At 62.2% G+C, this 57001-nt stretch carries 55 protein-coding genes (2 of these 55 only partly in view); 17 read left to right on the top strand and 38 right to left on the bottom strand.

The window, feature by feature from the left end:
* From CXQ93_RS08785 to CXQ93_RS08700, 16 genes are all read right to left on the bottom strand, one after another.
* Nucleotides 1-773, bottom strand: the 5' portion of a protein-coding gene (locus CXQ93_RS08785) for an ABC transporter substrate-binding protein (protein ID WP_104110060.1). It extends 889 nt beyond the left edge of the window; 773 of the gene's 1662 nt are visible here — the first part of the coding sequence; the start codon lies at nt 771-773; its stop codon lies off the left edge, out of view.
* A gap of 149 nt (nt 774-922) precedes the next feature.
* Nucleotides 923-2023, bottom strand: a complete 1101-nt coding sequence (locus CXQ93_RS08780) for a LacI family DNA-binding transcriptional regulator (protein WP_218711319.1) — start codon at nt 2021-2023, stop codon at nt 923-925.
* Nucleotides 2024-2189: 166 nt separating this feature from the next.
* Complete coding sequence (locus CXQ93_RS08775) at nt 2190-2855, bottom strand: NUDIX hydrolase (protein WP_258068775.1); 666 nt, start codon at nt 2853-2855, stop codon at nt 2190-2192.
* Nucleotides 2856-3052: 197 nt separating this feature from the next.
* Nucleotides 3053-4156: an AAA family ATPase gene (locus CXQ93_RS08770; protein WP_104110057.1), complete on the bottom strand. Its 1104-nt coding sequence runs from the start codon at nt 4154-4156 to the stop codon at nt 3053-3055.
* Nucleotides 4157-4158: 2 nt separating this feature from the next.
* Nucleotides 4159-4815, bottom strand: a complete 657-nt coding sequence (gene pnuC / locus CXQ93_RS08765; RefSeq protein WP_104110056.1) for a nicotinamide riboside transporter PnuC — start codon at nt 4813-4815, stop codon at nt 4159-4161.
* Between the two features lie 324 nt (nt 4816-5139).
* Nucleotides 5140-5580, bottom strand: a complete 441-nt coding sequence (locus tag CXQ93_RS08755; RefSeq protein ID WP_104110054.1) for a VOC family protein — start codon at nt 5578-5580, stop codon at nt 5140-5142.
* Between the two features lie 185 nt (nt 5581-5765).
* Nucleotides 5766-7037 carry a hypothetical protein gene (locus CXQ93_RS20855; RefSeq protein WP_219817338.1) on the bottom strand — a complete coding sequence of 424 codons (1272 nt, stop codon included), beginning with the start codon at nt 7035-7037 and terminating at the stop codon, nt 5766-5768.
* Nucleotides 7038-7137: 100 nt separating this feature from the next.
* Nucleotides 7138-8391 carry a hypothetical protein gene (locus tag CXQ93_RS08740; protein ID WP_146073196.1) on the bottom strand — a complete coding sequence of 418 codons (1254 nt, stop codon included), beginning with the start codon at nt 8389-8391 and terminating at the stop codon, nt 7138-7140.
* Nucleotides 8392-8667: 276 nt separating this feature from the next.
* Nucleotides 8668-10035, bottom strand: a complete 1368-nt coding sequence (locus tag CXQ93_RS08735; RefSeq protein WP_104110050.1) for a sulfate adenylyltransferase subunit 1 — start codon at nt 10033-10035, stop codon at nt 8668-8670.
* Nucleotides 10035-10991: a sulfate adenylyltransferase subunit CysD gene (gene cysD, locus CXQ93_RS08730; RefSeq protein ID WP_104110049.1), complete on the bottom strand. Its 957-nt coding sequence runs from the start codon at nt 10989-10991 to the stop codon at nt 10035-10037. The genes CXQ93_RS08735 and cysD overlap by 1 nt, the downstream gene beginning before the upstream one ends.
* A complete protein-coding gene (locus tag CXQ93_RS08725; RefSeq protein WP_104110048.1) occupies nt 10988-11701 on the bottom strand; it encodes a phosphoadenylyl-sulfate reductase in 714 nt (237 codons plus the stop codon). Before CXQ93_RS08725 ends, cysD begins: the two co-directional genes overlap by 4 nt.
* The gene (locus CXQ93_RS08720) at nt 11698-13467 is read right to left on the bottom strand and encodes a nitrite/sulfite reductase (protein ID WP_104110047.1); all 1770 of its coding nucleotides are present in this window, start codon (nt 13465-13467) and stop codon (nt 11698-11700) included. Before CXQ93_RS08720 ends, CXQ93_RS08725 begins: the two co-directional genes overlap by 4 nt.
* 241 nt (nt 13468-13708) lie before the next feature.
* The gene (locus CXQ93_RS08715) at nt 13709-14401 is read right to left on the bottom strand and encodes a sirohydrochlorin chelatase (RefSeq protein ID WP_258068774.1); all 693 of its coding nucleotides are present in this window, start codon (nt 14399-14401) and stop codon (nt 13709-13711) included.
* A gap of 153 nt (nt 14402-14554) precedes the next feature.
* Nucleotides 14555-16078 carry an MFS transporter gene (locus CXQ93_RS08710; RefSeq protein WP_374953395.1) on the bottom strand — a complete coding sequence of 508 codons (1524 nt, stop codon included), beginning with the start codon at nt 16076-16078 and terminating at the stop codon, nt 14555-14557.
* Nucleotides 16075-17295, bottom strand: a complete 1221-nt coding sequence (locus tag CXQ93_RS08705) for an ABC transporter permease (RefSeq protein ID WP_104110306.1) — start codon at nt 17293-17295, stop codon at nt 16075-16077. The genes CXQ93_RS08710 and CXQ93_RS08705 overlap by 4 nt, the downstream gene beginning before the upstream one ends.
* Complete coding sequence (locus tag CXQ93_RS08700) at nt 17282-18325, bottom strand: ABC transporter ATP-binding protein (protein WP_104110305.1); 1044 nt, start codon at nt 18323-18325, stop codon at nt 17282-17284. Before CXQ93_RS08700 ends, CXQ93_RS08705 begins: the two co-directional genes overlap by 14 nt.
* Before the next feature lie 131 nt (nt 18326-18456).
* Here CXQ93_RS08700 and CXQ93_RS08695 point away from each other — a divergent pair, with 131 nt between their 5' ends.
* The 4 genes from CXQ93_RS08695 (at nt 18457) to CXQ93_RS08680 (ending at nt 21601) form a co-directional block, all read left to right on the top strand.
* The gene (locus CXQ93_RS08695) at nt 18457-19110 is read left to right on the top strand and encodes a trimeric intracellular cation channel family protein (RefSeq protein WP_104110045.1); all 654 of its coding nucleotides are present in this window, start codon (nt 18457-18459) and stop codon (nt 19108-19110) included.
* 48 nt (nt 19111-19158) lie between these two features.
* Nucleotides 19159-19578 (top strand): hypothetical protein, encoded by a 420-nt coding sequence (locus CXQ93_RS08690; RefSeq protein ID WP_062286505.1) that lies wholly within the window; start codon nt 19159-19161, stop codon nt 19576-19578.
* 63 nt (nt 19579-19641) lie between these two features.
* Nucleotides 19642-20241, top strand: a complete 600-nt coding sequence (locus CXQ93_RS08685) for a hypothetical protein (RefSeq protein WP_104110044.1) — start codon at nt 19642-19644, stop codon at nt 20239-20241.
* Nucleotides 20242-20929: 688 nt separating this feature from the next.
* On the top strand, nt 20930-21601 hold the full coding sequence (locus CXQ93_RS08680; RefSeq protein ID WP_258068773.1) for an endonuclease domain-containing protein: 672 nt from the start codon (nt 20930-20932) through the stop codon (nt 21599-21601).
* A gap of 243 nt (nt 21602-21844) precedes the next feature.
* Here CXQ93_RS08680 and CXQ93_RS08675 read toward each other — a convergent pair whose 3' ends face one another.
* The 3 genes from CXQ93_RS08675 to CXQ93_RS08665 form a co-directional block, all read right to left on the bottom strand.
* Nucleotides 21845-22948: a polyprenyl synthetase family protein gene (locus CXQ93_RS08675; RefSeq protein WP_104110043.1), complete on the bottom strand. Its 1104-nt coding sequence runs from the start codon at nt 22946-22948 to the stop codon at nt 21845-21847.
* Nucleotides 22945-24267, bottom strand: a complete 1323-nt coding sequence (locus CXQ93_RS08670; RefSeq protein WP_104110042.1) for a geranylgeranyl reductase family protein — start codon at nt 24265-24267, stop codon at nt 22945-22947. Before CXQ93_RS08670 ends, CXQ93_RS08675 begins: the two co-directional genes overlap by 4 nt.
* Before the next feature lie 79 nt (nt 24268-24346).
* On the bottom strand, nt 24347-25072 hold the full coding sequence (locus CXQ93_RS08665; RefSeq protein WP_104110041.1) for a demethylmenaquinone methyltransferase: 726 nt from the start codon (nt 25070-25072) through the stop codon (nt 24347-24349).
* A gap of 279 nt (nt 25073-25351) precedes the next feature.
* On the opposite strand from CXQ93_RS08665, the gene CXQ93_RS08660 reads away from it, so the two are divergent.
* From CXQ93_RS08660 to CXQ93_RS08645, 4 genes are all read left to right on the top strand, one after another.
* Nucleotides 25352-26548, top strand: coding sequence for an isochorismate synthase MenF (locus CXQ93_RS08660; RefSeq protein ID WP_258068793.1), 1197 nt, complete (start codon nt 25352-25354; stop codon nt 26546-26548).
* A gap of 167 nt (nt 26549-26715) precedes the next feature.
* Complete coding sequence (locus CXQ93_RS08655) at nt 26716-27651, top strand: ABC transporter substrate-binding protein (protein ID WP_104110039.1); 936 nt, start codon at nt 26716-26718, stop codon at nt 27649-27651.
* Nucleotides 27652-27703: 52 nt separating this feature from the next.
* Entirely contained in the window at nt 27704-28612 is a 909-nt protein-coding gene (locus CXQ93_RS08650) for an amino acid ABC transporter permease (RefSeq protein ID WP_258068772.1), read from the top strand.
* Nucleotides 28605-29417: an amino acid ABC transporter ATP-binding protein gene (locus tag CXQ93_RS08645; protein ID WP_306299971.1), complete on the top strand. Its 813-nt coding sequence runs from the start codon at nt 28605-28607 to the stop codon at nt 29415-29417. Before CXQ93_RS08650 ends, CXQ93_RS08645 begins: the two co-directional genes overlap by 8 nt.
* A gap of 339 nt (nt 29418-29756) precedes the next feature.
* Here CXQ93_RS08645 and CXQ93_RS08640 read toward each other — a convergent pair whose 3' ends face one another.
* From CXQ93_RS08640 to CXQ93_RS08630, 3 genes are all read right to left on the bottom strand, one after another.
* The gene (locus CXQ93_RS08640; protein WP_104110038.1) at nt 29757-30665 is read right to left on the bottom strand and encodes an intradiol ring-cleavage dioxygenase; all 909 of its coding nucleotides are present in this window, start codon (nt 30663-30665) and stop codon (nt 29757-29759) included.
* Between the two features lie 73 nt (nt 30666-30738).
* Nucleotides 30739-32619 (bottom strand): 2-succinyl-5-enolpyruvyl-6-hydroxy-3-cyclohexene-1-carboxylic-acid synthase, encoded by a 1881-nt coding sequence (gene menD, locus CXQ93_RS08635; protein WP_104110037.1) that lies wholly within the window; start codon nt 32617-32619, stop codon nt 30739-30741.
* A gap of 79 nt (nt 32620-32698) precedes the next feature.
* Nucleotides 32699-33175, bottom strand: coding sequence for an Lrp/AsnC family transcriptional regulator (locus tag CXQ93_RS08630; protein WP_062286497.1), 477 nt, complete (start codon nt 33173-33175; stop codon nt 32699-32701).
* A gap of 136 nt (nt 33176-33311) precedes the next feature.
* Between CXQ93_RS08630 and ald the strand changes: the two genes are divergently transcribed.
* Nucleotides 33312-34445 carry an alanine dehydrogenase gene (ald, locus tag CXQ93_RS08625; RefSeq protein WP_104110036.1) on the top strand — a complete coding sequence of 378 codons (1134 nt, stop codon included), beginning with the start codon at nt 33312-33314 and terminating at the stop codon, nt 34443-34445.
* Here ald and CXQ93_RS08620 read toward each other — a convergent pair.
* A complete protein-coding gene (locus tag CXQ93_RS08620; RefSeq protein WP_104110035.1) occupies nt 34419-35393 on the bottom strand; it encodes an o-succinylbenzoate synthase in 975 nt (324 codons plus the stop codon). The genes ald and CXQ93_RS08620 overlap by 27 nt on opposite strands.
* Nucleotides 35394-35452: 59 nt before the next feature.
* Here CXQ93_RS08620 and CXQ93_RS08615 point away from each other — a divergent pair, with 59 nt between their 5' ends.
* Complete coding sequence (locus tag CXQ93_RS08615; protein ID WP_104110034.1) at nt 35453-36358, top strand: phosphatase PAP2 family protein; 906 nt, start codon at nt 35453-35455, stop codon at nt 36356-36358.
* A gap of 24 nt (nt 36359-36382) precedes the next feature.
* On the opposite strand, the gene CXQ93_RS08610 is transcribed toward CXQ93_RS08615, so the two are convergent.
* The 5 genes from CXQ93_RS08610 to CXQ93_RS08590 all read right to left on the bottom strand — a co-directional run bounded on the left by CXQ93_RS08610 (nt 36383) and on the right by CXQ93_RS08590 (nt 42054).
* On the bottom strand, nt 36383-37579 hold the full coding sequence (locus CXQ93_RS08610; RefSeq protein ID WP_104110033.1) for an MFS transporter: 1197 nt from the start codon (nt 37577-37579) through the stop codon (nt 36383-36385).
* Nucleotides 37580-37682: 103 nt separating this feature from the next.
* Nucleotides 37683-38414, bottom strand: coding sequence for an MBL fold metallo-hydrolase (locus CXQ93_RS08605; RefSeq protein WP_104110032.1), 732 nt, complete (start codon nt 38412-38414; stop codon nt 37683-37685).
* An 81-nt stretch (nt 38415-38495) separates the two neighbouring features.
* Nucleotides 38496-39794, bottom strand: a complete 1299-nt coding sequence (locus CXQ93_RS08600; RefSeq protein WP_258068771.1) for a dihydrolipoamide acetyltransferase family protein — start codon at nt 39792-39794, stop codon at nt 38496-38498.
* Nucleotides 39791-40861 (bottom strand): alpha-ketoacid dehydrogenase subunit beta, encoded by a 1071-nt coding sequence (locus CXQ93_RS08595; protein WP_104110030.1) that lies wholly within the window; start codon nt 40859-40861, stop codon nt 39791-39793. Before CXQ93_RS08595 ends, CXQ93_RS08600 begins: the two co-directional genes overlap by 4 nt.
* A complete protein-coding gene (locus CXQ93_RS08590) occupies nt 40858-42054 on the bottom strand; it encodes a thiamine pyrophosphate-dependent dehydrogenase E1 component subunit alpha (protein WP_374953397.1) in 1197 nt (398 codons plus the stop codon). The genes CXQ93_RS08595 and CXQ93_RS08590 overlap by 4 nt, the downstream gene beginning before the upstream one ends.
* Before the next feature lie 176 nt (nt 42055-42230).
* Between CXQ93_RS08590 and CXQ93_RS08585 the strand changes: the two genes are divergently transcribed.
* From CXQ93_RS08585 to CXQ93_RS08575, 3 genes are all read left to right on the top strand, one after another.
* Nucleotides 42231-42698 (top strand): Lrp/AsnC family transcriptional regulator, encoded by a 468-nt coding sequence (locus CXQ93_RS08585; protein ID WP_104110028.1) that lies wholly within the window; start codon nt 42231-42233, stop codon nt 42696-42698.
* A 70-nt stretch (nt 42699-42768) separates the two neighbouring features.
* A complete protein-coding gene (locus tag CXQ93_RS08580; RefSeq protein WP_062286489.1) occupies nt 42769-43557 on the top strand; it encodes an isocitrate lyase/phosphoenolpyruvate mutase family protein in 789 nt (262 codons plus the stop codon).
* A 46-nt stretch (nt 43558-43603) separates the two neighbouring features.
* On the top strand, nt 43604-44179 hold the full coding sequence (locus CXQ93_RS08575) for a hypothetical protein (RefSeq protein ID WP_104110027.1): 576 nt from the start codon (nt 43604-43606) through the stop codon (nt 44177-44179).
* Here the strand turns inward: CXQ93_RS08575 and CXQ93_RS08570 are convergent.
* The 6 genes from CXQ93_RS08570 to paaA are packed head-to-tail and all read right to left on the bottom strand — an operon-like array spanning nt 44166 to nt 48971.
* Nucleotides 44166-44948: an enoyl-CoA hydratase/isomerase family protein gene (locus tag CXQ93_RS08570; RefSeq protein ID WP_104110026.1), complete on the bottom strand. Its 783-nt coding sequence runs from the start codon at nt 44946-44948 to the stop codon at nt 44166-44168. The genes CXQ93_RS08575 and CXQ93_RS08570 overlap by 14 nt on opposite strands.
* Nucleotides 44949-45000: 52 nt before the next feature.
* Nucleotides 45001-46209, bottom strand: a complete 1209-nt coding sequence (gene paaE / locus CXQ93_RS08565; RefSeq protein WP_104110025.1) for a 1,2-phenylacetyl-CoA epoxidase subunit PaaE — start codon at nt 46207-46209, stop codon at nt 45001-45003.
* Nucleotides 46209-46766, bottom strand: coding sequence for a 1,2-phenylacetyl-CoA epoxidase subunit PaaD (gene paaD / locus CXQ93_RS08560; protein ID WP_104110024.1), 558 nt, complete (start codon nt 46764-46766; stop codon nt 46209-46211). The genes paaE and paaD overlap by 1 nt, the downstream gene beginning before the upstream one ends.
* Nucleotides 46763-47668 carry a 1,2-phenylacetyl-CoA epoxidase subunit PaaC gene (gene paaC, locus CXQ93_RS08555; protein WP_104110023.1) on the bottom strand — a complete coding sequence of 302 codons (906 nt, stop codon included), beginning with the start codon at nt 47666-47668 and terminating at the stop codon, nt 46763-46765. Before paaC ends, paaD begins: the two co-directional genes overlap by 4 nt.
* Nucleotides 47665-47997, bottom strand: a complete 333-nt coding sequence (paaB, locus tag CXQ93_RS08550) for a 1,2-phenylacetyl-CoA epoxidase subunit PaaB (protein ID WP_104110022.1) — start codon at nt 47995-47997, stop codon at nt 47665-47667. The genes paaC and paaB overlap by 4 nt, the downstream gene beginning before the upstream one ends.
* A gap of 2 nt (nt 47998-47999) precedes the next feature.
* The gene (paaA, locus tag CXQ93_RS08545) at nt 48000-48971 is read right to left on the bottom strand and encodes a 1,2-phenylacetyl-CoA epoxidase subunit PaaA (protein ID WP_104110021.1); all 972 of its coding nucleotides are present in this window, start codon (nt 48969-48971) and stop codon (nt 48000-48002) included.
* 169 nt (nt 48972-49140) lie between these two features.
* Here paaA and paaI point away from each other — a divergent pair, with 169 nt between their 5' ends.
* Genes paaI through CXQ93_RS08525 form a run of 4 tightly spaced genes read left to right on the top strand, consistent with a single transcriptional unit; the run spans nt 49141 to nt 52379 of the window.
* The gene (gene paaI, locus CXQ93_RS08540) at nt 49141-49590 is read left to right on the top strand and encodes a hydroxyphenylacetyl-CoA thioesterase PaaI (protein WP_104110020.1); all 450 of its coding nucleotides are present in this window, start codon (nt 49141-49143) and stop codon (nt 49588-49590) included.
* A 15-nt stretch (nt 49591-49605) separates the two neighbouring features.
* Nucleotides 49606-50934 (top strand): phenylacetate--CoA ligase PaaK, encoded by a 1329-nt coding sequence (paaK, locus tag CXQ93_RS08535; RefSeq protein WP_104110019.1) that lies wholly within the window; start codon nt 49606-49608, stop codon nt 50932-50934.
* Between the two features lie 21 nt (nt 50935-50955).
* A complete protein-coding gene (locus CXQ93_RS08530; RefSeq protein ID WP_104110018.1) occupies nt 50956-51576 on the top strand; it encodes a TetR/AcrR family transcriptional regulator in 621 nt (206 codons plus the stop codon).
* Nucleotides 51577-51614: 38 nt separating this feature from the next.
* Entirely contained in the window at nt 51615-52379 is a 765-nt protein-coding gene (locus CXQ93_RS08525; protein ID WP_104110017.1) for a DUF427 domain-containing protein, read from the top strand.
* 3 nt (nt 52380-52382) lie between these two features.
* Here CXQ93_RS08525 and paaZ read toward each other — a convergent pair whose 3' ends face one another.
* The 4 genes in view from paaZ to CXQ93_RS08505 are tightly spaced (at most 57 nt apart) and all read right to left on the bottom strand, a layout consistent with a single transcriptional unit that may run on beyond the window.
* Nucleotides 52383-54530, bottom strand: a complete 2148-nt coding sequence (gene paaZ / locus CXQ93_RS08520) for a phenylacetic acid degradation bifunctional protein PaaZ (RefSeq protein WP_104110016.1) — start codon at nt 54528-54530, stop codon at nt 52383-52385.
* Nucleotides 54531-54587: 57 nt separating this feature from the next.
* Nucleotides 54588-55457, bottom strand: coding sequence for a 3-hydroxyacyl-CoA dehydrogenase family protein (locus CXQ93_RS08515; protein ID WP_104110015.1), 870 nt, complete (start codon nt 55455-55457; stop codon nt 54588-54590).
* Complete coding sequence (locus tag CXQ93_RS08510) at nt 55454-56245, bottom strand: enoyl-CoA hydratase/isomerase family protein (protein WP_104110014.1); 792 nt, start codon at nt 56243-56245, stop codon at nt 55454-55456. Before CXQ93_RS08510 ends, CXQ93_RS08515 begins: the two co-directional genes overlap by 4 nt.
* Nucleotides 56242-57001 carry the 3' portion of an acetyl-CoA C-acyltransferase gene (locus CXQ93_RS08505; protein ID WP_104110013.1) on the bottom strand. The gene runs 467 nt beyond the window's last position, so the window shows 760 of its 1227 coding nt (coding positions 468-1227); its start codon lies off the right edge, out of view — the gene reads right to left on this strand; the stop codon is at nt 56242-56244. Before CXQ93_RS08505 ends, CXQ93_RS08510 begins: the two co-directional genes overlap by 4 nt.

Here is a 57001-nt window from a genome sequence, read left to right as displayed (position 1 = left end):
TCGACGTTGCTCATGAACGAGTACGCCCAGTCGAAGCCCTTGGTCACGATGTCGAGTTCACTCGTGGCCGCAGGAAGCACGAGATGCTGAATTTGAACCTTATCGCTCTGCCAGTAGTCCTGATTCTTGTCCATCGTGTATTGCTGGGATGAGAAGTTGCCGACCGTGAACGGCCCGGTGCCTACCGGGTTCTCATCCCGCCATGTGTCCGGGCTCTTCACATCCTTCCAGATGTGCTCCGGCACGATGAGCGTCAGCGAGATGACATCGGCCGCCGGTGCATCATCGTCTTTGAGATGCACGATGACATGGTCCCCGTCCACTTCGACGCTCGCGATGTGCTGCCATGCGCCCTTGACGTCCAGTGTCGGGTATTTCTTGATGAGGTTGAAGGTGAACACAACGTCTTCCGGTGTGAACTTTTCACCGTCAGACCACGTGACGCCCTGACGGATGGTGTAGTCGATGGTGCGGGCATCCTTCAGCGTCACCTTTTCGGCCAGCCACGGAGTTTGCGTTCCGTCAAGCACGTTGACGGCGGTGAGCGGCTCATAGACGTAGCTTGCGGCGACACGCTTGTTGAAGAGAAAGGGATTGAAGATTTTCTCAAACATGGGAGAGCCCTTATCCGCGGCAATCAACATGGTGTCGCGCGGGATCGACGGGTCCGGTTCGCTCTTGATTTGGATGCTGCAACTGGAAATAAGCATGGCTACGACAGAGATTCCGGCGATCACCGACAAGCGTTTTCTTCGCGTTTTTGAGTTCGTCATTGACACTCTTGCTTCCTCATGTCTTCTCTGTCACGAGGCAGTCCATCAGGGCTGCGCTGCGCCGGGGTGCCTGTGCACCCTCTGGTCTCCCCCGAGTGTATGCGCATACATTGCGATCCCGCAAGACCCATTCACAATTGCGTGGTTCTCTACTTCCGCTCTGAACTTTCCCGGAGCAGCACCTTGACGGGCAGCCGAATGCTGGCCGACTCCGCTGCCGGATCATCGAGCCTGCGCTGCATAAGCTGGATTGCGGCACGCCCAACCAGTTCCATCGGCTGATGCACCGTCGTGAGCCTTGGTGATGAGAGATTACTGGCTTCAATCCCATCAAATCCCGTCACAACCACGTCCTCCGGGACTCGAATTCCGGCACCGATGAGCGCGTCGAGCACACCGAGCCCCATTTGGTCGTTGGCACAGATAATCGCTTGAGGAAGGGCCTCGTCGGCTAGCAATTCCGCCCCGGCACGACGACCGGACGCCCGGGTGAACTCACCGCGCTGGACCCTAATCAGCCCGGGGTCCATACCGCGCTCACGCATCGCGGATTCGCAACCGGCCCAGCGGTCGGTATCATCCGGAGAGTCGAGCGGGCCCGCGACATAGACGATGTCAAAGATTTCCAAGTCGTCAATTATGTGTGCAGTGAGCGCATGCATTCCTTCATGATTGCTCACAGTCACACTGTCATAGGGGGCCCCGTGCGCCCTGCTTGCAAGCACAACAATAGGTAATCGGCGGGCGAGTTGCTCCAGAATATCTTCGGGAACGCTCTGCGCCAGCACCAGTAGGCCATCGACACGGCCGGCCATGTCACGGACTGCATCAGCCGCCAAACCACCCCGCCCGATGGCCACAGTGAGGGCGAACCCTTGGCGCCATGCCTCAAGTTCGGCTCCGCGAAGAACCTCGTCGAAGTAAAGATCATGCTGGTGGGCCTCTGGAGTGCCACCCACGTCATTGACAAGGGAGTAGCTTGGTGAATCATTGCCTAGGAGGTTGCTGATTTCACCCAGATCATCCATCGCATCGAATCCCGGAAAATAGAGTCCGAGGGCACCGGTGCGACGCGCCGCGAGACCCCTAGCCGAGCCACTCGGTACATAGCCGAGCTTCCGCACTGAGACCATGACCCGTTCGCGAGTCGTTTCACGAACGTCTGTGGGGCGTCGGAGCACTCGCGAGACCGTGGCGATAGACACCCCGGCATCTGCGGCTACGTCATAGACTGTTGGAGCATTGGCCACCTGCGCCCTCCTCATTTGTTCATGGTCCTTCTTCAAGTCCGCGAGCTACGCAGAAGGAAACCAGCACTTTCCATAGTAGGTGAACTACTGCCCCCACTGAGCGCAGTAAGCAACCAGTAGCAACTTCCAACAGGGTTGGCTCCAGTTTTTCCTCGTCCCTTGCGGGCTATGGCCGGGACCAGGGCGGGGAGATCCACTCGCTTCCTATTGTAAAGAGCGACGCCGGAGCCCCCACTGCCTGCACCTTTCGTCCCGTGGGGGTCAAGGATGTGCGCATTTTTCGGGTGAAGTTTCCGGCTGGAAGTTCCGCCTGCCACACCGCCGCATAGACGTCACGGAGCGCCGATAGAGTGAACTCTTCGGGAACTAATTGTGCGGCTATGGTGGTGTATTCCATTTTTCCGGCGAGCCGTTCCAGTCCGGCAGCGAGGATGTCTGCGTGGTCGAAGGCCAGACTGGTCCTATCCATTGCGTGGACGGGCAGCCACTGGGCGTCCGAGGCATCCGTGCCGGACCGTAGTTCTACCAAGTTGGTACCGTCACCCGCTAGGAGAATCAGATGCGCCACGGAGACCACCCGCATCCGTGGATCCCGTTGCGGTGCGCTGAAGGTGGCGAGCTGTTCCACAAACACGCGGTGTGCCCCCAGATCCAGCCCGGTCTCTTCAGCGAGTTCGCGGTTCGCGGCAGCTAGGGCATCCTCGCCCGGCTGCACAAATCCGCCGGGCAGAGCCCAGTTGCCAAGGAATGGCTGAGCACCGCGTTCAACGACCGCCACGTGAAGCACTTTGTTAGCCACCGCAAAAACCACAAGGTCCACGGTCAAGGCCACGGACGGGTAATCCTTGGGGTCATAGCCAGCCAGGAACGTGGCTTCTGTTTCAGGCGGGCCCCCAACTCCGAGGGACCCGGGGCGAGCTTTCGTCGGTGGGCCCCCAACTCCGAGGGACCCGGGGCGAGCTTTCGTCGGTGGGCCCCCAACTCCGAGGGACCCGGGGCGAGCTTGCGAGTCCTGGGAGGAGTTGGGGATCATGCTGCCACCGTAAATACTGTTCGGTTCTGCCAGGCGGCCGAGGTGAACGTGTTTTGCTGGGTAAGCATGGCGTCGATGACGGCCGTGGCTGTCGCGAGGCGGCGTTCGGGACTGCCGGTGACCAGAATCCACGAATGGCCTTCGTCGGTGAGTGTTTCCTTGAACCATTCGGTCATTTCAGGGCGTCGGTGTTCACCTTCGCGCCAACCGTCGTCCTCGAACTCGACGCCGTTGTGATCGGTCAGCAGATACACGTCGCGTCGTGGCAAGTGCGTCTGGGCGTCGTAGGATCCGTAGCTTCCATCGCCTAGGTAGTAGCGTTCCCAGAGAGTGGTGGCCAGAGCGTCGGTGTCTGCTATGACCAGTGGGGCGGCTTCCGCGGCGGCCTGTTCCAACTCGGTCTGGCGGTTGGCAATGATGCCGAAATCGGTAGCGGTCCAGACCAGATCCTCGACGGTGGCGTCGGCGCGGGTGCCCTGCAGCGCCTCAAGCAACTGGTAGGTGTAGTAACGGCCGTATTCGGGAACGTCGGCGATCGCAGGGAATTGCTGGCGGTAATGCGCCCGCAGGTCCTCGCTAAGCGTGGTGGTTCCTGTCGATTCCGCACCCACCACAATCACCCGGACTGCCAGTCCGCGCCGGGCTGCAGGGACCAGCTGGTGCCAGTTCCCGGTCAGGTCCTCGCGACACATGGTTCCACTGATGTGGTGCGTTGCGCGGGCCGGATCCACGGGGACGTGGACGGCGCCGAATGCTTGCGCCAAGCGTTCACCGTAGCTCTCCGAGGTGTAGACGGCGTCGACCTTCTCCACGCCCTGGGCCTTCAGTGCCCAGCGCATGTTCTCCAACTGCGCGGTCCAAATCTCATCGCTGGCGTAGTCTTCGGGGCAGTCGTTGCGGACCGGCACGATGGTGACGTTGGCGCCGTCGAACTCTTCTCTCAGCCAGTCCGCCCGCTGCGCCGCGGTGAGCGTTTCAAAGCGGCTCCTCTGGACGAGAACGTAAACATGATCTGCGCCGGCAGCTGCCTTTTCGATCAGATGCCGGTGGCCGGCGTGGGGTGGGTAGAACTTGCCAATGACGAGGGCATTTGTATTCATTTTCAGACTCCTGCCATTTCGATATTGACGGGGCTGGCTGTTGTGCGGAGGCGGTTCCAGCCGACCAGACCGTAGATGCACAGGGCTAGGAAGCCAATATAAAGGATGCCGGTTAGGGCCAGTCCTCGGCTGAAGTAGAGCGGAATCGAGACCAGATCAATCACAATCCACACGTACCAGTGTTGGAAAATCTTCTTGGCTTGGGCGTAGGTGGCCACGAGCGATGCAGCCAACACGAACGCGTCGGGGATGGGAACTTGCGAGTCAGTTCCGGCGTGGAGCAGGTAGGCGATGGCCGCCGTGGCGAGGACTATTGCGCTCGCTCCCACCGCGACTTCGGCTCGTGTTGCGTCTCGGATGGGCAGATCGTTGCTGCCAGCTTTTCCGTTGGCTCCGCGCGACCACTTGATCCAGCCGTAGACGGCAATCGCAGCGAAGATGATCTGGAGGACTGTTTCACCGTAGAGGCCGGCGCCGAGAAAGAGGATGACGAAGGCAATATTATTCAGGATGCCGACGCCCCAGTTCCAGATCTTCTGCCGGGCCACTCCCCAGACACACGCGGCACCTGTAACGAAGCCGATGACCTCGACCCAGCTCACGGGATTGTTGATGAGCGTGAATGCGGTGGCGTTGAGCCAGCTGATGAGCGGTGTCATGATGCCCTCCAAGGATTGTTATTATCAACTTGATAATAACAATAGCACAGGGCGCATTTGCCTCGTCAAGAAGGTGGATTTCCACACTGGAAAGTCCAAAGCTTTTGCTCCAGAGATTTGCAAGGAACCGGAGCAGGGGGCGCAGCAAGGAACGGGCTGCGAGTCCTTCGCAACCAGATTCCACGCAGCACTCCGCGGAGCATTGACCCGCCTACGGCTCAATGACTAGCGCAGGACCAGCCCCGTCAAACCCTTTCATCGTTGTTTCCCTAATTCTGGGACTGCTGGGCGGTTCCGGGGTGGCAACCGCCCAGCGTGACCCCGTTAACTCTCCTGCGTCTCCGACAAGAATGCTTCGGGGCCTTGCTCGGCAGCCTTGGGGTCCATCCACAGAATGCTGAACCAGTTCCCGTCAGGATCTTCAAAGTCGCGAGAGTACATGAAACCCATATCTTGAGCAGGCCTAGGCTCTTTACCGCCAGCTGCAAGCACCTTCTCCAGCATCGCGTCAACGTCTTCACGGCTGTCACAGCTAAGAGCCGTCTGTACCTGCAGTGACGTTGCCGGATCTGCAATGGGCTTGTCGGTGAACGTCGCAAAGAAGTCGTGCGTCAGCATCATCAGGTAAATATTCTGGTCGATGACCACGCACGCGGCGTTTTCATCCGTGAAGTTGGGTTCGATCTTCCATCCCAGTCCGGAGAAAAAGTCCTTGGAGCGGTCAAGGTCCGCAGTGGGAAGGTTGATGAATACTTGTGTGGCCATGACTATGACTCCCTTATTGGGTTGTTGTCGGGACCGTAGTTATTCCGACCTTTTCATATTTTCGTTCCATACCCCGGGTGTCAATGGATGTGCACATAAAATGCTGCCGTTTCCGCTTTCTGCCATGGCGTAACGCCCAACAGAAAGCGGAAACGGTGGCATCGTTGCACTTCAGAAAATGGTTACTACTGGAAGCTAAACCGACGCAGCATGGTCAGGATCATCCCGGCCATAAGGCTGGCAATTGACCAGAAGATGGGCCACAGCCCGGTACCTGTGTGGGCCAACTGGGCAGTTGCCCCGTTGCTCATTGCCTGGATGCCGGAGCCCATAGCGTTCAGCACGGGTGAATGCACTGCCGGTGCACCCTGAACAACTGACGTGAGCGGCGTTGCCGGGGCCAGCGGGGTTGCTGGTGCGGCGGGGGTGAGCGGTGTGGCCGGCAATGACGGCGTCACCGGGGTCGTAGGCGTCACCGGGGTCACCGGAACCACCGGAGTCGTCGGCGTCACCGGAACCACCGGAGTCGTCGGCGTCACCGGAACCACCGGAGTCGTCGGCGTCACCGGAACCACCGGAGTCGTCGGCGTCACCGGAACCACCGGAGTCGTCGGCGTCACCGGAACCACCGGAGTCGTCGGCGTCACCGGAACCACCGGAGTCGTCGGCAACGACGGGGTACCAGGTGTCGTTGTGTTGACCGCCGTCGAACCATTGGAAACAGCGTTCCCAAGAACACCCACAGCGTTACCTGAAACATTCATCGGAACAGTCACCGGAACAGTCACCGGAACCGCAACCTGAACATTGTCCAGAACGTCACCAATCACCCCACCGAGCAAACCGCCGCCGTTAGAGGGAGCGGGAGTCTGGTTAGAACTCTGATCCACACTCGGCGCAACAGTCGTGTTCACAGCCGATGAATCATTGGAAACAGCGTTCCCAAGAACACCCACAGCGTTACCCGAAACGTTCACCGGAACAGTCACCGGAACCGCAACCTGAACATTGTCCAGAACGTCACCAACCACCCCACCGAGCAAACCGCCGTCGTTCACGGGAGCGGGCGCCGGAGCCGGAGCGGGAGCCTGACTAGAACTCTGATCCACACTCGGCGCAACAGTCGTGTTCACAGCCGATGAATCATTGGAAACAGCGTTCCCAAGAACACCCACAGCGTTACCCGAAACGTTCACCGGAACAGTCACCGGAACCGCAACCTGAACATTGTCCAGAACGTCACCAACCACCCCACCGAGCAAACCGCCAAGGAGGTCTGCGGACTGGTTGTTGTCGGTGTGACCGGATGTGTGGGAAAGCTGGCTCGCCAGCACGGAAGGTGCATTGGGGGCATCTGAATTTGACTGCTCTGCAGCACTTGCTGCTCCTGCGCCGAGGGCAAGAAGTCCTCCGGCAAAGACCGCTGCACACAGCGATCGACGAATAATTGCATGCATGTTGTCCAACTCCTGACAAAGATTTTTTGGCCTTGTTTGCGGTCGCAAATCAAGGAAAGACCTTGGCCTCCCCAGTAAAAGGGGAAAGGCAGAAGGTCATCTAGTCAGGTGTTGATCCGGGGTTTTCGGGCATGGAGGCAGGCAGGGGCCAGTCGGCGCCTGCCAAGGCACCGGCCCCTCCTGTGAGGACAAACTGTGCGTACGTGTTCTCACTAGCGGCCACAGGCCCAGCGGGACCGCCTGAGCCCCCTGCACTGCTGCCGGAGCCAGGTCCCTGAACGGAAACCGAAGCCACGGCAGGGGCACAAGGACCCACAGCGGCGGCCTGGGAATCGGAGGCACAGCTGGCAGTCGGTTCACCGCTCTGGGCGGCTGCTTGCGCCGTGGACTCACCAGCAGTTGAAGCTCCGAGAGCGTGCCCACCGGACAAATAAGGTGCAAGCGCCCCGGAGACTGCTGCACCGTCCTGCGCGTCGAGCTGGCGACCAGACGTGACAACTCCGGCCTTCACAGCCGCCTCGGCACTGGCTGAATGATTCAGTTCAGCGCGAGAACCTTCGACGGCGTCACCGTCTCCGAGGTTCCCTGATGGAAAGCTTCCGGGTGTTTCAACGCCGCTGGGACCCTCTGGGGTGTTGTTTCCATCCATATCTCCGGGAGTCACTGGCGTGACCGCTGTGTCCGGGTTGCTGGGTGCCGCTGGTACGTTCGGAACAACCGGGGTGCTCGGCGTTCCGGGAAGGTTAGGAGTGCTCGGAACCAAGGGAAGTACAGGTACCACCACGGTGTCAACAACATCGGCAACGCCGCCAGTGACACCGTCTACAACTGGCTGGACGGTTCCGGTAATCGGGCTCAGAACGGGCGCAACCACCTGCACAACAGGCGCCGTCGCATGATCAACTGCGCTAACGACGGGGGATGCGACGGTCTCCACAACATTGATAACTGGCGGCACCACCGCGTTGGTTACTTGGCGGACAGGAGCCACAACCGAATCGACCACCGGTACTGCCGTCACTGCGCTTTCAACCTTGTCAGTCACTGTTGAAACGGGGGCAACCACTTTGCCAACGGTATTGTTTCCCAACACGTCTTTGACGACAGGTACTTGAGAAACTGTTTTGTCTACCACGTCAACCACAGGGCTCAAGATTCCAGAGAGGAGCCCCTTGCCCTTGTCTGGTGCGGGCTTCGACGCGGCAATAGATGCCGGGCTAGCTCCGGAGGATGCAAAAGCACCGGCCGATCCCAGCAAGATCAGAACGGCAGCAAATAGAGCAGCACCAACCGCAATTCGGAGGGCGCGCGGCAAAATAGCGTTCAACGTCCATGATTCTGGGCTGCTATCCACTGCGTCCACCCCCTCGGATTACGCTGGTAATGCTCACATGAGACCTTGCGAGACCGTGCAAACAAACGTGGCAAACAAATATTGAAGCAATTTCCAAGCCGTGAGACCTCGGCTCGAACACGATCTTGGGCTAACCCTATGGCACGCCCCGCCGAAATTCCAGACTTTGCCCCAAGATTTCGCAATGGTCAAACACAAAATGCCGCCGTTCCCGTATATTGCCGCAGGGTATAGCGGCGGCAATATACGGGAACGGCGGCATTGTTCACTGTGGGCCTAGATGCTGTAGCGCTCGTCCTCGTGGTCGCCGGGATGATCCCGGACAAGTCCAGCGGCCAGCGTATTGCCATCCTGCGGATCGATCACCAGGAACGCACCCGTGCGGCGGTGGCGCGCATACACCTCAATGGGCAGCGCCGACGCCAACCGGATCTGGGCCGTTCCAATGTCATTGAGCTCCAGTCCGGATGCAGCTTGGTACTCAAACGACTCCAGCTCCAGCTTCCCCGTGACGGCCCTGATCAGACCCTGGACCGTCTTACTGCCGTGCTTGATCAAGACTTTGGAACCCTCGCGCAGGGGTTTCGTGGACAGCCAGCACAGCTCCGCGTAGAGGTCTTGGCTGACCTCGCCAAAGGTACCCGTTGCCGCAATAACGTCACCGCGGGCAATGTCGATCTCTTCGCTCAGGCGCAGCGACACCGACTGCGGCGCCACGGCCTGTTCCAAGGACCGGCCGGCAAAGTCGATGCCCACCACCGTCGCAGTCCGCCCAGAGGGAAGAACCGTGATGGCATCCCCCACCGAGACGCCTCCTGAAGCGAGCTGGCCGGCATAGGCGCGGTAATCGCGGAAGGAGGCTCCGGCGTCGTCCGCGTTGGAAAGCTCAGGAGCAAGCGCACCCTGCGGCCGGACCACCAGCTGAACCGGGAAGCGGAACGGCTCCAGGCCGCGCTCCAGCTCGTCCGTGGTGGGCAGCGTTTCCAGCAGGTCCAGCAGGCTGGCGCCGGTGTACCAAGGGGTGTGGGTGGAGCGCTCCACCACGTTGTCACCCTCCAGTGCGGACACCGGAATGACCACCACGTCACCGAGGCCGATGTTCGCCGCAACGGCTTGGACATCGCTCTCAATGGCGCGGAAAATCTCCTCACTGAAGTCCACCAGGTCAATCTTGTTGACGGCGATGATCACGTTGGGAACGCGCAGCAGGCGCAGCACGGACAGGTGCCGGCGCGTCTGCTCCAGCACCCCCTTGCGTGCGTCAATAAGTACGACGACGGCATCCGCAGTGGACGCGCCCGTCACCGTGTTCTTGGTGTACTGGATGTGCCCGGGGCAGTCGGCCAGGATGAAGCTGCGCCGGTCAGTGGCGAAGTAGCGGTAAGCCACATCGATCGTGATGCCCTGCTCGCGCTCGGCACGCAGTCCGTCAGTCAGCAGCGCCAGGTCAATCTTTTGTGTGCTGCCGTTTTCACCGCCAAAGCCGCGGTCCGCGGAGGTGCGGGTGACGGCGTCGAGCGTGTCGGCCAGGATGGCCTTGGAATCGTGGAGCAACCGGCCCACCAGGGTGGACTTGCCGTCGTCGACGGAGCCGGCCGTGGCGAAGCGGAACAGGGTTGAGTGCTCAAGTGCAGTGGTGCTCATTAGAAGTAGCCGTCTTTCTTGCGGTCTTCCATGGCTGCCTCGGAGATGCGGTCATCGGCCCGGGTGGCGCCACGTTCTGTCAGGGTGGAGGCGGCAACTTCGCGTACTACGTCGTGGACAGTTGTTGCGTTGGAGGCCACGGCGCCCGTGCAGGACATGTCGCCCACGGTGCGGTAGCGGACCTGCTTGATGATGACTTCCTCATCCGGGCGCGGTTCGGAAACCGGGCCCACGGCACGCCACATCCCATCGCGCTCATACACTTCGCGGTCGTGGGCGTAGTACAGGCCCGGCAGTTCAATGTTTTCGCGGGCAATGTAGCGCCAGATGTCCAGCTCGGTCCAGTTGCTGATGGGGAACGCACGCACATGCTGGCCCACCGTATGCCGGCCGTTGTACAGGTTCCACAGCTCGGGGCGCTGGTTGCGCGGATCCCACTGGCCAAACTCGTCACGGAGGCTCAAGATGCGCTCCTTGGCGCGGGCCTTGTCCTCGTCACGGCGGCCGCCGCCAAAGACGGCGTCGAACTTGTTCTTAGCAATCGCGTCCAGCAACGGCACGGTCTGCAGCGGGTTGCGGGTGCCGTCGGCACGTTCAGATAGTTCGCCGGAGTCGATGAATTCCTGCACGGAGCCCACCTCGAGGCGCAGCCCCAAACGCTCAACCGTGCGGTCGCGGAAGTCGATGACCTCCGGGAAGTTGTGACCGGTGTCCACGTGCAGCACGGGGAAGGGAACCTTGCCAGGCCAGAAGGCCTTCGTGGCCAGATGCAGCATGACCACGGAGTCCTTGCCGCCGGAAAACAGCAGCGCGGGGCGCTCAAACTCGGCCACCACCTCACGGATGATGTGGATGGCCTCGGATTCGAGCAGGTCCAGGGAGTTCAGCTCGGCGGCCTGCTCGCCGATTGCCGCCTCGGCCAGGTCGATCGTTGTGTCTGTAATTTGGGTGCTCATACGTGTAGTCCGCATTCTGTCTTGGAGGTTCCGGCCCAGCGGCCGCTCCTGGGGTCGGCGCCGGGGGCCACTTTGTTGGTGCAGGGTGCGCAGCCGATGGACGGGTAACCCTGGCTGAGCAGGGGGTTCACGGGCAAAAGGTTGTCATCCGAGTAGCTGATCAGCTCCTCGTACGTCCAGGTGGCCACGGGATTGACCTTGACCAGGCCGTTCTTTTCATCCCACACCACCAACGGAGTGTCGGTGCGCGTGGGGGCCTCGTCGCGGCGAACTCCGGTGAACCACACCTCGTAGCCAGAGAGGGACCGGCTCAGCGGTTCAACCTTTCGCAGTGCGCAGCACTGGGCAGGGTCGCTGGCAAACAAGTTCTTGCCCAGCAGCGAATCTTGCTCTGCAACGGTGTTCACCGGCAGCACGTCCACAATGTTGACCCGCAGGTTCTCCGCCACCTCGTTGCGCGTGGCGTAAGTTTCGGGGAAGTGGTAACCCGTGTCCAGGAACAACACGTCCACACCGGGCAGCTGATCGGCAACCAGCGCCGGCAGCACGGCGTCGGCCATGGAACAGGCGACGGCGGCCGCGCCAGTTTCGAAGTTGCGCGACACCCAGGCGATGACCTCCTGAGCTGACGCGTCCCAGGCCAGCTCGGCTGCGCCTGCCTCGGCGATGGCCTTGAGCTCGTCATGCGAACGAAGCGTTGTGACGGTCATTTCAGCAACTCCTCATCGGCACGGTGGGCGAACTCGGCGAACGTTTCACCGTCGGTGCGGGCACCAACGTACTGGCGGACAACACGCTCCACATAGTCGGGCAGCTCTGCGGCGGTGACCTTCAAGCCGCGGATGGTGCGGCCCAGGCCTGCCTCAACGCGGTTGTCGGTGGCCAGCCCGCCACCTAGGTGGACCTGGAATCCGGGGGCGGTGCCGCCGTCGTCCGTGGGAAGCATCATGCCCTTCAGGCCGATGTCCGCGGTCTGGATGCGGGCGCAGGAGTTGGGGCAGCCGTTGATGTTCAACGCGATCGGCTGGGTCAGAACGCCGGTATCCACCAGATCAGCGATGCGTGTTTCCAGTTCGCTGATGGCCGTGGCCGCGGTGTCCTTGGTGTTCACGATGGCTAGCTTGCAGTATTCGATGCCCGTGCAAGCAATGGTGGAGCGGCGGAACAGCGACGGGCGGGCGGAGAGCCCCAATCCATCCAGCACCGTGATGAGCGGTTCCACCTGTTCCTTGGGCACGTCGAGGATGACGAGCTTCTGGTGCGGGGTGGTGCGGAGGCGGAAGGAACCATGGGCCTCAAGGGCATCGGCCAGCGCGGTCAATGTGGACCCCGAAACCCGGCCCACAGTAGGTGCGACGCCAATGAAGAACTTGCCGTCCTTCTGCTCGTGCACGCCGATGTGATCACCGGGCGAGGTGGGCTTGGGCGCGGGCTCGCCGTCGGGCAGCTTGTGACCGAGGTACTCGTCCTCCAGAATCTGGCGGAACTTGGCCGGTCCCCAGTCGGCCAGCAGGAACTTCAGTCGGGCCTTGGTGCGCATGCGGCGGTAGCCGTAGTCGCGGAAGATGCTGGTGACGCCCAGCCACACCTCGGCCGCAACCTCGGGGGACACGAAGACGCCGAGGCGCTCGGCCAGGCGCGGGTTGGTGGACAAGCCGCCACCCACCCAAAGGTCGTAGCCGGCGCCAAGTTCGGGGTGCACCACGCCAACCAGGGCGAAGTCGTTGATCTCGTGGACCACGTCCTGCGAGGGGTGCCCGGTGATGGCAGTCTTGAATTTGCGGGGCAGGTTAGCCAGTTCCGGATCGCCAATGAACCGGGCGCTGACCTCCTTGATCAAAGGGGTGGGATCGATGATCTCGTCCTTGGCAATGCCGGCCACAGGGGAACCCAGGATGACACGGGGCACGTCACCGCAGGCCTCGGTTGTGGACAGTCCCGCTGCCTCGAGTCGGTTCCAGATCTCCGGGACGTCCTCGACGCGCACCCAGTGCAGCTGGACGTTCTGGCGATCCGTCAGGTCCGCGGTGTCGCGGCCAAATTCAGTGGAAATCTGTCCGATGACGCGCAGTTGCTCCGTGGTCAGAGACCCACCGTCGATGCGGACCCGGAGCATGAAGTACTTGTCTTCAAGCTCATGGGGTTCCAGGGTGGCTGTCTTGCCGCCGTCAATCCCCTGCTTGCGCTGGGTGTACAGCCCCCACCAACGGAAACGGCCGTGCAGATCTGTCTTCTCGATGCTGTCGAAGCCACCGGCGGCGTAGATGGTCTCGATCCGTTCGCGGACACTCAGCCCACCGTCTTCTTGCTTCCACACCTCATTGGGATTCAGCGGCGCGGTGCCATCAACCTTCCACTGGCCGTGGGGTTTGGCGGCTGGGCGGGCCCGAACGGTTCGCTTGGCGGGTGCCTCGGCGGAACTTGTTGCGGCCGCAGTGCCAGAGGCGTTCGCTCCGGCTAGAGCTGTCTGTGTCATGAGAACGAGCGTAGATCGACCCTGTTCCCTCACCAATCACTCATGCAACGCTGCTTCACCTTGGGCAACATTTCGTCACACCCACCCATTTCGCACCGGGGTGTGCTTGGCACCTCCGCGGGAAGTGTCACTGCCGGGCACGACGCCGGACCCGCCCACCTAGGTGCGCGGGTCCGGCGTCGTGCTGTTTAATCCTGCGCACTGTTACTGCACAACAGTGCGCCACTTCTGCAGTGCACCGTTACGGCGCAACGTTGCGCAGGAGCGCCGCGTCAAAGTGTTCCAGCGCCAGTTCCGCCAGAAGCTTGGAGGGCAGCAACGGTGGGGCAACCCGGTCAGCGCCCGCCAATGACAACTGGTCGTGGAAGTAGCCTGGGGCCAGCAAATAGGAGGCCACGGCCACCCCTGCGGCGCCGCCAGCTTGCAATTGTGCCACGGCGTCCGGAACCGTTGGCCGGGCGCTGGCGCCATAAGCGGCAAGAATCCGCTCTGGGCGGCGGACAGCAAGATCGGCGGCCAGGACCTCAATCGGTTCGGCGGCTTCGGGGCGTGAGGAACCTGCCGCGGCCAACACAATGCCCCACCCCGCAGGGAGCGTACCGATCCGCTCATCGAGTAGTTTGGCCAGCCGCGGATCGGGTCCCAGCGGCGCGGCGGCCCAGGTGTTTGACCGGCTGGCCACGGCGTCAGCAATGTCCACCTGAACGTGGAAGCCCACGGTCAACAGCAGCGGAACCACCACGGCGTGCACGTGCGCGGCCAGCCCGGCCACCACTTCTGGCAGAGCCGGTTCCTGCACGTCAACATACGCCTCCAGCACCGTCAACCCCGGACGTAACAAAGCAATATCCGCCCTGAGTTGGCTGATGCGTCGCTGGCCTTCGGCGTTATTCGTGCCGTGGGCGCAGGCAATCATCACGGTTTCATGCTCCATGTTTGGGTCCTTTCCCAAGAATTCTTCACAGCCAATGTACGTCAGCGGAGTAGCTGTCCGGGCACCGATATTGCGTCAAGAGTCCGCTGGGCTGGCAGCCCCGAGCCCGGTCTCGGTCCCCGTCCCCGTCCCCGTCCCCGTCCCCGTCCCCGATCAATCATCAGCCACCGCGGGCCCGGTCTCCGCACCGCCGCGCTGCCGCCGCGCCTCTGCATTGCTGATCCCTAGCGCCGAAACCACGCTGCCCACCAAGAACAGCAGCGCCGTAATGACCATGACCCGACGGAATGATGCGTAATCCAGCACGCCGCCAAGCAGCACGCCCGCGAGCGCCACGGCGATGAGCCCAGCCACACGTGAAACGGCATTATTGATGGCCGATCCAATTCCGCTCTGCCCCGCCGGAACCGCCCCGAGAATGGCCGCCGTCAAAGGCGCAACTGTTATGGACAGCCCCACGGCAAACACCAGCTGTCCGGGCAGAATCTGTAACCAAAAATTGAAAGGTTCCGCCGCCGATGCCATCATCGCGTACCCCACGCCAGCCACTAGTGGTCCCAGTGCCATGAATAGTCGGGGTCCGTATTTGCCGGCGAGCGTTCCAAACGGCCCAGCCAGAAGCAGCGAGATCACAGCCACTGGAAGTGATGCCAGCCCCGCCTGGGCCGCCGTGAACCCGGCAATTTCCTGCAAGAACAGCACGACCAGTAGCTGCCCCAACGACAACCCTGCGTAGATAAAGGTGGTGGCAATATTACCCACGCCGAAGTTTCGGATCCGGAACAGCCCCAGCGGCATCATGGGTGCAGGGGTGCTGTACTCCCACCAGAGGAACGCCACCAGCGCAACAATCCCCAGCACAAACGGCCCAAACACCAGTGCACTCCCCCACCCCAGCCGCTCCTGTTCAATCAGGGCAATAACCGTCCCGGCCAGTCCGACGGCGGCCAGAACAGCCCCGATGACATCGACCCGTGCCGCGGTCGGCGCCACTGAGACGGGCGCGCTTGCTCGGGCGCCGGGCTCGGCGGTGACGGAAGGAGCAACAGGTGCCGCGGGCAGGGAGGTGGTTCCGGCGTCGTGCTTCACGGGGGAAAGTACGGGAAGCCGTGCGGGAGGGATGGCAAGCCCCTTCAGCAGGAACAGGGTGGCGGCAATGGGGATGACGTTGATGGCGAAGATCAGCCGCCAGTTGCCGTAGTCCACCAGGAGTCCGCCTATCAACGGCCCGGCCAGAAATGCGGTTCCAGTCCAGGCCGTCCACGAGCCGATGGCTTTGCCCTGCGCGGGTCCCCGGAAAGTTGAGGTGATGAGCGCGAGCGAGCTGGGCACTAGTAGCGCGGCCCCGGCACCTTGGATACCTCGAGCCACAATGAGCAGCAGGGCACTTGGGGCGACGGCGCAGGCTAATGACGCGGCCCCGAAGATCAGCAGGCCGGCGCGGAGGATCCGGATGCGGCCGAAGGTGTCGGACAGGGAGCCTGCGATCAGAATGAGCGATCCCAGAGCCAGAAGGTAGGCGTCCACCACCCACTGCTGTGTGGTGATGCCGCCGCCCAGCTCGCGGGTCATGGCGGGCAGGGCGACGTTGACAATGGCGCCGTCAAGGAATGCTACAAAGGAGGCGAGGATGGCCACCCACAACACTCGCCCCGGCACGCTCTGCACGCGGTTCAAGGCTTCCTAGCGAAGGCGGTGCGTAGGGAGAGCTTGCGCGAATATTCAATGGATCCGTAGCGGAACAAGTGCACCGCGACGCGCAGGGCCACGAACCCAAACACGAACAGTTCAACAATCACAATGGCCGCAGAGGCACCGCTGAGTGAGCCGAAGGCGTTGCGCAACATGGCCGTAATAGGCGCTGTGAAGGGGAAGAAGGTAAATATTTTTACGATCAGCGAGCCGGGGTCACTCACCACCATGGTCACAATATAAAACGGGATGAACATCATGATCATGACCGGGGCGAACACCGTGCTGGCATCTTTGGCTGTGGGCATGACAGCCCCGATTCCCACCAGCACGCCCGTGAACAGGATGAAGCCACCCACAAACAAGAGACCCCCAATGAGCATGGGCAGGAACTGGAATTGCAGGTTGGAGAGGTCAAAGTCCGGGATGGCGAGCTGCTTGCGGAAGAACAGGTACCCCAGCACCATGGGCGAAGCAAACACCAGCGCCTGCACCGCACCCACGAGGAACAGCGAGATGACCTTGCCCACCACCAGCGTTGTGGGGTTCAAGGTTGTCAGGATCATCTCCGTGACCCGGTTTTCCTTCTCCTCCAACGTGGAGGCGAGCATTTGGTTGGCCAGCAGGATGATCACCACGTAAAACAACACCAGGAACAGCAATGGCGGCACCACGGTTTCCAATCCGCCGGATATTTGGCCGTCCTTGAAGGTCTGCAGGTCTGTGGTGAAATTGCCCTGCACGGCCTCTGTCAGCTCCGCAGAACCCACCTTTTGCGCAGCGGAAAGCACCACCAGCTGTTTGGCCACGGCGTCATACGTACCGTTCTCGAAAATACCCTGATCCGCCCCGTAAACACTCACCGGCTCCTTGCCGATGCTGGCCGGAAAGCTAAAGAACGCGTTGAGTGTGCCCTCCCTGACACGTTCGACGGCGGTCCCTGGGTCCTTCTCGACGGTGCCACCCATGGCTTTGGCTAGGGCCGGATCAATGAGTCCGGAGGCATCTGAGTAGCTAAAGGCCAGCGTTTGGTTCTTCTGCTCATCCGAACGCTGCTGCGTGCTGGAATTGCTGGCAAACACCAAGGCAAAAACAATCCCCAACAACACCGGGATGGCCAAAGTGGCGATCCAGAACCGCCGCTTCTTCACGGTCCGAATGAATTCAAACTGCACTACCGTGCCCAAATTATGGCGTGCCATCCGGCCCATTTCCCTTCCGGCGTAGGCCGCGGGCGGCGAGCCGCTTGGCCCCGCGCGGGGGTACAGCCCCGGGGCCTGTTCCTAGTCCTAGACCTGACGCGTCGCCGGGTGGCGAGCCGTCGTCACCCGGCACTTCGCCGTAGACCTGAATGAAGATGTCCTCCAGGCTGCGTTTGGCCGCTACGAAGCCTCGCACCACCACTCCGGCAAGTACCAGGTCCTTCAGCACGGCAGACTCATCCACGGAATCATCTAGTGACAGCTCGGCGTAATTGGTTTCCTGCAGAGTGATGTCATAGTGCGGCGAGGGCGGCAGGGCCCCGGAATACTTGAGCCTGATGGTCCGGCCACCAAACTGGTTCTGAACCTGGCCAATGGTTCCGTAGGCCTCGGCTTTGCCGTCCTTGAGCAGGACGATCCTGTCACAGAGCCGTTCCACTTCTTCCATCTGGTGGGTGATCATCATGACAGTGGCCCCTGCCTCCTTGCGTTCCTCGATGATGTCCATGAGGAGGCGCCTGTTCACCGGGTCAAAGCCTTTGGTGGGTTCATCGAGGATCAGCAGCTCCGGATCATTCATGATGGTCACGCCCAACTGAACTTTTTGTTGTTCGCCGCCGGAGAGCTTGTCCACGCGCACATCGGCTTTGTCGGCGAGGTCAACCCTGTCCAGATAGTCCCTTGAAAAGGCCTGGGCATCCTTTTTGGACAAGCCCTTGAGCCGCCCAAAGTAGCTCATGACATCCAACACCGACTCTTTTTTGTACAAGCCGCGCTCTTCTGGCAGGTAGCCCAGCCGGGCGCCAAAGTCGTCACTGAACACCCTGCCGTTAATCTCCAGGGTTCCCGAGGTGGGACGGTAGATGCCCAGCAAAGCCCTGATCGTCGTCGTTTTTCCACTGCCGTTACTGCCCAAAAACCCAAACGTCTCCCCGCGTGCTACGTCGAAGGAGAGCCCTTCGATGACTTTTTTCGCACCGAAGTGCATCTGGAAGTCCTGAACATGAATCAATGGCTGGACGCGGCTCATTCCCTCAGCGTAGTCACAAACCAACCCGATGACGCCAAGAAATTTGCCGATATTTTGCCCCGACACGGTACGCTGGCGCTGACTTACTGTTCCCTCCCTCCACGCAAAGCCTCCACGCAAAGATTGCTTCCATGACCATTGATCTACCGCTCGCTCTTGATCTCTTGGGCGTCTTTTTCTTCGCCGTCTCGGGCAGTCTACTCGCCGCCAGAAAGGGGTTCGACCTGGTCGGCTCGGTGCTGCTGGCATGCATGGTTGGCCTGGGCGGCGGTGTGGTCCGGGACATCGTCCTGAACGACGGTCCACCTGCCGCGTTCCTGAATCCGGAGTATCTGCTGCCGCCGCTCTTTGCTGCGGCCTTGGTGTATTTCATGGTCCGCAACGTCCAGCGAAGTGGGCGCTTACTGCTGATGTTCGACGCCGGCGGGCTGGCTTTGTTTTGCATCACTGGCACCCTCAAAGCCCTCGGCGCCGGGATGAACCCCGTGGCCGCGGTACTCCTGGGCGTCACTACGGCGGTGGGTGGCGGCATTTTGCGTGACATCACAGCCAATGAAGTGCCCAAAGTGTTTGATCCTACGGACCTGTACGCGATCCCGGCGCTGGTTGGCGCCGCCCTCACCGCTGTGCTGTGGCACGCGGGCTGGTTGAACCTCATCACTGGCACCGTTGCCGCCGTCGCAGTTTTCCTCCTGCGCCTATTAAGTCTGCATTACGGCTGGCATGCTCCGCTGGCATCGCGCAGTTGGGCTGCTCGGCGCATCCTGCACGTCCGTCGCGACTAAGATTGCAGGTAGCTTGTAATCGCCTGTTGCTCAGTTGTGGAGATTTGAATGTCTGACATGTTCGTAGAGAAGTTCCGTGGCCTGGTTCCCTTGTATTTGGAGGAGCCGTGGCAGGAAGCCGACGGGATTGACTGGGCGGATCTGGACGCTGTCTTTGCAGAATTGCAGCTCACGGTGCCGTTGGCGCTGCGCGAATTCCTGCACGCCGTGGGTAACTGCGAGGAACTCATGGAGGCGTACTACTACTTCTGGGATCCCGAAGAGCTGGAAGTTCAGGACGGCTACCTTCTGTTCCTTGAAGACGAGGACGAGGCCTACACCTGGGGCATTCTGGTCGATCAGGCCGATGTTCCCGATCCCATCGTGTGGCGCCGCAACAACGCCACTGGTGTTTGGATCAACGAGGAAGGCACTTTCAGCGAGTTCGTCTTTGACATGCTCGACTGGGTTTTCGGCGACGAGGACTAATCCACAGCAACTACGCAGACGCGAGCTATGGGAATATTCATCCGGGAGCGGTAGCGTGGCGTTATGAACGCACAGGAGCCCACAAGCGTATTGAATCCGGACCCGGCTGCAGTGGTTGGCTTGGTCGAAAAGTTGGTCGAGGGGATGTGGCCCCGTTCCGACTTTGACCGCAAAGCGTGGTTTGAACGCCTGGGGCTCATCACAGGAGCGGCGTGGGATGAGGCCAGCGCCGTTCCAGCTGTGGCACATTATTCGCTGCGCACTCCCTTGGCTGGCGGGGAAATTTCCTCGTCGTGGACCTCCTATAGTGGGAGGTTCCTAGGCATCAGCATGCAGCTGTATTCGTCCATGAGTACGGATAATCCCTCCACCCGCCAAGGCTACGAAAGCATTCACAGCCAGCTCACCGCACGCTACGGCGAGGGAAACAACCCTTGGCATGATCCCGTGGTCCAGGCATGTGTGTGGAACGTCAACGGCCGCCGCATTGTGATCCGATTCTTCAATCTCCAGCACAGTGGTGTCATGGTCAGCGTCGATGATGCCGGCTTGGCTACGGCCTCAGAAGCAGAAGCTCGACGCCGCAACGCACCCACGCATTGGAATAACAGCGCCGAAGGTGCCAGCCCCTTTTCACTCCCCGGAATGGGAGCCAAGATCTGACCTTGAAAGGCTGACTCCCTAGGTCTTTCAGCGCCCCGCGCCGAGTCCCGAGTGCCCGAGCCCCATGCCCCGGCAACTTCCTGAACAGCACCCCGCGCCAGCCACCCTGCGCCGAGTGTCCATTTAACGTACGTTTCGGCCCGTTTTGGGCCTCCAAACCGTACCTTAAATGAACACTCGAGCCGCCCCGGCACCCATCTGGCACCCCACGATGCTGCGTCAGGCGTACACCCCGTCCTCCAAGAGCTACGGTCCGCGGCAAAATGATTTGTCCGTTCTATAAGGCCCAGAGCCTGCGTTATCCACAGATTTGCCCGATTGGCCTTTTTCGCCGCTACGAGGGCTCAATTTCAGACTTACTGGAAGCATGAGAAAACCATCGGAACTTCCACTGCACCTGGCCCTGCGGCCTTTCACTCTGGCCCAGGCGCACCATGCCCGGTTATCTGCCCGTCGTATCCGTTCAGCAGATTTATTGAAACCCAGCCGGGGTATTCGCGTTCCCCAAACAGTTGACTGTGAGTTGCTAGACCATTGCCGTCCCTACACTGCGTTGACTGGCGATGGCGTCATCAGCCACATCACGGCAGCGAAGATTCATGGCCTGTATTTGCCGTCGAGATTCCAAGAACGCCAATTACTCGACCTCTCCAGGCCGAACGGCAGTCCACCACCCAGGCGACGGCACGTGAGCGGCCACCGACTAAAACTGGAGCGGACCGACATTGATGAATTTGGTGGAGTTCCAGTCACTTCGGCGGCGCGAACATTCCTGGACATCGCGCCATTACTCACCGTTGATGAGTTAGTGGTTGTAGGGGATCAGATTGTCTGTTGCCACCAACGCAATAATGGCCGTGTCAGAATCGCCACGGTGGAACTCAACGTCTTGCAGGCTTACCTTGCCCAGCACACGGGTGCCCGTGGCTATACCAAGCTGAGGGCGGCTATGGAACTTGTCAGAATCGGAGTGGACTCAGCGCCAGAAACTCGGTTGCGGCTGACCATCAACCGATCAGGCCTGCCAGAATTCCAACCCAACTACAAGATCATGGACGACGCCGGACACTCGCTGGTGGAACCCGATCTGGCATGTCCCAAATACAAGACTTGCGCGGAGTACGACGGACTGCACCATGATTCTCCAGAACAGCAGGCCAAGGATCGCGATCGGGACTTTATTACCCAATCATTGGGATGGCATCAAGTGGTGCTCCGCCGAGAGGATATGCGCAATGGCGGGCTCATTGCGGTGACCAAGCTGGCCCGGATGCTGGTGCGTGGCGGCTGGCCGGATCCGCAGAATCTAGCCAACCGGTCCTTGCTGGGCACTCTCAACGTCCGCAAAGACTTCAGCTAGGCGGCCCAGTCAACTTTTCGCGGCCAAAGATCCACGCCGCAACCCCTGACCCACCGGTCAGTGTCCACATAACGTACGCTCAGCGCCCAAAACGGCCCCGAAACGTACATTAAGTGGACACTCGAGGCCAAACCTGAGAAATCGATCCCCGAAACCTGACGCTCGGCCGCGAAACCGGGCAACTCGAGGCCAACCTGGGGATTTCGAGCCCCGACCCGGATCTTCGAGCCAGAAACGGAAGTGTTAGACGTCGCGGGAGACCACGGCTTCGGCAAAGCTGGCCAGAGCCGTCTTGACGATTCCCTCGGGCAGCGGTGCCAGTGCTGCGATGGCAGCATCGGACCATTCGCGGGCAACGGCCCAGGATTCCATCGTGACGGGGTGTTCGCGCAACGCGGTTACCGCCTCAGCAAGTGCTTCATCGCTGCTCAGATCACCATCAACCAGCGCTAGTACGGCGGCAGCGTCAGCATCGCCCGCGGCAGCAGCGTTACGCAGCAACAGAACAGGGAGCGTGGGGATACCTTCGCGCAGATCGGTTCCGGGTGACTTTCCCGAAACCTGCTTCAGCCCGGTCACGTCGATGACGTCATCGGCGAGCTGGAAAGCGACGCCCACCTTTTCGCCGTATTCCAGCAGAACCTCTTGGCCTTCTTCTGAAACACCGGAGAAGATGGCACCAAGCTGACCCGAAGCAGCAACGAGCGATCCGGTCTTGTCAGCAATGACGGAAAGGTAATGCTCAATGGGGTCTTCGTCCTCGCGCGGACCAACGGTTTCGTGCAGCTGACCAAGGCACAGACGCTCAAAAGTACGGGCCTGAATTTCCAAAGCACGGCCACCCAGAGCCGAGACCAGGATCGACGCGCGAGCAAAGATGAGGTCACCTGTCAGAATCGCAACAGTGTTGCCCCACACCTCATGGGCGGTGGGAGCGCCGCGACGGAACGGCGCCGAGTCCATCACATCATCGTGGTAGAGCGTGGCCAAGTGGGTCAGTTCAACCACGACGGCGGCCTGCACCACTTCGGCCCGGTTCGGGTCTCCGAGGTGTGCAGCAAGCAGCACCAACAGCGGGCGGATGCGTTTGCCGCCGGCTTCCACCAAGTGGCGGCTGGTGGCATCTGCCAAAGGATCGGAATGGGCGATTGCTTCACGCAATACCTTTTCCACCTTTGCCATGCTCATGGAGATGGAGGGTCCCAGTTCCGGGTCCTCTGCCACGGCATTGAAACCGGACGGCAGTTGCAGCCCGGTGGCAATGGCCATGGTGCTGGGATTGGGATCGTGTGATTCGGGGCGTCCTTGCCCGGCATGGGTCCAGCTGTGGTTCGCGGAAGTAGTCACTGCTCAACACTAACTATTGGTAGGGATTGTTGCTTGGATGTGCGGGTAATGTCCTGATTGCTGGTGGCAGGGACGAGCTTCTCCAGTAGATGAATCACTCTATCCTCAAAACCGCGTTTATCCGTGTCGGTCAGATTCGTCATGAGTCGGACAACAAAACGCATCAGCACCGGAACGCTCATGCCCGAGCGCAGGGCCAGTTTCATGATGGTGGGATTGCCAATCATGGAAGCAAATACCCGGCCTAGCGTGAAGTGGCTGCCCCACTGTTCACGCACCAGCGTGCCGTAGTTGGAGAGCGCGTGATCGGCGGCCAACCGCGAGTTGGTGCCAGCTGCCCGAACAATGTGCTCAGCTGCAAAGCGGCCTGATTCCATGGCGTAGGAAATACCCTCGCCATTGAAAGGACTGACCATGCCTCCGGAATCTCCCAGCAGCAGCAGTCCGTCCGAGTAGTGCGGGGTGCGGTTGAAAGCCATGGGCAGGGCCGCTCCCCTGATGGCACCCACCTGGTTTTCCGGGGTAAAGCCCCACTCACCGGGCATGGAGGCCGTCCAATCGCGCAGCACTGCACGGTAATCCAGCTTGCCGAACTCCTTGGAGGTGTTCAGGATACCCAGGCCAACGTTAGAGGTCCCGTCACCAACGCCAAAGACCCAGCCGTACCCTGGCAACGTCCGGCCATCCGGTGCGGGCAGTTCCAGCCAGCCTTCCATCCAGTCATCCTCGTGACGGGGAGACGTGAAGTAGGTACGGTAGGCAACACCCATGGGCCTGTCATCACGTTTCTCAAGCCCCAGGGAGAGCGCCGTCCGGGTGGAGTTCCCATCAGCAGCCAGCACCACATCGGCGTGGAAGTCAGCGGTTTCGCCCGTCTTCCGGCCAGCCCCATCCAAGAGTGACGCCCTGGCACCTACGACAGTTCCGGCGTCGTTAGTCAGGGCCTGCGTCACCGAGTGGCCCTCAAGGATCACGGCTCCGGCGGCACGCGCATGGCTGGCGAGTGATTCATCAAAGCCCAAACGCGTCCGGATAAGTCCGTAGTTGGGGAAGTCGGTGAGCTCGGGCCAAGGCACCTCGATCTGACGGCCACCGGCCACCAGGCGCAGGCCCTTGTTGCGGCGCCAGCCTTCTGCGGGGTCGTGCGGCAGGCCCATGAGCTGCATTTCACGCACGGCACGCGGGGTGAGTCCGTCACCGCAGACCTTTTCACGCGGGAAACGGGTCTTCTCCAGCACGGTGACCTCGATCCCGGCGGACGCCAAGTGCCAGGCCGCGGTGGATCCGGCGGGACCGGCACCTACTATCAGTACCTTCACGGTGGGTGGGGTTTCCTTACGGTTAGCGAGTGACTAGCGAACGGGTTAGAGCACGGGGTAATGCACGGTTTGCGAACGGTTAGTGCGCACCGGCAGCGTTGCCAGGGCCGGTCAGCGGCTTCACGGCACGGTGAACAGCCACAATGCCGCCGCTCAAATTCCTGTAGGCCACCTTGTCCCAGCCGGATTCGGTGAGCCACGCGGACAAGTTGTCCTGATTGGGCCAGACCCGGATGGACTCCGCCAGGTACACGTAGGCGGCTGGGTTAGAAGCTACTTTTTTGGCGATGGGCGGCAGGGCGCGCATCAAGTATTCGGTGTATACGGTGCGGAACGGAGCAAAGGTAGGGTGTGAGAATTCGGCCACCACCAGTTTTCCGCCGGGTTTGGTCACGCGCAGCATTTCACGCAGTGCCTTCTTCGGATCCGCCACGTTGCGCAGCCCAAAGGAGATGGTGGAGGCGTCAAAGGAGTTGTCTGCGAAGGGCAGGTTTGTGGCGTCTCCGGCCACGAAGTCAATGTCCGGGCGTCGGCGCTTACCAACTTTAAGCATGCCTACTGAGAAGTCGCAGGCCACCACGTCCACGCCGGCGTCGGCAAACGGTTCGCTCGAGGTGCCGGTACCGGCGGCCAGGTCCAAGACCCGCTGGCCGGGCACGGTGCCCACGGCGTCCACCACGATGCGCCGCCAGCGACGGGTCTGTCCTAAGGACAAAATATCGTTGACGACGTCGTATTTAGGGGCCACCTCGTCAAACATGGCAGCCATTTCTTCCGGACGCTTCTCCAAAGATGCACGGTTCACTCCCTTAGTCTCTCAAACTTTGCCCGGCTTCGCGCATTGTGGAGGCGTGCCGGGGCCGCTTGTGGGCCATCACACCGCCAGTACGCCGAATTTTGGCCCCTCAGCGAGTAATCTGGACTCATCATGACTGATTCCCTTTCGCTGCGCGCCCTCACCCTGGCCCTGACACCGGCAACGCTGGCGGAGCTTGGCATCGTTGTACCCAGCGCACTTTTGGACTCGGGCTCCACTGATTCCCCGGACGGGCCGCTGTGCTGGTTGCGCCGCGGCGAAGGCCTGATGGGCTTTGGCGAAATCGCCTCCTTCACTGGCACCGGTGCCTCCCGCTTTTCCGACGCCGAACAGTGGTGGAAATCCCTCCTGGCCACCGCGGAGGTAGACGATTCCATCCGCATGCCCGGCACCGGAGCCATGGCTTTTGGCTCCTTCGCCTTCTCCACCACGAGCGCCTACGAATCCGTGCTGATAGTCCCGGCCCTAGTGGTGGGCTTCTCCGCGGGCACCGCCTGGCTGACCCAGCTCTCCTTGGACGGCATCACGCCCACCGAGAAATCCGCACTGGCCCTTCTGCGGCAACTGGGCTCCTCTTCCGCTCCCTCGTCCTTTGAAAGTTCGACGCCGGGCACCCCCTCGGCGGGCACCGTTCGCTCCGGTGCGCTCAGCGAAGAACAATGGAAGGACTCCGTCCGCTCCGGCGTTGCGGCCATTGCCCACGGAGGCTTGGAAAAAGTGGTCCTCGCTCGCGATGTGCTCGCAACACTCGAGGAACCGGTGCGCAGAGTTTCAATTCTGCAACGATTGGTGGGCCTGTACGACGAATGCTGGACCTATGGCGTCCGCGGTTTGGTGGGGGCCACGCCCGAGATCCTCATCAAAGTGGACGGCTCCACAGCCCAGGCTCGCGTACTTGCCGGAACCCTTGACCGTGAAGACGAACCGGCCGGTTCCACCGGCTTTGCCGACTCGGTTTTGGGCGGCTCCATCAAACAGCGTCAGGAGCACGATTTCGCCGTTCGCTCCCTCATCCGGCAGCTCGCCCCCTTTGCCACAGACATGTCTTTCCCGGCGGAGCCATTCATTTTGGAACTACCCAACGTGTGGCATTTGGCATCCGATGTGAGCGCCCAGCTGGCCAGCTCCAACGGGCACGTGCCTACGTCTTTAGCCCTAGTTGAGGCCTTACACCCCACTGCTGCCGTGTGCGGAACGCCTCGGGAAGAAGCTGCAACTCTCATCCTCCAGCTGGAACAGATGGACCGCGGACCCTATGCCGGTCCTGTCGGCTGGCTCGATGGGGCTGGCAATGGCGAATGGGGTATTGCCCTGCGTGGAGCGGTGTTGGAGGATTCTCACAGCGTGCGTCTCTATGCCGGCGCAGGCATCGTGGAAGCCTCCGACCCGGAGGCGGAACTGGCTGAGACGTGGGCAAAACTTCGGCCCATGCTGCAGGCCCTAAACCTGCCAAACCACCCTTAGATCACCCTTGACAGTCCGGGATTTCAGACAGTAATCCCCCTGAATCTCTTGCACGGGATCACAGAAAGTTGTTCAATAGTGAAATCTTGTTGACTGTGAGGCAAGTCACCGAGGGTTACACTAGATGTCAAATGCTGGCTCCTTAGGGACTACACAAAGGGTAAAAAATGCACAACTCTTCCAAGCTGGGCCTGCGATTCGCCGCCGTCCTCGCCGTTGCGGCTCTCGGACTGACAGGCTGCACCACAGCGTCACAAGATGGCGGCACGGAAAGTAGCTCAGGAGCTTCGCAAGCTGCCGCTTTCGATCCCACCACGGTGGCCAAGGATGATGCCCTCATCGCGTTGCTGCCAGCATCACTGAAGGACAAGGCCACTCTTGAAGTAGGCTCCGATACTTCCTATGAGCCAGCCGAGTTCCTGGACAAAGATGGCCAGACTCCCATCGGCTACGACGTGGATATTGCCAAGGCCATCGCGGCCACGCTCGGCAAGAAGGCCGTTGTCCACACGGCTGACTTCTCCTCAATCATTCCCAAGATCGGCAGCGCCTACGATCTGGGCATCTCCTCCTTCACCATCAACCCCGAGCGCTCCAAGGCTGTGAACTTTGTCAGCTACTTCAACGCTGGCGTTCTCTGGGCCGTGCAGAAGGGCAATCCCAAGGGCATCAGCATGGATGACCTGTGCGGCAAGAAGATCGGCGTCCAGACAGGCACCGTTGAGGAAGATCCGGATGTCAAGGATCGTTCCGCCAAGTGCGTGGCTGACGGCAAGCCGGCCATTGACATTATTTCCCTGAAAAACCAGACAGACGTCACCACGCGTTTGGTTGGCGGCACCATCGACGCCATGAGCGCCGATACCCCTATCATCAACAACGCCTTGGCCAAGACCAACGGCCAGCTGGAAACTCTCGGCGAGACGTATGATTCCGCCGAACAGGGCATTGCCATCGCCAAGGATGACGCAGCCTTCGCCGCAGTCATTGAGAAGGTCATGAACAAGCTCATCGAGGATGGCAGCTACACCAAGATTCTTTCCACGTGGAACAACCAGGACGGCGCATTGACCAAGTCCGTCTTGAACCCGACGGCGGGCTAAAGCCTTGAGCCGACGATCATCATTCCGGGCTTCCCGCGGCCCGGGCTCGGACGTGGAATTGATTGACGCAATTCCCGTCCGGCACCCGTGGAGGTGGGTGGGCGCGGCCGTCATTCTGCTGGTGGTTATTCTGGCCATTCAGTCAATGACGACCAATCCCAAGTTCTATTGGGGCACGTTCCGCACCTATGTTTTTGATGTTCTTGTCATTCAAGGTGTGGGTTGGACGCTGGTCCTGACCGTTTCTTCCATGGTCATCGCCATAGTGTTGGCGATCTTGTTGGCGTTCATGCGCCAATCAGACAACCCCTTGTTCAGGTACGTCTCCTGGGTGTGGGTCTGGTTCTTCCGTGGAACGCCCGTCTACACCCAGCTGTTGTTTTGGGGATCTGTTGGCGTGCTTTACCCGAAGATCATTCTCGGAGTGCCGTTTGGGCCTGAGCTACTTTCTTGGGACACTGCCACCGTCATCAACGCCACAGTCGCCGCCATTGTTGGTTTGGGTTTGAATGAATCCGCCTACCTGGCAGAGATCTTCCGCGCTGGTCTGAAGTCCGTGGACAACGGCCAGATGGAAGCCGCAGAGGCCCTCGGTATGCGCCGTTCCAAGGTCATGTGGCGCATTATTTTGCCCCAAGCCATGCGCGTCATCATCCCGCCCACAGGCAATGAGACCATCGGCATGCTCAAGACCACCTCGCTGGTCTTGGCCGTTCCTTTCACCTTGGACCTGACGTTTGTGACCAACGCGTTGGCCAGCCGTACGTTCCTGCCTATCCCACTCCTCATGGTTGCTGCGTTCTGGTACCTGGTCATTACCTCGGTATTGATGGTTGGCCAGTATTACGTTGAACGGCACTTCGGCAAGGGAGTAGATAACGTTATGAAGGCGCCGGTCAAGGTGCCGCCACCGGCCGCAGCTGACCCAATCATGCTTCCAAGGGGGAACAACCTTGCCTGACGCAACCCACACATCCGCTGAACAAGCCGCCCAACCCGTCACAGTGAAACCTCTGGTAGAGATTCAGGGCGTCCATAAGTTCTTTGGCGATCACCACGTGCTCAAGGGCATTGACATGACGGTCAAGCCGGGCGAAGTTTCCGTAATTATTGGCCCGTCAGGTTCAGGAAAGTCCACCCTGCTCCGCTGCATTAACCTTCTGGAAACTCTCAGCGCAGGCCGCATCTACGTGCACAATGACCTGATCGGCTACCGGGAGGTCAACGGTAAACTGCACGATCTGAACACCAAACAGATCGCGACCCAGCGCCGTGAGATCGGCATGGTGTTCCAGCGTTTCAACTTGTTCCCGCACAAGACTGCCCTGCAAAACGTGATTGAAGCACCTACCCAGGTCAAGCGTCAGTCCAAGGCAGCCGCGAAGCTGAAGGCACTGGAACTGTTGGAGATGGTGGGCTTGTCCGACCGCGCCAACTTCTACCCATCCCAGCTTTCCGGCGGGCAGCAGCAGCGTGTTGCTATTGCCCGCGCACTAGCCATGGAGCCGGAGTTGATGCTCTTCGATGAGCCCACCTCCGCCCTTGACCCCGAACTAGTGGGCGACGTTCTGGAAGTCATGAAGAACCTCGCCAAGTCCGGTATGACCATGATCGTGGTAACTCACGAGATCGGCTTTGCCCGCGAGGTAGGCGACACCCTCACCTTCATGGACGGAGGCGTCGTGGTAGAGAGCGGTAACCCGCGCGAGATCATCGCCAACCCGCAACATCACCGCACCAAGGAGTTCCTCAGCCGGGTACTCTAACGGCCAATGCCGGGGTCTCGGTTCCCTCGCGGGCAGTAAGATTTTCTCGGTCGCTGAGCGACCTTGGTAAGAGATTTCCGAGGGTTCCCCGCTGAGCTTGCGAAGCGAGGGAACGAAATCACGCCATCCCCGCTCCGGGAACCGGGACCCCGGCTGTTTTCGGCTTCGGTTTCCCTGCGCCGTGCCTGTGGCGCCAGGTGCTTTCGGCTTCCGTCTCCCTGCGCCGCGCCTGTGGCGCCAGCTGTTTTGGCTTCCGCTTGCCCGCTTCGGGCCTTTGGCGCCAGCTGTTTTGGCTTCCGCTTGCCCGCTTCGGGCCTTTGGCTCGGTCCGGTCCGGCTCCTAGATGATCACGTTCAGGGCCGCGGTGAATCCGGCTGATACTGATCCGGCGGTTGACGCAAGTTGGTGGATGCCGCCGTCGTCCCCGAAAACCATGTCCCGCGCCAAGGGCGTTTTGGGGAAGTTCTGCTGACTGGATTCGTATCCGGCTGAGGCGTAAACCTCGTTGCAGGAGGCCTCAGTCATGGCGATTTGGGACGTGCGCAGGATCTGGCCGGCCGCTGTGGCGTTGGACATGGACTCGAACACCTCGAAATGGATGTGTGGCCACCGCCCGTTGTAGGCCCCGGGGAAGATGGTGGTGAAACTCAGCTGGCCATTGGCATCGGCCTCCTGAACTCCGCGCAAGAAGTTCTCGTTTTCCAACCCCTGATCGTAGAGCGAGTATTTGCCGTCGCGGGTAGCGTGCCAGACGTAGACGGCGGCTCCCCCCAACGGTTTGCAGCCCTGCGCGTTGTCCAAAAGCGTCAACGTCACGGTCAGCGGTATGCCCTCCGCCTTGGTGGTGGAGGCGCCGAAACTGGAGACGATGTTTTGCCGGACCACCCCGGATGCCGTGAGGACATCGGGGCCGTTGGAGCCGTCGGCCGGGTAGGGACCGCCGGTTTCTTCCGGGGTATCCACGGAGTTGGCCGTGCATTCCGCCAACGCCCGAGTGACCTGAGCTGTGGGCGTGGCGCTTGCACTCGTGGCTGTTGCGGCGGTGGGTGCCGCCGAAGCTGCCGTGGTGCCGCTCCCGGCGGCGCTGCTAGTACTGGTGCTGGAGCCGCCCTCTGCCGGTGAACAGGCTGCAAGACTGGCTGCAACACCCGCGCCCAGGACCAATCCCAGAGTGCGGCGACGGCTCAACATGGTACCTAGATCGAATTCGAGGCCCTTGTCGTGATGGGGATGCGGGGAATTTGTCATGCCTCTACTTCATCAGGAAAGCGTTGACTCTGGCTATGCCCTACCTGAGCAAATCCTATGTATTGCTTGCGGCTCAGCTGGTCGCTATGGCCTCGGCGATACTGGCGTGGAGCTCCCGCAAGTCACCCCGCCCAGCAGCAACAACCTCAATGACGCACGGCCACAGCACAGGAGCGGCCAGCGCCTTGGCCAGTTGCTCCGGGGTGCCGACCGAAACGTGGCTCCAGCCAAAGGCCGCAGCCAACGCCCCCAAACTTGCCGTATGGGGGGTCCCAAAGAACCGTTCGACGGTGGCTGTGTAGTCCGGTGCCTCGGCCAGCTTTCCATGCTCCAAAACGGAGAAGATCCCACCACCGCCATCGTTCAGGACGATGACCTGGATCTGGGGCAGTGCCTCCAGGGGGCCAATGTTCAGGGCGCCGGAATCGTGCAAAAATGTCAAATCACCCAGGAGCACTCGCGTTGTTTTGCCGGTAGCCAGCGCCAGTCCCGTTGCCGTCGAAATGGTGCCATCAATCCCGGCCAAGCCTCGGTTGGCGTGCACGGCAGCCCCGTTTTTCACGGTGGGCTGGCCGGCCAGATCTGCGTCACGGACCGGATTGGAGGAACCAAGCATGAGGATGCTGCTGGTATCCATCTGAGCCGTATCCCAGACTGCTCGGGCAAGCTGCAGGCCATTCAGGGTGCTTTCGGCGGCGAGTTGTCCGCGACCTGGTCTCCCGGCTGTGTCCTTGGATGTGCCAGCCACTACAGAGTCGAGGGCTGACTCGCCCCGTTCGCCTGCCTCCTGCCAAGCCTGCAACCATCCCTCGGGGCCCCTCCCGGCAAAGCCCAGCAGCTGATCCCATTGGGTCAGGATTAGTTCAGTGCGGCGCCCGGGCTCAAACCACGGCACAGGTTCCGGCACGAAGAGTGCCCGTTCCAGATCCGTGCGCGCCATTAGGGCGCTAATTTGGCGCGACAGTGTGGGGCGTCCGAAAACCACCACTCGTTCGATGGGAAGCGCGCTCTCTGGTCCAAATTTATCCAGCAGCATCCGGTACGGGCCAATAGCATTGGGCCCAAAACGAGCGTTGGACGAGGGCTCGGCCAGCAGCGGCAGGTCAAGCATCCGGGCAAAGTGTTCGGCCTCGGGACCGGCTCCATGTCCGGCAACAACTACCGTTCGGTGACTAGACGAGGGACCAGATATGGGACTAGAAGAGGAGCTAGGGAATGGCCGGAGCGGGGCCTCTGCGAGATACTCGGCGCCAATGCCGTCTCTGGGCCCGGGAGCCACTTCGGCGCCGCTGACTGCAGCGGCGGTGACGGCTTCGTCCGAGTCTGCAGCTGACACGGCCTGAGCTTTCAGGAGGAGCTCATCCGCGATCCCAGCCGCGGCGTCAGGAGCCTCGATGACCGGAAGCAGCCGCTCCCATTCGGAACCGTCCAAGGCGGGAGTCAGCGGGTCCCGGAAGGCCAAATTGACCTGCACCGGGCCAGCCGGGATGCCCTCGAGCCGTCCAAGAGCAGCCGTAAGGGCGGTGGATACTGCGCTGGTGGGATCGTTCCCAGCGGGAACGTCGGTGGCGAAGCGCACATGGTCTCCGAAGAGATCCAGCTGGAACGTGGTCTGATTCGCCCCGGTGCCACGCAGCTCCTCGGGACGATCGGCGGAGAGCACCAGCAGCGGCACCCCAGCGTGGTTGGCCTCCATGACGGCCGGGAGCAGATTGCCCACGGCAGTGCCGGACGTGGTCACAATTGCCGCGGGGCCCTTGGCGCCCAGGGCCAGCCCCAGAGCGGTGAATCCGGCCACGCGCTCGTCAATTCGCACATGCGCGGTGATCCGCTTATCGGCTTGTGCCTCGGCCAGGGCGTACACGAGCGGGGCGCTGCGAGAGCCGGGGGCCACCACCACGTGGCGCACTCCTGCACGTTCGAGCGCATCAACAACATAGCGGGCAGCATCCATCGAGCTCAGTAAAGTCACACCACTAACTGTAGCCACCCACAGCAGGGTGCCGGGCGCTGAGCGAAGGCCCTCCCGGGACTCAATTCAGGGAATCGCCCCACACGTGTTCAAAGATCAAGTTGGTTTGGGTCGCGGCCACGGCTGGGTTGGAAGAGAGGTGCTCGAGGACGAATTCCCGGACATGTGCGGTGTCCCGAACCTTAACGTGAATCAGGAAATCATCCGTGCCCGCCAGCACAAAGAACTGCGAAATATCTGCCACAGACCGAAGGTCCTCGGCAAATGATTGCATCAGGTGCCTGGCACCCGGCCGCAGCCGCACACTGATGAGAGCCTGCAGCGAGCGCCCCAGTGCCTCCGGGTCAACGTCAATGGTGAAGCGCTCAATGACACCTGTTTCCTTGAGCGCCTTGAGCCTGGCCAGACAGGTGGAAGGAGCAATCCCCAGGGCATCGGCCAGCGACTGGTTGGTGGCGCGTGCGTCCGCCACCAAAAGACTAAGCAATTTGTGGTCCAGGGCGTCCAAAGGCGGCCGTATTTTCTTCGGTTCCGGCATGGCAATGCCTCCTTGACGCTGCGGAAATCTTCCACTTATGCGCTTCTGTCCGTAGATTCTACGCGGACTATGGCGAAGATGAACAGAAACTGCAACCCTTGTGACACCCACCACAGCAGCTTTCAAAGGAAAACCCATGATCGTCTCAGTCCCCAAAGAAATCAAGAATAACGAGTTCCGCGTCGCCATCACCACGGCCGGAGTTCATGAGCTCCGGGAATCGGGGCACCAGGTTTTGCTTGAGGCTGGCGCCGGCGTCGGATCGGGCATCAGTGATGAGGACTATGCGCTGGCCGGGGCAGAGATCGTCGTTGATGCCGATGAGTTGTGGGCACGTGCGGACATGGTTATGAAGGTCAAGGAGCCCATCGAATCCGAGTACAGCCGGTTCCGAGAAGGCCTCATCCTCTTCACGTACCTCCATTTGGCGGCGGAACCGGAACTCACGCAGGCACTGATTGACGCTGGGGTTACGGCAATCGCCTACGAAACCGTTCAGACCGCAAACCGCTCGCTTCCGCTACTGGCTCCGATGTCAGAAGTGGCGGGACGACTTTCCGTGCAGGTGGGCGCGGCATCCCTGATGGCCCCCGCCGGCGGCCAGGGGATTCTCTTGGGCGGGGTTCCAGGGGTCCGTCCAGCAAAAGTTGTTGTGCTCGGTGCCGGGGTCGCCGGGTCCAACGCGGCAGCGATGGCCATGGGATTGGGCGCCGATGTCACCATTTTGGACATCAACACCAACCGGCTCCGTGAACTTGATGCGCAATATCAGGGCCGCCTCAAGACCGTCGCGTCCAACAAATATGAGGTGGAGAAGTCAGTCATTGACGCCGATCTTGTTATTGGCTCGGTCCTCATCCCCGGGGCGAAAGCCCCCAAGCTCGTGAGTAATGATCTGGTTTCCCGGATGAAGCCCGGTTCCGTGTTGGTTGATATTGCTGTGGATCAAGGCGGCTGCTTTGAGGACAGCAGGCCCACCACCCACCAAGACCCGACCTTCAGGGTGCACAATGCCTTGTTCTACTGCGTGGCCAACATGCCTGGCGCTGTTCCCAACACCTCTACCTATGCACTGACCAATGTCACCCTGAGGTACGCACTTGCCTTGGCCAATAACGGTGTGGCAGCGGCACTGCACAATGACCGGGACCTGGCCCTGGGCCTAAATGTGATGGGCGGAAAGGTGACGCACCCTTCCGTGAGCAGCGCACACGGGCTTGAGCTATGGGCGTGGCAGGACCTCCTACAGCAGAGCGTGGCAGCGGCGTAGACGCTCCATCCACCAATCGCGGCGTTCGGCGGGTGCGGCAAAGAGCTCCAGCAGCTCGGGGTTGGCCACCACCTCGCGTGGGTGCATTCCGCCATCCTCTGCCACCAGGCTTGGCTCGGAAATATCACCGGCCATGAGGGATACCGTGCCAAGCCCGCAAGCGTAGGGAAGTTCGGGCAGCGCAGCGGCAAGCGCCAAGCCGGTGCTGATACCCACCGAGGAGTCCAGCGCAGAGCTCACCACCGCAGGCAGCCCCGCTTCAGCCACAATTTCCAAGGCGCGGCGCACGCCACCCAGCGGCGCGGCCTTGATCACCAAGAGGTCCGCCGCCCCAGCGCGGGCCACGGCGAGCGGGTCTGTGGCCTTGCGGACGCTTTCATCCGCCGCAATGAGTACCGAGCCGTTCACAGCCCGGCGCACAGCGGCCATCTCGGCAATACTGGCCACCGGCTGTTCAGCGTATTCGAGCCCGAACACGCTGAGCAGCCGCAGTGCCTGCACCGCCTGATCCACGTCCCAGCCGCCATTGGCGTCAATGCGAATCTTGGCTTCCGGCAGTAAATGCCTGACGGCGCCAACCCGCGCGGCGTCCTCACGCAGCGACTGGCCTGCCTCGGCCACCTTGACCTTCACCGTTTGAGCCCCGTCAAAATTCGCAAGTACCTGCGGCACTTGTTCGGCGGAGACAGCCGGAACCGTGGCATTAACCGGCACCCAGTCACGCACGGGGGCGGGGTGCCCAAGCCAGCCCGCCTCCAATGCCGAGGCCAGCCACCTGGCCGACTCGACGTCGTCGTACTCTACAAACGGGGAGAATTCGGCCCATCCGGCAGGACCGGAGAAGACCATGACCTCGCGCACCAGCACGCCCCGAAATTTCACCTTCATGGGCAAGGCGACAACGTGGGCGTTGGCAAGAATTTCATCCAGCGGGGGGAAAGTCGGCATGATTTCACTGTACCGCGATGGTCAGCGAGCTCCCATGAACATGTGGGAACCTTAAGTCAATGAATACCCACGCTGCCCAGCAACGCGCCCGATCCGGCGGTTCAACCCCCGCACGCATCGCCGCCTGGCCTTTTGTGTTTGCGGCGATCATCAGCTTGGCCGGGATCATCCTGAGCTACCGCTTCTTCGTCAACACCACCACCGGCCAGTTTTTTGACGAGTCCGCATTGGTTGAGGCCGCCGTGGCGCAGTCCAAAATTGGGCTCCAAACGGCCAAGGTGCTAGACCTTTTGCCGGTTACCTCACTGGTGATCGCCATTGTGGTGGTGCTCTTTGTCACTCTGGTCAGGCGGCGCTGGAAGGCGGCCGGGATCGCACTGGCTGCGATGGTTGCCGCCAATTTGTCCACCCAACTGATCAAGGCTGGCCTGCCCGATCGACCTGATCTGGGCGTGCCAACGCTGGCCTTGAATTCGCTGCCGTCTGGGCACAGCACGCTGGCTGCCAGTGCCGCAGCCGCCGTGTTCCTGGTGGTCTCCCCCCGGTGGCGTCCCGCTGCCGCATTTGTGGGTGGCAGCTACGCCGTTCTCGCCGGCATCTCCACCCTCATCAACCAATGGCACCGCCCGGCCGACGTCCTTGCCGCATTCTTCGTCGTGGCGTTCTGGACGTCCTTGGCGGCGCTGGCCGTCATGCGAACGGGGCCAAGCTGGAACGTGTGGTTGGGTTCGCACATGCACTGGGCCTCGGGCCGCGGATGGGTCCTGATCACGGCCATTTTGACACTGTTTTCCGGGCTGGCAGTGGCCCTGCTCGTGTGGCAGTTATCGGCGCCCGAGGCCACCAGCACCACCAAATACTTCCTTGCGGGTGTGGGGCAAATTGTGGTGGGCGGCTATGGTTTGACAGTTGCCGGTACGCTGCTGCTGACCTTGCCCGTACGACGCCGGTCCAAACGTTCTTAGCGCCCTGGACTTGCGCTGGGGTGCTTAGCGCTCGATGACCTTGTTGCGGGGAATGGAATATCCCAAGACTGCTGCCGCTGCTAGTCCCAGCACTCCGGTTGCGGCAATTCCAAAGGACAGCGTGATCAAGGCCGTCAGCCCCGCAAGGATGGCTGGTCCGCTGGATCCGCCAATATCAGCCATGAACCGCCAGATGCCAAGGAATTGAGCCCGGCCGTGCCGCGGAGCGTAGTCGGCCCCCAGCGTCATGATCAGCCCTGATCCGATGCCGTTGCCAAACCCAATCAACAAGGCCACCATCAGCAGTGATGTGGCTCCAATTGTCAGCGGCATCAAGAGCAGAGCGGCACCCATGAGGACCATGGACGGGATGGCCACCCAATTACGCCCCTTCTTATCCATGACCTTGCCGGCCGGATAAAACACCAGCATGTCGATGGCGCCGGACAAGCCGTAGATCAGGGATGTGGCGGCTGGACTCAGGCCTAAGTTATCGGCCCACAAGGGCACCACCACTTGCCGGGCTGAGCGCACCGCACTCACCAACAGAATTCCGATCCCCACGCTGAGCAGGAGAGACCGATGAGCCGCCACCAAGGAGCGCACTGTTGGAGCCGGGCCTGTGAACCTCTCATTCTTGTCACTGACCAGATCTGGCAGCCACAACGCCAGAACGCCAGCGCCGGCTATGGCAACTGCGGCCACCCAATACGCTCCGGAGATTCCCACCAGGTGAATCACCAGCGCACCAATGAACGGTCCGGCGAAGAGACCGATCCGCCCCACGCCGCCCAATGTGGACATGGCTCGGGCGCGCATGAGCGGCGGCACGGCTTCCGTGAGATAGCTCTGACGGGCCAAGTGGAAGACGGCCGAGGCTGCGCCGATAAGCAGCACGCCGATGGCAAAGAGCCACAAATCGGTGGCGAAAACACACAGCAACAGGGCTATCAGGCTGAGCACCGCTGCCCCGACCATGCCCAACCGCTCACCGAACTTGGCGGTGAGCAAGGAGGCCGGAATGTTACAGATGAGCGAGCCAATGCCAATCAGTGCCACTACTAAGGCTGCACCCGCCAGGGACGATCCCATGTCACGGGCACTCAGCGGAATGATGGGTAAAATGGCACCTTCACCTATGCCAAACAGCAGCGACGGTCCGTACGCCGGAACGGCAATTGACCAGAGGCTGAATTCGTTAGGCTGCGCTGATTTTTTCACTTCCCCCACTGTAGCCCTGCGGTGCTCATGGTGAGGCGCTCGGGGTGAGCGGCCGCTCAGCGGGAGGCGGTGCTCAGAAGGCGGTGCTCAGAAGTGCGGCAGCCTAGGCTCTGGGTCCCGCCTCCACGGTCTCGGCGAGCTTTGCGGCAAACGCAGCATTCACGGGCTGGCCGTGGCCTGGCACCATGACCGGATAAGTGGCACCCATGCCGCCAAGTTTGCGCAGGACGGCCGCCCATTCGATCGGGAACGATCCCTCAAATTGCGGCTTCGCGCCTTCTTCCAGCACGTCGCCGGCAAAAAGCACACCGGGGGCGCCCACCATCAGATCACCATTGGTGTGACCGCGGCCCAGGCAGAATAACTCCACGTTGACCGCGCCAAGGTCCAGCACCACCGGTGCCCGTCGGATCAAATGCGTGGGCAGCACAATCTCCGTCTGCGACCCCGAGCCGGCAGCCATCTCAGGTTCCAGGCCCGCTACCTCTGCCCGCTGGGACTCCCCCGTTTCGGCCATGCCGCGAGCGGTGGCGGTGTGGGCCCAAAACTGAGTACCGACGTCGGACAGGGCCCCTTCGGCACGGAACACGGCATTGCCGAAGAAATGATCCCAATGAGCGTGGGTGTTGGCAATGACGAGGGGTAGCGGCGTCAGCGTGCGCACCGCGGCGAGGATCTCGGTGGCATGGCGTGGTCCGGCGCCAGTATCAACCACCAGCGCTCGCTCGGAACCCACCACCAGACCGATGTTCACCAGGGCCCTGGCGGAATTGCTGGCCAGCACAAAAATTCCGCCGCCTAGCCTCCTCCATGGATTCGCCAGATGGTTTGTCATGCTCCGACCCTAGCCCTACCCGGTGCTGTGCGGCTGGTGACAGGCCGCTGACGACAGGTGGTTACGGTGGGGCCTGCGAGGTTACAGATCGGCCAGCACGCCGGCCGGGTTTTCCACGGCGTCGGCCACGAATCGCAGGAAACCCGCGGCAACGGCGCCGTCACAGACACGGTGGTCAAAAGCCAGCGTCAACTCGGTCATCTTGCGCACTCGCAGTTCTCCGTCAACCACCCACGGCTTGTCAATGATGCGCCCCAGTCCCAGCATCGCGGCCTCGGGATAGTTGATGATGACTGCCGAGCCGTCCACGCCCAGCACCCCGTAATTGTTGATGGTGAACGTGCCACCGGACAGCTCCGCGGGGCTCGCCCTACCGGCCCGGGCGGCAGCCGCCAGCTCAGCAATGGCACCATCCAGCTCCCGCGCCGTACGCCCCTGCGCGTTCCGCAGTACCGGCACCATCAGACCCCTCTCAGTCTGCACAGCAAAACCGAGGTTGATCCCGGCATACGAGACGAGCTCGTCAATACCATCACGATTTTCCAGTGACATATTCAGTTCCGGAAAATTACTAAGCCCCGCTGTCACAAATCGTGACAGCAGCGCGAGCACGCTTGGCGCGTTCTCGCCCAGCCCGGCACGCAATTCCAGCAGGGCTGTGGCGTCCACATCCACCCAGACAGTGGCCTCCGGAATCTCCCGCCGGCTGCGCACCAGTGACGCGGCCGCGGCCTTTTTCATGCCGCTGAGCGGACGCCGCGCTGTCACCGTCAGACCCGTTCGTTGATGGACGACGCCGGACACCTCCTCCGCGCCTTCCCGCACGTCCCGCTCATTCAGTGGCTCACCTGTCTCCGGCTCCTCCTCCGATGGTGGCGAGCCAATGGCAGCAACCACATCCGCGCGAAGGATGAGCCCAGCCTCGCCCGACCCCTGAAGGTCCACCAGCGCGATCCCGTGATCGTTGGCTAGTTTCCGGACCACCGGGGAAATGACCAGCGGCGCACTACGGGCCGCGGTGGCCAACGATGGCCGGCGACGACCAGTTCCGGGCGCCTCGGAGGTGCCGTAGCCAATTAGCACGTTGCCAGAGCCTTCCGGTGCCACCTCCGTTTCAGTCTGCGATCCCGGCGCGGCAATGGTGATCAATGGTTTGCCAACCGCCAGAACGTCCCCTTCTGCACCGTGCAGTGTTGTGACAGTTCCTTCATAGGGTGAGGGAACTTCCACCACTGACTTGGCGGTTTCAACTTCAGCGATGGGTTGGTCAACCTCCACTCGCTCTCCGACGGCCACCAGCCAGGTCACGAGCTCCACTTCAACGAGTCCCTCGCCGAGGTCAGGGAGGAGAAATACCTGCCCGCTTGTCTGCACGCTCATGAATGCTCCCATTGCAGTTGGTCCACGGCGTCCAGAATCCTGTCAACGCCGGGAAGGTAATAGTGTTCAAGTTTCGGTGCCGGGTAGGGGACATCGAAGCCTGTGACCCGCAGCACCGGCGCTGCCAGTGAATGAAAACAACGCTCCTGAATTCCGGCCGCAATCTCTGCTGCCATCGAGGCGAAACCCGGAGCTTCCGCAATGACCACGGCCCTGCCGGTGGCGCGGACAGCGGCATCGATGGTCGCCTCGTCGTAAGGGACCAGGGACCGGACATCAATAACCTGCAGCGAGCGGCCCTCCGCGGCAGCAGTTTCCGCGGCGGCGAGCGCTGGCGCCACCGACGGACCGTAGGCGATGAGCGTGGCATCAGTACCAGCCCGGATCACGGCCGCCTGCCCAATGGTTGACTGGCTGGCGAGCGCACCTCCCGTACCGGCGGCAGAGGCATACCGTGCCCGCAAGTCATCCACGTCCACGCTGCCCTTGGAAAAGTACAGCTTCTTCGGTTCCATGAACACCACAGGGTCCGGGGAGGCAATGGCGTCTCGCAACAAAATGTAAGCATCTGAAATGGTCGACGGCGTCAGAACAGTCAGTCCCGGAGTCTGAACGTAGTAGCCTTCCGAAGAATCGCAGTGGTGCTCCACTCCCCCTATCCCGCCGGCGTAAGGGATGCGGATGACAAGGGGCAGGCGGACCCGGCCTCTGGTGCGGTTGCCCATCTTGGCCACATGGCTGGCGATCTGCTCGAAGGCTGGGTACGCGAAGGCGTCAAACTGCATCTCCACCACAGGCCTCATGCCGTTGATGGCCATGCCCGTGGCCATCCCGACAATCCCGGATTCGGCCAACGGTGTATCAAAGCATCGTTCCTCACCGAAACGCTTCTTCAGCCCGTCAGTGATACGGAATACCCCGCCCAGGGTGCCCACGTCTTCACCGAATACCAGCACTGTGGGATCTTCTGCCATGGCGTCTGCCATGGCCAGGTTCAGCGCCTTGGCAAAGGTCAGCTCCTGCCGTCCGGAGATTTCCACCGGCGCCAGGGCCGGGACTGCAGTCATGACCTCGCCTCCGTTCCATGTCCACCAGCAGCGGTAGTGGCAGAAGCAACCGCCACAGCCGCCAGTTCCGCGGCCAGTTGCCGGCTCTGCTTGCGTAGTTGCGGTGTGGGTTCGCTGTAGACGAAGCGGAACATGTCCAGCGGATCAGGCGAACTGGGCGCATTGAGCCCATCGCGCAGCTGTTTCGCCACGCCATCCGCAGCCACAGTGAAAGTCTCTTCGTGCTCCGAACCCAGCTCTCCGGCGTCGGACAGGTATTTGCGCAGGCGCTTCAAAGGATCCTTGGGCACCCATTGCGCCACCTCCTCGGCGGAGCGGTAGCGGGTGGAATCATCGGCATTGGTGTGGGCTTCCATCCTGTACGTGTGCGCCTCGATGAGCGCCGGCCCGCCACCTTTTCGCGCACGGTCAACTGCTGTACCCAGCACCGTCAGCAGCGCCGCCAGGTCATTGCCGTCAACGCGCTCGCCGGGCATGCCGTAACCAATAGCCTTGTGGGCCAGGGACGGGGCAACGTTTTGGTGGATGAGCGGGACCGAAATTGCGTATTGGTTGTTTTGGATGAGGAACACGGCAGGGACGTGGAAGACGGCGGCAAAGTTCAGGGCCTCGTGAAAGTCGCCCTCACTGGTGGCCCCGTCGCCGCACATGGCCAGCACCACGGTGTCCTCGCCGCGCAATTTGGCCGCATGTGCCACACCAACGGCGTGCAGCAATTGCGTGGCCAGGGGTGTGGTGGGCAGCGCTGTGTTGTAGTCGTACGGGTTGAATCCGCTGTGCCAGTCACCGCGCAGAGATTCGAAGGCTTCCGCGGCACTCACGCCGCGCCCCATGATGGCGACGGTGTCCCGGTAGCTGGCGAACAGCCAGTCGCTGCTCTCCAGCACCATCCAGGCGGCTACTTGGCAGGCCTCCTGCCCCAGCGAGGACGGATACACGGCCATACGTCCTTGCCGCACCAACGCGCCGGCCTGCTCATTGATCCGCCGCCCAAGCACCAATCCCGCATAGCCCCGGCGCAAGGTTTCCGCCGAAGGCATGGGATAGCTGTCCTTAAAATTCCCGGCGCTGTGCCCGTCTCCACGGTGGCGTATGGCGCCCTCAGGGGTGATCAGCTGCACCGGATTCTGGGAGGGCAGCAGGTATTCACCATGCTGACCGGTCAGCAACGCCGCATTCCCCGGGTGGTCCATAAATTCTGGGTGGTTCGTCATTGAACACTCATTCCTTCCGCAGCAACAGAAACAGCCAAAGATATTCCGCTAAATTCAGTATGCAATTACCTACGGACTGTCGCCTTAGATGCCCAAAACTCTGGAACTTTTGTTCAATTACCCCTAACCTGAAAGACATAATCACTAGGAGAGCCATGGATTCAAATACACCCGTGCCCCCGGAATCACTCCAGCTGGATGAGATCGACCGGCTCATCCTTGCCGAACTCACAAGGGACGGGCGCAGCTCCGTCAGCGCAGTGGCCCAGAACGTGCACATTTCACGCGCCCACGCCTATGCCCGCATTGGGCGGCTGACGTCCTCCGGAGTGTTGAGCAAGTTCACCGCGCTCATTGATCCGGTGAAGGCCGGGCTGAAGTCGAGCGCTTACGTGACCTTGAAGGTCAGCCAGCATGGGTGGCGGGAATTGCGGGAGCAGTTGCGTGCCATCCCCCAGGTGGAGCACATTGCCTTGGTTGGCGGTGATTTTGACGTCATTTTGCTGGTGCGAGCCCAGGACAATGAAGGCCTGCGCCGCGTGGTCTTTGACCAGCTGCAATCCATGCCCGGCGTACTCGATACGAAGACACACCTCATCTTCGAGGACCTCGACACCCGGTGAACCACCGTCTGAGCCACCGTCTGAGCTACCGTGCCTGTTTTCTTTTGCCCGCCGCAGCTACGCTGAAGCCATGACTCCCACACCGGCAAATACCGCAGCGAAAGCCACCGAATTACTCCGACTTCATCAGGATCCAAAAATCTTGCAGTTGATTAATGTCTGGGATGCCATCACGGCCAAGGTCGTGGCAGATCTCCCCGGAACCCAAGCACTGGCCACTGCCAGTCACTCCATTGCCGCATCCTACGGCTATGAAGACGGCGAACACATCCCGGTAGCCACCATGATCGAAGCCGTTGGCCGCATTGCCGCGGCCACCGAGCTGCCGGTTTCGGCTGACCTTGAGGCCGGCTACGGGAATCCGGGTGAGACGGTGCGGCGGGCCATCGGCGTCGGGATCACAGGTGCCAACATCGAAGACCAAATGCGCCCGCTCGCGCAGGCCGTGGCGCAAATGAAGCAAGCCGCCGACGCCGGAATTGCCGAAGGCATTGACTTTGTTCTCAATGCGCGGACGGACGCGTTCCTGCGCGGTGCTGACCACGACCCCCGCGAAGTACTTGAGGCAGCTATTGAACGTGGCCGTGCCTATCTTGAGGTGGGCGCCGCCTGCATCTTCGTCCCAGGCAAGCTGGATGAGCCCACCGTCAAGGCTCTCGTGGCTGGTATCGGTCACGGAAAAGTGAGCGTCATCAATGTCCCGGGATCACTTTCTCCGGCCACACTTCAGGAGTTGGGTGTGGCGCGAATCTCCTACGGTCCATGGACACAGCGTGTGGCCCTGACAGCATTGGCTGACGCCGCCACGGCACTCCTCAACAACGGCGCCCTGCCGGAAGGAACCCGTCCCCTGAACTGATCTGGGGCTGCATTGTGGCAGCCGAGAAAGCTGCGACGATGGATACATGAAGAATCACCACACACTCCGGGCAGAAGCTGCCGAAACCGCCATTGCCGTTCAGGAAGCTCCGGCGGTGAGCGGACTGGTCTTCATGGCTGCCGGTCTCGGGGCCCTGCTTTCGGCACTGATGCTGTTTCTGGGCGCGAGCGACCCGGCCACCATCAGCGCTCCCGTGTTCTTTCTGACACCGCTGCTTCCGGCTTTTTGCGCGGCCCTGATCTGGCTGCCACTCTCCCTCACCAAAAAGGCAGGCTCGGAGGGTGCGGAGGCTCGCCGCCAGACCATCTCGGCGGCCGGAGTCCTGGTGATTGTGGGCGGCATCTTCTTCTTCGTCGAATGGTCGGCCCGTTTTGAACTGAGTCTGTTCTTTGCGCTCCTGCTCTTTGCCTGGGGCAGCCGCCTGAAGCACACCCCATTGAAGTGGGCAGCCCTGCCCTATTTGGCCGCGGCCATTGCCCTCCGCGTGGCCGACTTCCCCGGTGAAGCGTTCGTTCTTGTGGCGCTCGGCGTGCTGACAGCGGCATGGCCCTTTGTAGCCCGCCGCCGCTCTCACCCACCCGAAGGCGTCACTGCCCCCTAAATTCGGGTTTCCGCTTGGCCGTGAACGCCGCAAATCCTTCCGCGTAGTCGACCGTTTTCGACAGTGCCACCTGCGCTGCATTTTCAAGCACGACGGCGTCCCATAGTCCCAGCCGCCGGTCCCGGATTTGTGCCACCAGGGTTTTGCTGGCGTTGAAGGCTTGGGTGGGTCCGGCAGCAGCCTTCGCTGCCGCGGCCCGCGTGAAGTCCAGCAGGTCTTCGGCCGGCTTGGCCCGGCTGAACAAACCAGCTGCCACAGCGTCAGCGCCGCTCATGAGCTCGGATGAGTAAATCAAATCCAGAGTGCGGTGCGCGCCCAGCCGTTCTGTGAACAGCCAATGGCCGCCGGAATCCAGTGTGGCCCCGAGGTTGCCAAAGGGTGAGCCAAATTTGGCATTTTCCGCCACATAAACCACGTCAGTTGCGATCAACAGTCCCAGCCCCACACCGAGGCAGGCGCCTTGTGCTGCCCCAAAAGTGGGGGCAGGAAAGGCTGCCACCTTCTGCAGCAACGGAGTCAACAAACCCTCCAAGTAGCGCCGGGCGTCGTCGTTGGCGCCGTCCACCCCGACAATGTCGCGGCCGGCGCAGAACGCCCGTCCCTCTCCCCGGATGAGCAGCGCCCGGACGGTGCCCGCGGAGGCGGCGGCAGCAGCGGCGTCGTACGCATCACTGAGATCCACCAAGGCAGTCTCATCCAGCGCATTGAGCTTGTAGGGGGCGTCCAGGACGATCTCGGCGACGCCGTCGGCAATGGAAAGCTCAATCATGAGGGCTCCTTAATTGGATGGGAACAGCGTACGCCCGCCCAGACCCCTGGCGTCAGCCGTCGTAGTCAACCGTGACTTCGGGCGTGGTGGGGCGGGACTGGCAGGTGAGAACATAGCCGGCGTCGACTTCCTCGGGCTCGAGGGCATAGTTTTCCTCCATGTCCACGGTGCCGTAGACCAGCTTGGCCCGGCAAGTGCCGCAGACGCCGCCGGCGCACGCGAACGGGACGTCGGGGCGCACGCGCAATGCGGCGTTGAGAATGGATTCCCTGGCGTGGGTAGGGCTGAGGATGTCGGCCTTGAGTCCGTCCAGGGTGAACGTGATCTTGTACGTTTCCTCGGATTCGTCCACCAGAACGGGCCGGCCGGCCTGCCCTTCGGGGCGGTCGGGACGGCCCGTGGTGAACAGCTCAAAGCGGACCTGCGCCGTCGGCACCCCGCGGGCGGCGAGGACATCGCGGCACAGTTGGACCAGCTCGAACGGGCCGCACAGGAACCATTCGTCGACGTCGTCGGTGTGGATTGCTGTACCCAGCAGCGCCTCCAATTTGGCGGCGTCGAGGCGTCCGCTCATGACGGGGGCGATGCGTTGTTCGCGGGACAGCACGTGGTGGAGGGCGAATCGCTGCGGATATCTGTCCTTCAAATCCGCCAGCTCCTCCAGGAACATGATGTCCATGGTGGCCTTATTGGCGTACACCAAATCAAAGCGGGTCTCCGGGTCTCCGGACAGCAGCGATCGTGCCAGGGCCATGACGGGCGTGATGCCGGAGCCTGCCGCTATGGCCACATACGTTCCGGCTGAGCGGACCATGTCTTCCGGGTGGTTCATGCTGTTGAGCACGTTGGAGACGGCACCGTCACGGTTGGCGCCGACGTGCTTGGAGATGAACGCGCCCATGGGGCTCATAACCTCCATGAGCGCCCCCGCGGCAAGTTCCGAGTTGGCCCAGGTGGAGAATTCCCCGCCGAGGTCGCGCTTGATGGCCACCTTGATTTCGGAGCTGCCGTCGTCGAACTGGGCGGGGACCGCGCAGATGGAGTAGCTGCGGCGGAGCTCCCGATCCACGCCCGTGGCATCCGGCATGTGGACGCGCAGGGCCACATACTGGCCGGGTAGGTAGTCGTAGTAGCCTGCTAGTTCGGCCGGCACGGCGAAGGTCACCTCGATGGCGTCGTCAGTGAGCCGGCGGACCTGGGCCACGGTCAGCTCGTGGAAGGAGGTTTTGCGCCGGGCGGTGGCATCAACGGGGACGGTCATCACAGCACCTTGAAGTAATCGAAGGGTTCCTTGCAGTCTTGGCAGACGTACAGCGCCTTGCAGGACGTGGAGCCGAAGCGGGTCAGTTCCTTAGTGTTCAGGGAACTGCACTGTGGGCATTTGACCTGCAGGGCCAACCGGACCGGGCCGCTGTGGCCTCCCGCGGTGGAATGCCCGCTGGGTGCCGCGATGCCATACTGTTCCAGTTTGGTCCGGCCCTCGGCACTCATCCAGTCAGTGGTCCAGGCAGGGGCCAGCACGGTGAGCACCTCTACTTGGGGGTACCCTTCGGCGGCGAAGACCGTGGCGAGATCCGCACGGATGGCGTCCATGGCCGGGCAACCTGTGTAGGTGGGCGTGATGGTGATCCGGACAGAAGGCTTTCCGGCAGCGGCACCCGGCCCGTCGGCGTCGTACACCTCAACGGCGCGCAGGATGCCAAGGTCGGCGATGGTCAGCACGGGAATTTCGGGGTCACAGACGCGGGCGGCAATGTCCCAAACTGCCTGCTGCGCAGTTGTGTGGGACGTTGGCGAGAGGGTGTCCACGGCGATCACCAGCTTGCCCCGGGGAATTCGCGCGCCAGCACCTGCAGCTCGGCCAGCACAAATCCCAGGTGCTCGGAATGGCGGCCTTGCCTGCCCCCGCCCGTGGCCATGGGATAGGCGGAGACGTCCAGTTCAGCCTCGTCCAGGACCTCCGCCGTGGCCCGGTCAAACTCCGCTTTCAGGCTGGAGGGCACGACCCCGGCATCGCCGAGTCGCGCTGTCAAGGCATCGTCCTCGAACAGCTCGCCAACAAATGGCCACATCAGTTTCAACCCGGCGATCATGCGGCGCCGCGATTCCTCGGTGCCGCCGGCCAGGCGCAACACCCACTGAGTGCTGTGGTCGCGGTGATAGTCGACCTCCTTGACCGCCTTCGCGGCGATGGCAGCCAGCAAGGGGTCGCTGGAGTTGACCAAGGCCCGGTAGAGCGGGAACTGGTAGTTGGCCACGATGAACTGGCGGGCAATAGTGGCCGCAAAATCGCCGTTGGGCTGCTCAAAAAGGTGGGCGGAACGGAATTCCGGTTCGCGACGGAAATAGGCGAGCTCATCCTCAGTCTTGCCCCATGCACTGCCCGCGTAAGTAAGGAAGGATCGGGCGTGGCCCAATTGGTCGAGGGCGATGTTGCCCAGCGCCACGTCTTCCTCCAACTCTGGGGCACGGGAAATCCAGTGTGCCAGGCGCTGTGCCAGAATCAGCGCGTCATCACCAAGGCGCAACGCGTAGTTGGCCACGTCCTCACCGGGTTTCGCGGCACCCTGTTGTGCGGCCAGGGCGATGTCCTCGGGCCGGAGTGCGTTGCCTGGTGGGGCCCCGGCGGCGAGGGCCCCGTCGCGAGCTTGCGAGCGAGGGGAGCTGCTGGGGAGGATGCGGGTGGCGGAGGCGGAGGCATCGCCCAGGGACTGTGTCATAAATGCTTCACCCCTTCGCTTTTGGTGTAATACGTGGCGTGCCGGTAGTCCTTGCCCTGCGGAGACTCAAAGAAGGCGCCCTTGGCGTCGGGATCCGAGGCGGCAATGGCGTCGGAGGGGACCACCCATATCGACACACCTTCGTTTCGGCGCGTGTACAAATCGCGGGCATTGCGCAGTGCCATGGCGGCATCGGGAGCGTGCAGGGATCCTGCGTGGACGTGGCTCAGGCCGCGGCTGGAGCGCACAAAGACCTCCCACAGGGGCCAGCGATGGCCACCTTCCCCAGGTGCCGGCGTCGTACTTTCGGTGGATTCTTGGGGGCTCATGCTTAGGCTGCTACTTTCTGTGCGTGCTCCGCAGCCTGCTTCTCCGCGTAGGCCGAAGCTGCCTCCCGGACCCAGGCGCCGTCTTCATGGGCGGAACGGCGGCGCTCCAGGCGCTGTGCATTGCAGGGGCCCCGGCCGGCCAAAACTTCCTTGAATTCTTCCCAGTCGAGGGGCCCGTGCTCCCACTTCTTGGTGTCCTCGTTGAACCGGACCTCGTCGTCCGGGAGGGTCAGGCCCAGCACCTTGACCTGCTCGACCAGCATGCCCACAAAACGGTTCCGCAGCTCATCGTTGCTGAAGCGCTTGATGTTCCAGGCCATGGACTGCTTAGAGTTGGGCGAATCGTCATCCGGCGGGCCAAACATCATCAGTGACGGGGCGTACCAGCGGTTCACGGCGTCCTGGGCCATGGCCCTTTGCTCGGGGGTGCCATTGGCCAGCTCGAGCAGGATCTCGAATCCCTGGCGCTGGTGGAAGGATTCCTCCTTGCATACCCGCACCATGGCCCGGCCATAGGGTCCGTAGGACGCCCGGCACAGGGGAACCTGGTTGCAGATGGCTGCGCCGTCCACCATCCAGCCGATGGCGCCCATGTCCGCCCACGTGACGGTGGGGTAGTTGAAGATGGAAGAGTAGCGGGCCGTACCTTGCACCAGTGCATCCATCATCTCGTCGCGGCTGGTGCCCAGTGTTTCGGCGGCCGAGTACAGGTATAGCCCGTGGCCAGCCTCGTCTTGGACCTTCGCCATCAGGATGGATTTACGTTTGAGGCTCGGCGCGCGGGTGATCCAGTTGGCTTCCGGCTGCATGCCAATGATCTCCGAGTGCGCATGTTGGGAGATCTGGCGCACCAGTGAACGGCGGTACGCGTCAGGCATCCAGTCCTTGGGCTCCACACGGGAATCCTTGGCCAGGATGCGCTCAAAGTTCTCGGCTCCGGCCGCGTCCGCCTCGGACGGCGCTTCGTGTGCCATGGCATCTCCTTCAGGTTGCTGCCGGAATTAATTACCGACCGTTCGTTCAGAATATAGTGGACTTCGTGCCCCGTCAATCAGTAGACCGCCAAATGGCCGAGCATTGACAGGACCGCCCGGGAGGGTATTACCTAATGAACATTCGGTTAGAAAATGTGAGGAGTTGCCAATGGCGCCCATCGACCCGGCAGTTGAGCACCCAATGCTGGCCAACGACCCCGCCACCGAGTGGCTGGGCATCGAACTGCTGGCCCTAGGCGATGGCCACGCCAGAATTGCCATGACGCTGCGCCCCGAAATGATGAACGGCTTCGGCATCACCCACGGCGGCATGATCTTTACCTTCGCCGATTCCGCCTTCGCTCTGGCCTGCAATTCCGCAACCGCCGACGGCAGCACGGTCACCGTTGCTGCCGGCGTTGACGTCAACTTCCTGGCCCCGACCCGCGCGGGCCAGCGCATCACCGCCGTTGCCAACCGCCGCCAGCAAAACGGCCGCAGTGGCCTGTACGACGTCCAGGTATTCAGCGGGGACAGCCTTTCCGATGACGCCGCCAGCACAGTGGTTGCCGAATTCCGTGGCCGCAGTCGGACCATCCCCAACCGCGACACCAACTAGAAGGGCCCGGCCTCCATGACCGCTTCCACCCCTAATGACCCCTCCGCCCTGGACGCCGCCGAACTCATGAGCCGCGAGGAACTCGAGGCGCTGCAACTCACCCGGCTGCAACACACGGTGGCCTACGCCTACGAGACAGTGCCTCTGTACAAGCGGAAGTTTGATGAGACGGGAGTCCACCCTTCGGATCTGCGCGAGCTTTCGGATCTTGCCAAGTTCCCTTACACCACCAAGGAAGACCTGCGCCAGGAGTACCCGTTTGGCATGTTTGCGGTGCCGCAAAGCGAGGTGGTGCGCATCCACGCCAGCTCGGGCACCACGGGCCGCCCCACAGTTGTAGGCTACACACGCAACGACATCGACGTCTGGGCCTCCCTGGTGGCCAGGTCCATGCGAGCCTCCGGCATCCGCCCGGGCATGTTGGTCCACAACGCCTACGGCTATGGCCTGTTCACCGGCGGACTCGGGGCCCACTATGGAGCCGAGGCGCTGGGCACCACCGTCATCCCTATGTCCGGCGGACAGACGGAAAAGCAGATCCAGCTCATCACGGACTTTGAGCCGGACGCCATCATGTGCACGCCCACCTATCTTTTGACGATCATGGACGCCATGCTCCACCGCGGCATCGACCCATGCACCACGTCGCTGAAGTTTGCCGTGTGCGGCGCCGAGCCGTGGACCGAGGAAATGCGCCACGAGCTTGAACAAGGGCTGGGCATCGACGCGTGCGACATCTACGGGCTCTCAGAAGTCATGGGGCCAGGGGTTGCCGGGGAATCCATGGAGACCAAGGACGGAAACCACATCTGGGAGGACCACTTCCGCCCGGAGATCATCGACCCCTTCAACCCGGCCATCGGGGCCGATGCAGTGCTGCCGGACGGTCAGGAAGGCGAACTAGTGTTTACGGCGCTGACCAAGGAGGCACTGCCGATCATCCGCTACCGCACCAAGGACCTGTCCCGCCTGCTGCCGGGCACGGCTCGTCCGTCCATGCGCCGGATGGCCCGCATTACCGGGCGCAGCGACGACATGATCATCCTGCGCGGGGTCAACCTGTTCCCCTCCCAGATCGAGGAAATTGCCCTGCGCATCCCGGCCCTGAGCCCACATTTCCAGCTGGAGCTGAACCGAACGGGGCGCCTGGACGAGATGACTGTCCACATTGAGCCGCGCGAAAACACGACGCCGACCGAGCGCACCGCTGCCGGATTGGCCCTGAAGGAGCAGATTAAGATCCATGTGGGCTCTTCCTGCACCATCGACATCGTTGAGCCCGGTTCCCTGGCCCGCTCCAGCGGCAAGCTCCGCCGGATCTACGACAACCGCCCGAAAGTCTGACAGCGTGAGAAACTAGGAAGCATGCCTGCCACCCTCCCCACCGCCACGCCGACCGCCGCCACCAGCAAGCGCGGCCGGCCCGGCTATGACCAACAGTCGGTGCTGCGCATCGCCGTCGAGGTCTTCAACAAGCACGGCTACGAGGCCACGTCCATGGGCATCCTGGCGGAGAACCTGGGCATCTCAAAATCTGCCATCTACCACCATGTGCCATCCAAGGAGGACCTGCTGCGACTGGCACTGGAGCAGGCTCTGGGCGGCTTGGAGTCTGTATTAGGGCTCGACGGCGCCACGTCCGGAGCTGCCGACGCCCGTCTTGAGTTTGTGCTCAGAGGCACCATCGGCGTGCTCGTGGAGCGACTGCCTTTCGTCACGCTGCTGCTGCGCCTGCGCGGTAACACGGAGATGGAACGCGATGCGCTGGCGCGGCGCCGCACCTTTGACCGCACTATTACCTCGCTCGTGTCGGCGGCCCAGCAGGATGGGAGGCTGCGCACCGACATTGACCCCGGCACCATCACCAGGCTGCTTTTTGGCACCATCAACTCCATCGTCGAATGGTACAAGCCCGGCGGCCCGCTCTCCGCCTCGAAACTGGCCGACGACGTGATTTCCATGGCGTTCCAAGGCCTGCACCGCTAGCCGTTGACTCTGCTCCCAGCCCGGCGCACGCTGGTGTCATGGCTACCAAAATCTCTACAACCCTGCAGGCGCTCTCGCGCGAACTCCGCTACGAACCCACAACCAAGCACATTCGGGCCCTGCTCGACACGGATGTGGTTCTGGACTCCCGCCGTGCCGTCATCGTCTGGGAACCCCGGCGGGTGGTGCCCTGTTATGCGGTGCCGGCAGACGGCGTCGTCGGTGTCCTGAGCCCCGCCGCTCCCGGCCCAACCGGCACCGATGCTCCCCCTGTGCTGCACCCCGGCATTTCGTTCAGCCGGCACAGCACGCCTGGGACCGCATTTGATGTCACCGCCGGCGGACGCACGGCCGAAGCCGCAGCGTTCGGTTTCGATGACCCGGATTTGGAAGGGTACGTGGCGTTTGATTCGGATGCATTCGACTGGCTGGAAGAGGACGACCCCGTCCAGTCCCACCCCCGCGACCCGTTCCACCGCGTAGATATCCGGCACAGCTCTCGCCACGTCCGGGTCATGGCCGGGCAGCTGACCTTGGCGGAGTCGACGTCCCCGCTCATAGTGTTTGAGACGAACCTCGCGGAGCGGATCTACATCCCTGCGGCCGACGTGAAGTGGGATGCCCTGGCGTCCACCGACTCCACCACCTTGTGCCCCTACAAGGGAACCGCCAGCTACTGGAGGTTGGCGGACGGACCGGACGGCGACGTGGCATGGAGCTACCAAACGCCGCTGCCGCCGGCCGTCGAAATTGCCGGCTACGTCTGCTTCTACGACAACCTGGTGGACGTCGAAGAGCTGTAACACCTACTTGTACAGCGTGTCCTCTTTCTCCACGAGCGTCAGCACGTCGTAGGTGGCCACGATTTCGCCGTCCTGGTTGTGCAGAATGGCATCCCAGCAGACCTCGCCGTATTCATCGGTGACGCGCGGGGTGATCTTCTTGGCCGTCAGCGTCACGCGGATCGAATCACCGGCCGCCACCGGGGTGATGAAGCGCAGCCCCTCGAGCCCGTAGTTGGCTAGGACTGGGCCGGGCGCGGGCTCCACGAACAGCCCGGCGGCCCAGGACACCAGCAGGTAGCCGTGCGCCACGATCCCGGGAAAGAACGGGTTCTTCTCCGCGGCCACGGCGTCAGTGTGGGCGTAGAAGGTGTCACCTGTCGAGTCCGCAAAGGCGGTGATATCTTCCAGCGTCACCTGCCGCAGCCCGGAGACAAAGCCATCGCCGATGTGCAGTTCCGCCAGCGACTTCCGGAACGGGTGCACGGCCCCGGCAACTGCGCCAAACCCGGGATCACCGGCCAGCACTTGGGCGGCTCCCGTGTGCCAAACCCCGGTCACGGCCGTGAGCATGTTGGGCGAGCCCTGGATGGCGGTGCGCTGCATGTGGTGCTTGACCGAGCGGATGCCGCCTAGTTCCTCGCCGCCGCCGGCGCGGCCGGGTCCGCCGTGGACCAGGTGCGGCACTGGCGAGCCGTGGCCGGTGGACGTGCGCGCGTCCTCGCGGTTGAGCACCAGCACGCGGCCGTGGTGGGCGGCAATGCCCGTCACCAGGGCATGCGCAGTGGCGGGGTCGTTCGTGCAAACCGTGGCCACGAGGGATCCGGCCCCGAGTGCCGCGAGCCGGACAGCCTCGGAGACGTCGACCCCCTTTCCGTCACGGCCGGGGCGAGTGTCATAGCCAATCACGCTCGACACCGGACCAAACGCCTCCAGCGAATGAACCTCCGGCGCCTCGGCGTCAGCCCAGTTCAGCAGCACCGGCGACATGAAGGCACCATCAACGACGGCGGCAACCGTGCCGTCCGCGCGCGTCACGGCGGGTGCGTCCAGGGTGCCATAGGCCAGCTCTCCACCGGCGTCGATCATCGTTTCGACGGCAGCGCGGACATCCGCGAGCTGTTCCAGCGAGGCCAGCGCACCCATCGTGACGCCCTCGGCTCGGGGATCCCCCACCACCACTCGTTCGCTGATGCGTGCGCCGATCGCGTCGATGACGGCCTGTTTGAGCTCGTTCGGCACGATGGCGCGTCGGATGGAGGTGCACTTCTGGCCGGCCTTGACCGTCATCTCGGTGACCACGGACTTGATGAACGCGTCAAACTCCGGAGTTCCCTGAACGGCGTCGGGGCCAAGGATGGCGGCGTTGAGGGAGTCGGTCTCCGCCGTAAAGCGCACACCGCCGTGAGCCACGTTGGGATGGTTCTTCAAGACATTCGCGGTGGACGCGGATCCCGTGAAGGAGACCATGTCCCGGTAGTCCAGGACGTCCAGCAGGGTCCGGGCGGAGCCGGAGATCAACTGCAGGGAACCTGCCGGCAAGATCCCGGACTCGACGATGGCGCGCACGGCCGCCTCGGCCAGATAACCGCTGGGTGTGGCCGGTTTGACGATCGTGGGGACGCCGGCCAGGAACGCCGGGGCGAACTTTTCCAACATGCCCCACACCGGAAAGTTGAAGGCGTTGATCTGTGCTGCGACGCCGGGGATGCGGGTGTAAATGTGCTCGGCGACGAACGAGCCGTCCTTGCTCAATACCTCCACGGGACCATCCACAATGACATTGGAGTTGGGCAGTTCGCGCCGGCCCTTGGAAGAGAAGGTGAATAGCACACCAATGCCGCCATCGATGTCCACCATGGAATCGATCTTCGTGGCGCCCGTCCGGGCCGAAACCTCGTACAGCTCCGTGCGCCGGTCCTTGAGGTAGGCGGCCAGCTCGCGCAGCTTCAGGGCCCGCTGGTGGATGGTCAGCTTGCCGAGTTCAGCCTGACCCACCGTGCGTCCATGCTCGACGGCGGCGCCGAGGTCAAGCCCCTCGGTGGACACGCGGGCCAGCACCTCGCCCGTGCTGGCGTCGCGCGCTTCAACGCCAGATTCACCGTCCGCCGGGGTCCACCAGGCATCCTCGATGTAGCTCGGAACAGTTTCAATCAGCGTTGCAGTGGTCATCGTCGAGACGTCCTTTCGGTGTTGGTTTTGGGGTGGGGTGGGGCCGTTGCCGGGCGCCTAGGCCCAGTCAAAGAATCCTTTACCGGACTTGCGTCCCAGCTCGCCGCGGGCCACCTTGTCCCGCAGAATCTGGGGCGGCGCAAACCGCTCCCCCAGCGTTGATTGAAGGTATTCGGCAATGCCGAGCCGCACGTCCAAGCCCACAATGTCTGTGGTGCGCAGCGGGCCGGTGGGGTGTTTGTAGCCGAGCACCATGGCTGCGTCGATGTCCTCGGCGCTCGCCACGCCCTCTTCGACCATGCGCATGGCCTCCAGCGCGATCGCCACCCCAAGCCGCGAGGATGCGAACCCAGGTGCGTCATTAACCACGACGGCGGTCTTGCCCAACGCCTCCACCCAGCCTTTCGCCGTGGTTACCAGATCTGGGGCCGTCTGCTTGGCCATGACCACCTCGATCAAGGTCGACGCCGGGACCGGGTTGAAGAAGTGCAGGCCAATGAAGTTCTGCGGCCGTGCCAGCTCGGCGGCCAGCCCGGACATGGACAGTGAGGAGGTGTTGGATGCCAGAACGGCATCGGCGGCCAAGTGCTTTTCCACTCCCTGCAGTGAGGAGACCTTCAGATCCCAGGTCTCCGGAACGGCTTCCACCACCAGTTCGCGGTCGGCAAAGTCGGCGTAGTTGGTGGAGAGCTTCAGCCGTTTCACAATCCCCGCAGTGGTCACGTCCGGACCGCCCGCAACCCCCGTCTCAACGGATTTTGCCACGGCAAGCTCCACCCGAATATGGGCGCTGCCGACGGCATCGAGATCGCGCTCCACGACCAGCACCTCGCAGCCTGCCATTAGGAAGGCGTGGGCAATGCCGGCGCCCATGCGACCGCCGCCCAAGACACCGACACGGGCCGGCAAAGTCTTCACTGTGCTCATTTCTTCCTCTTGTCCAAAAAGGCCTGCATGCGTTCAAATTTGGCGGGCGATTCAAACAGCTCTGCCTGCGCCAGGTTGTCCACCGCCGGGTGGGCCTCGCGGGGTTGATGGAAGACGCGTTTGGTGGCTTGCAGGGCCAGCGGGTCCTGCGCGGCGATCTTGCCGGCGAGCGCGTGCGCGGCGGCCATGAGATCGGCGGACTCCACCAGTTCAGTGATGAGTCCCACCCGCAGGCAACCTTCACCCGTGAGGATGCGCCCAGCCAGCAGGATCTCCTTGGCCATGGGCTCGCCTACTAATTCCTTGAGCCGCCAGGTGGCGCCGGCGGCGGCCATGATGCCCAGTCCGGCCTCGGGTTGGCCCAGACGCAGGGCGCGGGTGCCGATCCGGAAGTCTGCGGCATAGGCCAGCTCGGCACCGCCGCCGAGCGCGTAGCCATCCAAGGCCGCGATGACTGGCATCGGCAACTGGGCGATCCGGTCGAACAGCCCCGAGTTGATGCCCTGCAGGGCGTCGTCACGGCGGCGTTCAATCAGTTCGGCGATGTCCGCGCCTGAGGCAAAGATCCCCTTGCTGTCGCCGCTGCCGGGAGTGCCGGAGAGGATCAGCACCTTGGGCGTTGACTCCAGGTGCTCACATACGGCGTGCAGCTCAGCCACCATCTGCGCGTCGATTGCGTTGCGAACCGCCGGCCGGTTCAACTGCACCGCCAGGCGGTCGTCAACCTCGGTGACCAGCAGGGTGGTGAACGCCGCGGGATCGAGGCGGGTGCCGGCGTCGTTCCTCATAATCCCTCCACCAGCAGTGCGGCACCCTGGCCGACGCCGACGCACATGGCGGCGAGGCCAACTCCACCGGGGGCTTCGCGTTCCAGCCGGCCCAACAGCGTGACCACGATCCGGGAACCGGAGGAGCCCAGGGGGTGGCCGAGGGCGATGGCGCCGCCGTCGTTGTTGACCGTGTCCGGGTCCAGCCCGAGTTCGCGCATGCTGGCCAGCGACTGGGACGCGAACGCCTCATTGAGTTCGACGGCGGACAGGCGGCCCACGTCGATGCCCTGGCGTTCCAGGATCTTCCGGCTGGCCACGACCGGGCCCATGCCCATGATTTCCGGCGCGAGGCCGGCTGCGGCACCGTCGAGGATGCGGCCGCGCGGGATGAGCCCGTACTTTTGCAGGGCCCGTTCGGAGGCCACGATGATGGCGGAGGCACCGTCGTTCAGGCTCGAGGCGTTGCCGGCTGTGACGACTTTCCCCCCGGCCACCACGGGATGCAGCCCGGCCAGTACCTCCAGTGTTGTGCCGTGGCGGGGACCTTCATCGGTGTCCACCACGGTGTCGCCGCGGCGACCCTTGACGGTGACGGGCACAATCTCATCCCGGAAACGCCCGGCGGCAATGGCGGCCAGGGCGCGCTCGTGTGAGCGGACCGCGAAGGCGTCGCAGTCCTCCCGAGAGGTGCCGTACACTCGGGCCACTTCTTCGGCGGTTTCCGGCATAGAATAGGCCATCTTGCCGTCCCGGGACAATTCGCCCGAGAGGAAG

This window comes from Arthrobacter sp. N199823 (genome assembly GCF_002929705.1).
Taxonomy (GTDB): Bacteria; Actinomycetota; Actinomycetes; order Actinomycetales; family Micrococcaceae; genus Specibacter.
Note: the sequence above shows the minus strand (reverse complement) of the source record. Positions and strands in the feature narration are given on the sequence as shown.

Coding starts and splice junctions, on each gene's coding strand:
- CXQ93_RS08630 (WP_062286497.1), bottom strand. CDS start 33,175: ATGCCGGAACCGAAGAAAATACGGCCGCCTTTGGACGCCCTGGACCAC.
- CXQ93_RS08620 (WP_104110035.1), bottom strand. CDS start 35,393: ATGCCGACTTTCCCCCCGCTGGATGAAATTCTTGCCAACGCCCACGTT.
- paaB (WP_104110022.1), bottom strand. CDS start 47,997: ATGAGCCCCCAAGAATCCACCGAAAGTACGACGCCGGCACCTGGGGAA.
- CXQ93_RS08735 (WP_104110050.1), bottom strand. CDS start 10,035: ATGAGCACCACTGCACTTGAGCACTCAACCCTGTTCCGCTTCGCCACG.
- CXQ93_RS08705 (WP_104110306.1), bottom strand. CDS start 17,295: ATGGCACGCCATAATTTGGGCACGGTAGTGCAGTTTGAATTCATTCGG.
- CXQ93_RS08580 (WP_062286489.1), top strand. CDS start 42,769: ATGACTCCCACACCGGCAAATACCGCAGCGAAAGCCACCGAATTACTC.
- CXQ93_RS08590 (WP_374953397.1), bottom strand. CDS start 42,054: ATGGACCACCCGGGGAATGCGGCGTTGCTGACCGGTCAGCATGGTGAA.
- CXQ93_RS08715 (WP_258068774.1), bottom strand. CDS start 14,401: ATGGAGCATGAAACCGTGATGATTGCCTGCGCCCACGGCACGAATAAC.
- pnuC (WP_104110056.1), bottom strand. CDS start 4,815: ATGACACCGCTCATCAGCTGGCTCAACGCCACCGCATTCACGCTCATC.
- CXQ93_RS08720 (WP_104110047.1), bottom strand. CDS start 13,467: ATGACACAGACAGCTCTAGCCGGAGCGAACGCCTCTGGCACTGCGGCC.
- CXQ93_RS08510 (WP_104110014.1), bottom strand. CDS start 56,245: ATGAGGAACGACGCCGGCACCCGCCTCGATCCCGCGGCGTTCACCACC.
- paaC (WP_104110023.1), bottom strand. CDS start 47,668: ATGACACAGTCCCTGGGCGATGCCTCCGCCTCCGCCACCCGCATCCTC.
- CXQ93_RS08690 (WP_062286505.1), top strand. CDS start 19,159: ATGTCTGACATGTTCGTAGAGAAGTTCCGTGGCCTGGTTCCCTTGTAT.
- cysD (WP_104110049.1), bottom strand. CDS start 10,991: ATGAGCACCCAAATTACAGACACAACGATCGACCTGGCCGAGGCGGCA.
- CXQ93_RS08570 (WP_104110026.1), bottom strand. CDS start 44,948: ATGATTGAGCTTTCCATTGCCGACGGCGTCGCCGAGATCGTCCTGGAC.
- CXQ93_RS08530 (WP_104110018.1), top strand. CDS start 50,956: ATGCCTGCCACCCTCCCCACCGCCACGCCGACCGCCGCCACCAGCAAG.
- CXQ93_RS08515 (WP_104110015.1), bottom strand. CDS start 55,457: ATGAGCACAGTGAAGACTTTGCCGGCCCGTGTCGGTGTCTTGGGCGGC.
- CXQ93_RS08660 (WP_258068793.1), top strand. CDS start 25,352: ATGGGCTTTGGCGAAATCGCCTCCTTCACTGGCACCGGTGCCTCCCGC.
- CXQ93_RS08700 (WP_104110305.1), bottom strand. CDS start 18,325: ATGAGCCGCGTCCAGCCATTGATTCATGTTCAGGACTTCCAGATGCAC.
- CXQ93_RS08585 (WP_104110028.1), top strand. CDS start 42,231: ATGGATTCAAATACACCCGTGCCCCCGGAATCACTCCAGCTGGATGAG.
- CXQ93_RS20855 (WP_219817338.1), bottom strand. CDS start 7,037: ATGCATGCAATTATTCGTCGATCGCTGTGTGCAGCGGTCTTTGCCGGA.
- CXQ93_RS08605 (WP_104110032.1), bottom strand. CDS start 38,414: ATGACAAACCATCTGGCGAATCCATGGAGGAGGCTAGGCGGCGGAATT.
- CXQ93_RS08725 (WP_104110048.1), bottom strand. CDS start 11,701: ATGACCGTCACAACGCTTCGTTCGCATGACGAGCTCAAGGCCATCGCC.
- CXQ93_RS08685 (WP_104110044.1), top strand. CDS start 19,642: ATGAACGCACAGGAGCCCACAAGCGTATTGAATCCGGACCCGGCTGCA.
- CXQ93_RS08640 (WP_104110038.1), bottom strand. CDS start 30,665: ATGACAAATTCCCCGCATCCCCATCACGACAAGGGCCTCGAATTCGAT.
- ald (WP_104110036.1), top strand. CDS start 33,312: ATGATCGTCTCAGTCCCCAAAGAAATCAAGAATAACGAGTTCCGCGTC.
- paaZ (WP_104110016.1), bottom strand. CDS start 54,530: ATGACCACTGCAACGCTGATTGAAACTGTTCCGAGCTACATCGAGGAT.
- paaK (WP_104110019.1), top strand. CDS start 49,606: ATGACCGCTTCCACCCCTAATGACCCCTCCGCCCTGGACGCCGCCGAA.
- paaI (WP_104110020.1), top strand. CDS start 49,141: ATGGCGCCCATCGACCCGGCAGTTGAGCACCCAATGCTGGCCAACGAC.
- CXQ93_RS08770 (WP_104110057.1), bottom strand. CDS start 4,156: ATGAATACAAATGCCCTCGTCATTGGCAAGTTCTACCCACCCCACGCC.
- menD (WP_104110037.1), bottom strand. CDS start 32,619: ATGGATGCTGCCCGCTATGTTGTTGATGCGCTCGAACGTGCAGGAGTG.
- CXQ93_RS08655 (WP_104110039.1), top strand. CDS start 26,716: ATGCACAACTCTTCCAAGCTGGGCCTGCGATTCGCCGCCGTCCTCGCC.
- CXQ93_RS08755 (WP_104110054.1), bottom strand. CDS start 5,580: ATGGCCACACAAGTATTCATCAACCTTCCCACTGCGGACCTTGACCGC.
- CXQ93_RS08525 (WP_104110017.1), top strand. CDS start 51,615: ATGGCTACCAAAATCTCTACAACCCTGCAGGCGCTCTCGCGCGAACTC.
- CXQ93_RS08575 (WP_104110027.1), top strand. CDS start 43,604: ATGAAGAATCACCACACACTCCGGGCAGAAGCTGCCGAAACCGCCATT.
- paaE (WP_104110025.1), bottom strand. CDS start 46,209: ATGACCGTCCCCGTTGATGCCACCGCCCGGCGCAAAACCTCCTTCCAC.
- CXQ93_RS08600 (WP_258068771.1), bottom strand. CDS start 39,794: ATGAGCGTGCAGACAAGCGGGCAGGTATTTCTCCTCCCTGACCTCGGC.
- CXQ93_RS08695 (WP_104110045.1), top strand. CDS start 18,457: ATGACCATTGATCTACCGCTCGCTCTTGATCTCTTGGGCGTCTTTTTC.
- paaA (WP_104110021.1), bottom strand. CDS start 48,971: ATGGCACACGAAGCGCCGTCCGAGGCGGACGCGGCCGGAGCCGAGAAC.
- CXQ93_RS08615 (WP_104110034.1), top strand. CDS start 35,453: ATGAATACCCACGCTGCCCAGCAACGCGCCCGATCCGGCGGTTCAACC.
- CXQ93_RS08595 (WP_104110030.1), bottom strand. CDS start 40,861: ATGACTGCAGTCCCGGCCCTGGCGCCGGTGGAAATCTCCGGACGGCAG.